At 61.5% G+C, this 55,888-nt stretch carries 52 protein-coding genes (1 of these 52 only partly in view); 24 read left to right on the plus strand and 28 right to left on the minus strand.

Features of this window, described 5'->3' with window-relative positions; genetic code table 11:
* Window positions 1-185: 185 nt before the first annotated feature.
* Entirely contained in the window at window positions 186-590 is a 405-nt protein-coding gene (locus AC1Q9F_RS18375) for a hypothetical protein (RefSeq protein ID WP_207983413.1), read from the minus strand.
* Window positions 591-926: 336 nt separating this feature from the next.
* On the opposite strand from AC1Q9F_RS18375, the gene AC1Q9F_RS18380 reads away from it, so the two are divergent.
* Complete coding sequence (locus AC1Q9F_RS18380; protein ID WP_492620566.1) at window positions 927-1,322, plus strand: hypothetical protein; 396 nt, start codon at window positions 927-929, stop codon at window positions 1,320-1,322.
* Window positions 1,323-1,845: 523 nt separating this feature from the next.
* Here the strand turns inward: AC1Q9F_RS18380 and AC1Q9F_RS18385 are convergent.
* Window positions 1,846-2,298, minus strand: coding sequence for a putative 2OG-Fe(II) oxygenase (locus AC1Q9F_RS18385; protein ID WP_492620567.1), 453 nt, complete (start codon window positions 2,296-2,298; stop codon window positions 1,846-1,848).
* 371 nt (window positions 2,299-2,669) lie between these two features.
* A complete protein-coding gene (locus AC1Q9F_RS18390) occupies window positions 2,670-3,647 on the minus strand; it encodes an MBL fold metallo-hydrolase (protein ID WP_492620568.1) in 978 nt (325 codons plus the stop codon).
* A gap of 328 nt (window positions 3,648-3,975) precedes the next feature.
* Between AC1Q9F_RS18390 and AC1Q9F_RS18395 the strand changes: the two genes are divergently transcribed.
* Window positions 3,976-4,899, plus strand: a complete 924-nt coding sequence (locus tag AC1Q9F_RS18395) for a LysR family transcriptional regulator (protein WP_492620569.1) — start codon at window positions 3,976-3,978, stop codon at window positions 4,897-4,899.
* Window positions 4,900-5,068: 169 nt separating this feature from the next.
* Window positions 5,069-5,278: a hypothetical protein gene (locus tag AC1Q9F_RS18400; protein ID WP_064380963.1), complete on the plus strand. Its 210-nt coding sequence runs from the start codon at window positions 5,069-5,071 to the stop codon at window positions 5,276-5,278.
* A 3-nt stretch (window positions 5,279-5,281) separates the two neighbouring features.
* Here the strand turns inward: AC1Q9F_RS18400 and AC1Q9F_RS18405 are convergent, their stop codons facing one another.
* From AC1Q9F_RS18405 to AC1Q9F_RS18430, 6 genes are all read right to left on the minus strand, one after another.
* A complete protein-coding gene (locus tag AC1Q9F_RS18405; RefSeq protein ID WP_492620570.1) occupies window positions 5,282-6,073 on the minus strand; it encodes a transporter substrate-binding domain-containing protein in 792 nt (263 codons plus the stop codon).
* Between the two features lie 59 nt (window positions 6,074-6,132).
* Window positions 6,133-6,996, minus strand: a complete 864-nt coding sequence (copD, locus tag AC1Q9F_RS18410; protein WP_492620571.1) for a copper homeostasis membrane protein CopD — start codon at window positions 6,994-6,996, stop codon at window positions 6,133-6,135.
* A gap of 3 nt (window positions 6,997-6,999) precedes the next feature.
* Window positions 7,000-7,374, minus strand: coding sequence for a copper homeostasis periplasmic binding protein CopC (copC, locus tag AC1Q9F_RS18415; RefSeq protein WP_492620572.1), 375 nt, complete (start codon window positions 7,372-7,374; stop codon window positions 7,000-7,002).
* Between the two features lie 31 nt (window positions 7,375-7,405).
* Window positions 7,406-8,263: a copper resistance protein B gene (locus tag AC1Q9F_RS18420; protein ID WP_492620573.1), complete on the minus strand. Its 858-nt coding sequence runs from the start codon at window positions 8,261-8,263 to the stop codon at window positions 7,406-7,408.
* 11 nt (window positions 8,264-8,274) lie between these two features.
* Entirely contained in the window at window positions 8,275-9,978 is a 1,704-nt protein-coding gene (locus AC1Q9F_RS18425) for a copper resistance system multicopper oxidase (RefSeq protein WP_492620574.1), read from the minus strand.
* Between the two features lie 95 nt (window positions 9,979-10,073).
* On the minus strand, window positions 10,074-10,556 hold the full coding sequence (locus tag AC1Q9F_RS18430; protein ID WP_492620575.1) for a hypothetical protein: 483 nt from the start codon (window positions 10,554-10,556) through the stop codon (window positions 10,074-10,076).
* Between the two features lie 165 nt (window positions 10,557-10,721).
* Between AC1Q9F_RS18430 and AC1Q9F_RS18435 the strand changes: the two genes are divergently transcribed.
* From AC1Q9F_RS18435 to AC1Q9F_RS18450, 4 genes are all read left to right on the plus strand, one after another.
* On the plus strand, window positions 10,722-11,381 hold the full coding sequence (locus AC1Q9F_RS18435; RefSeq protein ID WP_085608249.1) for a ribonuclease T2: 660 nt from the start codon (window positions 10,722-10,724) through the stop codon (window positions 11,379-11,381).
* Between the two features lie 137 nt (window positions 11,382-11,518).
* Window positions 11,519-12,016 carry a PAAR domain-containing protein gene (locus AC1Q9F_RS18440; protein ID WP_085608250.1) on the plus strand — a complete coding sequence of 166 codons (498 nt, stop codon included), beginning with the start codon at window positions 11,519-11,521 and terminating at the stop codon, window positions 12,014-12,016.
* Between the two features lie 3 nt (window positions 12,017-12,019).
* Window positions 12,020-12,748 (plus strand): alpha/beta fold hydrolase, encoded by a 729-nt coding sequence (locus AC1Q9F_RS18445; RefSeq protein WP_492620576.1) that lies wholly within the window; start codon window positions 12,020-12,022, stop codon window positions 12,746-12,748.
* Window positions 12,749-12,927: 179 nt separating this feature from the next.
* Window positions 12,928-13,263 (plus strand): hypothetical protein, encoded by a 336-nt coding sequence (locus AC1Q9F_RS18450; RefSeq protein WP_007955877.1) that lies wholly within the window; start codon window positions 12,928-12,930, stop codon window positions 13,261-13,263.
* 22 nt (window positions 13,264-13,285) lie between these two features.
* Here the strand turns inward: AC1Q9F_RS18450 and AC1Q9F_RS18455 are convergent, their stop codons facing one another.
* Window positions 13,286-14,143, minus strand: coding sequence for a LysR substrate-binding domain-containing protein (locus AC1Q9F_RS18455; RefSeq protein ID WP_492620577.1), 858 nt, complete (start codon window positions 14,141-14,143; stop codon window positions 13,286-13,288).
* 110 nt (window positions 14,144-14,253) lie between these two features.
* Here AC1Q9F_RS18455 and AC1Q9F_RS18460 point away from each other — a divergent pair, with 110 nt between their 5' ends.
* The 3 genes from AC1Q9F_RS18460 to AC1Q9F_RS18470 all read left to right on the plus strand — a co-directional run bounded on the left by AC1Q9F_RS18460 (window position 14,254) and on the right by AC1Q9F_RS18470 (window position 17,506).
* Window positions 14,254-14,958 carry a haloacid dehalogenase type II gene (locus AC1Q9F_RS18460; protein WP_492620578.1) on the plus strand — a complete coding sequence of 235 codons (705 nt, stop codon included), beginning with the start codon at window positions 14,254-14,256 and terminating at the stop codon, window positions 14,956-14,958.
* A gap of 15 nt (window positions 14,959-14,973) precedes the next feature.
* Entirely contained in the window at window positions 14,974-15,747 is a 774-nt protein-coding gene (locus AC1Q9F_RS18465; RefSeq protein ID WP_492620579.1) for an aldolase, read from the plus strand.
* 187 nt (window positions 15,748-15,934) lie between these two features.
* Window positions 15,935-17,506 (plus strand): sensor domain-containing diguanylate cyclase, encoded by a 1,572-nt coding sequence (locus AC1Q9F_RS18470; protein WP_492620580.1) that lies wholly within the window; start codon window positions 15,935-15,937, stop codon window positions 17,504-17,506.
* A 62-nt stretch (window positions 17,507-17,568) separates the two neighbouring features.
* On the opposite strand, the gene AC1Q9F_RS18475 is transcribed toward AC1Q9F_RS18470, so the two are convergent.
* From AC1Q9F_RS18475 to AC1Q9F_RS18490, 4 genes are all read right to left on the minus strand, one after another.
* A complete protein-coding gene (locus AC1Q9F_RS18475) occupies window positions 17,569-17,859 on the minus strand; it encodes a hypothetical protein (RefSeq protein ID WP_085686714.1) in 291 nt (96 codons plus the stop codon).
* 78 nt (window positions 17,860-17,937) lie between these two features.
* Window positions 17,938-20,367, minus strand: coding sequence for a TonB-dependent siderophore receptor (locus AC1Q9F_RS18480; RefSeq protein ID WP_492620581.1), 2,430 nt, complete (start codon window positions 20,365-20,367; stop codon window positions 17,938-17,940).
* A gap of 99 nt (window positions 20,368-20,466) precedes the next feature.
* Window positions 20,467-21,426, minus strand: a complete 960-nt coding sequence (locus AC1Q9F_RS18485; RefSeq protein ID WP_492620582.1) for a FecR domain-containing protein — start codon at window positions 21,424-21,426, stop codon at window positions 20,467-20,469.
* On the minus strand, window positions 21,426-21,932 hold the full coding sequence (locus tag AC1Q9F_RS18490) for a sigma-70 family RNA polymerase sigma factor (protein WP_207983396.1): 507 nt from the start codon (window positions 21,930-21,932) through the stop codon (window positions 21,426-21,428). Before AC1Q9F_RS18490 ends, AC1Q9F_RS18485 begins: the two co-directional genes overlap by 1 nt.
* A 240-nt stretch (window positions 21,933-22,172) precedes the next feature.
* Here AC1Q9F_RS18490 and AC1Q9F_RS18495 point away from each other — a divergent pair, with 240 nt between their 5' ends.
* Window positions 22,173-22,613, plus strand: coding sequence for a carboxymuconolactone decarboxylase family protein (locus AC1Q9F_RS18495; RefSeq protein ID WP_007955895.1), 441 nt, complete (start codon window positions 22,173-22,175; stop codon window positions 22,611-22,613).
* Between the two features lie 4 nt (window positions 22,614-22,617).
* On the opposite strand, the gene AC1Q9F_RS18500 is transcribed toward AC1Q9F_RS18495, so the two are convergent.
* The 3 genes from AC1Q9F_RS18500 to AC1Q9F_RS18510 all read right to left on the minus strand — a co-directional run bounded on the left by AC1Q9F_RS18500 (window position 22,618) and on the right by AC1Q9F_RS18510 (window position 26,190).
* Window positions 22,618-24,210 (minus strand): DHA2 family efflux MFS transporter permease subunit, encoded by a 1,593-nt coding sequence (locus AC1Q9F_RS18500; protein ID WP_492620583.1) that lies wholly within the window; start codon window positions 24,208-24,210, stop codon window positions 22,618-22,620.
* The gene (locus AC1Q9F_RS18505; RefSeq protein ID WP_115078604.1) at window positions 24,207-25,328 is read right to left on the minus strand and encodes an HlyD family secretion protein; all 1,122 of its coding nucleotides are present in this window, start codon (window positions 25,326-25,328) and stop codon (window positions 24,207-24,209) included. Before AC1Q9F_RS18505 ends, AC1Q9F_RS18500 begins: the two co-directional genes overlap by 4 nt.
* Before the next feature lie 97 nt (window positions 25,329-25,425).
* Window positions 25,426-26,190: an AraC family transcriptional regulator gene (locus AC1Q9F_RS18510; RefSeq protein WP_492620584.1), complete on the minus strand. Its 765-nt coding sequence runs from the start codon at window positions 26,188-26,190 to the stop codon at window positions 25,426-25,428.
* A 97-nt stretch (window positions 26,191-26,287) separates the two neighbouring features.
* On the opposite strand from AC1Q9F_RS18510, the gene AC1Q9F_RS18515 reads away from it, so the two are divergent.
* The 4 genes from AC1Q9F_RS18515 to AC1Q9F_RS18530 all read left to right on the plus strand — a co-directional run bounded on the left by AC1Q9F_RS18515 (window position 26,288) and on the right by AC1Q9F_RS18530 (window position 34,692).
* A complete protein-coding gene (locus tag AC1Q9F_RS18515) occupies window positions 26,288-27,421 on the plus strand; it encodes an MFS transporter (RefSeq protein WP_492620585.1) in 1,134 nt (377 codons plus the stop codon).
* Window positions 27,422-27,526: 105 nt separating this feature from the next.
* Complete coding sequence (locus AC1Q9F_RS18520; protein ID WP_492620586.1) at window positions 27,527-29,254, plus strand: ShlB/FhaC/HecB family hemolysin secretion/activation protein; 1,728 nt, start codon at window positions 27,527-27,529, stop codon at window positions 29,252-29,254.
* Between the two features lie 94 nt (window positions 29,255-29,348).
* Window positions 29,349-33,818, plus strand: coding sequence for a hemagglutinin repeat-containing protein (locus tag AC1Q9F_RS18525; protein WP_492620587.1), 4,470 nt, complete (start codon window positions 29,349-29,351; stop codon window positions 33,816-33,818).
* Between the two features lie 145 nt (window positions 33,819-33,963).
* Window positions 33,964-34,692, plus strand: coding sequence for a class II aldolase and adducin N-terminal domain-containing protein (locus AC1Q9F_RS18530; RefSeq protein WP_492620588.1), 729 nt, complete (start codon window positions 33,964-33,966; stop codon window positions 34,690-34,692).
* A gap of 1 nt (window position 34,693) precedes the next feature.
* Here AC1Q9F_RS18530 and AC1Q9F_RS18535 read toward each other — a convergent pair whose 3' ends face one another.
* Genes AC1Q9F_RS18535 through AC1Q9F_RS18545 form a run of 3 tightly spaced genes read right to left on the minus strand, consistent with a single transcriptional unit; the run spans window position 34,694 to window position 38,612 of the window.
* Window positions 34,694-35,728 carry a GlxA family transcriptional regulator gene (locus AC1Q9F_RS18535; RefSeq protein WP_007955907.1) on the minus strand — a complete coding sequence of 345 codons (1,035 nt, stop codon included), beginning with the start codon at window positions 35,726-35,728 and terminating at the stop codon, window positions 34,694-34,696.
* Window positions 35,729-35,741: 13 nt separating this feature from the next.
* Complete coding sequence (locus tag AC1Q9F_RS18540) at window positions 35,742-37,403, minus strand: choline dehydrogenase (RefSeq protein WP_492620589.1); 1,662 nt, start codon at window positions 37,401-37,403, stop codon at window positions 35,742-35,744.
* Between the two features lie 39 nt (window positions 37,404-37,442).
* Window positions 37,443-38,612, minus strand: coding sequence for an aromatic ring-hydroxylating oxygenase subunit alpha (locus AC1Q9F_RS18545; protein WP_492620590.1), 1,170 nt, complete (start codon window positions 38,610-38,612; stop codon window positions 37,443-37,445).
* Between the two features lie 180 nt (window positions 38,613-38,792).
* Here AC1Q9F_RS18545 and AC1Q9F_RS18550 point away from each other — a divergent pair, with 180 nt between their 5' ends.
* The 4 genes from AC1Q9F_RS18550 (at window position 38,793) to AC1Q9F_RS18565 (ending at window position 43,662) form a co-directional block, all read left to right on the plus strand.
* Window positions 38,793-39,506 (plus strand): class I SAM-dependent methyltransferase, encoded by a 714-nt coding sequence (locus tag AC1Q9F_RS18550; RefSeq protein WP_492620591.1) that lies wholly within the window; start codon window positions 38,793-38,795, stop codon window positions 39,504-39,506.
* 109 nt (window positions 39,507-39,615) lie between these two features.
* Window positions 39,616-40,116 (plus strand): sigma-70 family RNA polymerase sigma factor, encoded by a 501-nt coding sequence (locus tag AC1Q9F_RS18555; RefSeq protein WP_045121794.1) that lies wholly within the window; start codon window positions 39,616-39,618, stop codon window positions 40,114-40,116.
* Window positions 40,117-40,156: 40 nt separating this feature from the next.
* On the plus strand, window positions 40,157-41,140 hold the full coding sequence (locus AC1Q9F_RS18560) for a FecR family protein (RefSeq protein WP_492620592.1): 984 nt from the start codon (window positions 40,157-40,159) through the stop codon (window positions 41,138-41,140).
* Between the two features lie 98 nt (window positions 41,141-41,238).
* Window positions 41,239-43,662 carry a TonB-dependent siderophore receptor gene (locus tag AC1Q9F_RS18565; protein WP_492620593.1) on the plus strand — a complete coding sequence of 808 codons (2,424 nt, stop codon included), beginning with the start codon at window positions 41,239-41,241 and terminating at the stop codon, window positions 43,660-43,662.
* A gap of 44 nt (window positions 43,663-43,706) precedes the next feature.
* Here AC1Q9F_RS18565 and AC1Q9F_RS18570 read toward each other — a convergent pair whose 3' ends face one another.
* Complete coding sequence (locus AC1Q9F_RS18570) at window positions 43,707-44,858, minus strand: MFS transporter (protein WP_007955928.1); 1,152 nt, start codon at window positions 44,856-44,858, stop codon at window positions 43,707-43,709.
* 136 nt (window positions 44,859-44,994) lie between these two features.
* Here AC1Q9F_RS18570 and AC1Q9F_RS18575 point away from each other — a divergent pair, with 136 nt between their 5' ends.
* Window positions 44,995-45,990, plus strand: a complete 996-nt coding sequence (locus AC1Q9F_RS18575; RefSeq protein WP_492620594.1) for a diaminopimelate epimerase — start codon at window positions 44,995-44,997, stop codon at window positions 45,988-45,990.
* Between the two features lie 10 nt (window positions 45,991-46,000).
* On the opposite strand, the gene AC1Q9F_RS18580 is transcribed toward AC1Q9F_RS18575, so the two are convergent.
* The 6 genes from AC1Q9F_RS18580 to AC1Q9F_RS18605 form a co-directional block, all read right to left on the minus strand.
* Complete coding sequence (locus AC1Q9F_RS18580) at window positions 46,001-47,497, minus strand: glucan 1,4-alpha-maltotetraohydrolase domain-containing protein (RefSeq protein ID WP_492620595.1); 1,497 nt, start codon at window positions 47,495-47,497, stop codon at window positions 46,001-46,003.
* Window positions 47,498-47,697: 200 nt separating this feature from the next.
* Entirely contained in the window at window positions 47,698-48,939 is a 1,242-nt protein-coding gene (gene codA / locus AC1Q9F_RS18585) for a cytosine deaminase (RefSeq protein WP_207983379.1), read from the minus strand.
* Between the two features lie 13 nt (window positions 48,940-48,952).
* The gene (gene codB / locus AC1Q9F_RS18590; protein ID WP_007955938.1) at window positions 48,953-50,224 is read right to left on the minus strand and encodes a cytosine permease; all 1,272 of its coding nucleotides are present in this window, start codon (window positions 50,222-50,224) and stop codon (window positions 48,953-48,955) included.
* 173 nt (window positions 50,225-50,397) lie between these two features.
* Entirely contained in the window at window positions 50,398-51,210 is an 813-nt protein-coding gene (locus AC1Q9F_RS18595; protein ID WP_492620596.1) for an alpha/beta fold hydrolase, read from the minus strand.
* 85 nt (window positions 51,211-51,295) lie between these two features.
* On the minus strand, window positions 51,296-51,652 hold the full coding sequence (gene queD / locus AC1Q9F_RS18600) for a 6-carboxytetrahydropterin synthase QueD (RefSeq protein ID WP_007955941.1): 357 nt from the start codon (window positions 51,650-51,652) through the stop codon (window positions 51,296-51,298).
* Window positions 51,653-51,738: 86 nt separating this feature from the next.
* Window positions 51,739-52,818, minus strand: coding sequence for a patatin-like phospholipase family protein (locus AC1Q9F_RS18605; RefSeq protein WP_127798929.1), 1,080 nt, complete (start codon window positions 52,816-52,818; stop codon window positions 51,739-51,741).
* A gap of 148 nt (window positions 52,819-52,966) precedes the next feature.
* Here AC1Q9F_RS18605 and AC1Q9F_RS18610 point away from each other — a divergent pair, with 148 nt between their 5' ends.
* From AC1Q9F_RS18610 to AC1Q9F_RS18625, 4 genes are read left to right on the plus strand one after another with little or no spacing between them, the layout of a single operon-like run.
* A complete protein-coding gene (locus tag AC1Q9F_RS18610) occupies window positions 52,967-53,278 on the plus strand; it encodes a PepSY domain-containing protein (RefSeq protein WP_179694325.1) in 312 nt (103 codons plus the stop codon).
* Window positions 53,278-53,604 carry a PepSY domain-containing protein gene (locus AC1Q9F_RS18615; protein WP_207983376.1) on the plus strand — a complete coding sequence of 109 codons (327 nt, stop codon included), beginning with the start codon at window positions 53,278-53,280 and terminating at the stop codon, window positions 53,602-53,604. The genes AC1Q9F_RS18610 and AC1Q9F_RS18615 overlap by 1 nt, the downstream gene beginning before the upstream one ends.
* A gap of 3 nt (window positions 53,605-53,607) precedes the next feature.
* Window positions 53,608-54,276, plus strand: coding sequence for a response regulator transcription factor (locus AC1Q9F_RS18620; RefSeq protein WP_011335105.1), 669 nt, complete (start codon window positions 53,608-53,610; stop codon window positions 54,274-54,276).
* Window positions 54,273-55,586 (plus strand): sensor histidine kinase, encoded by a 1,314-nt coding sequence (locus tag AC1Q9F_RS18625; protein ID WP_492620597.1) that lies wholly within the window; start codon window positions 54,273-54,275, stop codon window positions 55,584-55,586. The genes AC1Q9F_RS18620 and AC1Q9F_RS18625 overlap by 4 nt, the downstream gene beginning before the upstream one ends.
* Window positions 55,587-55,625: 39 nt before the next feature.
* Here the strand turns inward: AC1Q9F_RS18625 and AC1Q9F_RS18630 are convergent, their stop codons facing one another.
* On the minus strand, window positions 55,626-55,888 hold the final stretch of the coding sequence (locus AC1Q9F_RS18630) for a methyl-accepting chemotaxis protein (protein ID WP_371807414.1). 493 nt of this gene lie beyond the right edge of the window; 263 of the gene's 756 nt are visible here — the last part of the coding sequence; the start codon falls outside the window, past its right edge — the gene reads right to left on this strand; it ends in the stop codon at window positions 55,626-55,628.

Consider the following 55,888-nt stretch of genomic DNA (forward strand, 5'->3'; position numbering starts at 1 on the left):
CGTGGAACTTTTTGAAAAGTTCCAGCATGATTTATCACGTGTTCTTGAATCACATGGATCTTTTAAGCGTTGAAGGCGATAATCATGAACAAGCTGACTCATACGCCATTCAAAATGGCCGCTTGGTAGCGCAATCATCTGCTGCTACCAGGCTTGTCTGTCGCCAGCGGCCACCCGATATCCCTTTAAGCAGTTTGGTGACTGCCGGCAACGTGATTCAAACGCTCGGTGAAAGTATCGACACTCAATGCCACGACGGCTCCGCTGTTATTGACCTTCTCCAGTCGGCGCGCAGCACGGCGACGATGAAGATATACAATGCCGTATGCAATGCCTAACCCTACTGGCCACATCATCAGGCACACAGCGACGATCAGAGAAGCTTCTAGGTTATCGTCACTCTCCACCTTTGCCATTTTTTTCAGACGCTTCAGCAATGCGCTCTCATCGATCGGATGATGAGTGTCATCAATCCAATTCCAAATCAGCTGGCGAATCAAGCAAGCCAGCTCATGAAAGGCCCATGCCACGACCAAAATGGCACCGACAGTGGCAATCAAGGTGAATGTGGGGTTGTGCGTGCCGACCATGTTTTTGCAATCTCCTTTAAACGGTGGTATCAGCCACTAAAGCGGCCATATCATGAAACGATTACAGCGTGAATTTCGTTTTTTCAGCGGTGGATGGGGAAGAGTTGGTGCGGTAAGGGCAATTAACGATCTGGTGTTCTAAAATAAAATCGTCACGTTGCGCCAGTAGCCACCCGTTCATTTTCAGAATGGCTTTTCGATAGTGATGAACTACAAGTTAAATCGTGCGCGGTCGTCGATTGTCTACCAGCAGTCTGTTGTTGCTGGTTGAATTGAAGAGGTTTTATTGAGCGTAAAACAAAATCAGAAAGCAGTGCGAGACTACAGATTTTCAGTTTGGAGCATCTGCTGTCTGAGCGAGAAATTTGCAACAGAGCCCCGACTGAAACAACACCCCAAAGCGCAATAAATGATAGTTCTGGCAGCCCAATTGAAGTAGGCGCGGGCGATACTGACGGCGCTAGTGGAAGTAGTGCCAGTAATCCTGACCATGGAGAAAATACTGCCTTGATGATTAGCGAGACAATGCCAGCAATGCCAACGTCGAAAAAAAAGCCGCTTTTTCGTAGAAGGCAAATGAAGCTAAATGCTGTTATTGAAACGGCTAAAACATTTGTGGCATTTTTCATATGTTCAACCAATACTGCACAGTGTGCTGAAAATACACTTCATGAAACTAATGCTGGATTGCCCACACTTCTTGATATCTTATTAATAAAAAGACTCGAGTGATCCGCACTGGTGTTGGTGCTTAGGCTTTAGGGGATTCATGAAGTTTTCAAGAGAGTCCTTTGCTGTTCCTACTCTTTCATTCCGTTATAGTTCGCATGGGTGAGCGTCAGGATAATGACGTCGTAAAAATGGCGCGCTCTCATGCATTGTTGCTTTTACGTGACAGTCATGATGGCTTACTAGCAGCACTGAGTAAAGAGTAAAAGTTTTTTTCACGTCAAAGTATTGACTGGTCGACCTTTTGAAGGCATTCAGCAAAGGCGCGTTCATCTCCTTTGAGTTCCATCACCCTAAAATGGCATTCGAGTTTTGGTTTTCTGTCAAAAAAACGTTCGCTAGGTTGTCGGAAATTTAACTGTTTATTTGTACAGTTCAAGGGGCCTGGGCCAGACAGAGGCGGGATCAGGAAGGTGACTTATCAGAAAGAAGCCTCCGAGATCCTTAACAACTTCGCGCCCTCTATTGACCCCCCTCCCGAAAAGCAGGCGTTGGATAACGTTGAGTCGATGCAGGTCGTTACAGATCATCTGTGGCAGACGGTCGGGGCGTCTTCTCGGCCGCCGGCATCCACCCAGTAGACGCCTGACCAGAAGGCGCCCGGATGTCCGTGTAGGGCGTTGCTGTGGCCTGCGGTATTCACGTTGGCCCAAGCGTTGAGTTTCCACTCGAAACTCGATTCGGTCAGTCCGTATTGTTCGCTGTGCACTGCTGTCATTTGCACGGCGAACGCTTTGGCGAACTTCACGAGAGCGTCGCTGGCTTCTTCGCCCCAGTCATGGAAGATCGCGGACTGCCAGCCACCGTCGTTGCTGCGCTGGGAGCCGCTACGATCTTGCGCCATGCGGGTTGTGATGATGGTTTTCAGGTCGGTGTTGAGGCGTTCTGCGTCGGGGTACTGGAGTCTGGCGAGGGGGGTAGTGAACAGTCGTCGAATCTTTATCAGGTCAGGATTTACCAAGTGGCTGTTCGACGGCATTGCGTGTGCTCTAGGTCTCGTAAGTTGCAAAAAACTATACCGAGCGAACTGCAAGGCCGATGTAAACCATTGTGAAAGGCCTTATCTGGCCGAACCTGAACCCACGCTGCCCCCCAAGTTTCATCTTCCCGCCACCCGCGCAGGCCTACGATCCCTCTACAAAATCCCGATCCCACCTGAGCGCCAAACATCATGAACAATCCTTCAAAGCGCTGTTGATCGACGCAACTGTCCCCATTGTTCGTTTGGGCACGAAAGAAGCGGCCCCATAGGGCCGCTGGATGGACAATATTTAACTGAGAGGTAGCGTCCACGTGTGACGCACGGTGATCGTGCTCTCAGGTTGAAAAACTGGACCCGTCTGCGGGAAATTAACGATCAGTTCTCAATGGACTGAATTCCACAGGTACCCAGCTGTATCCCACTGGATCTTTACGCAGGTGCCCAAGGCCGGGAAATGGCAAATGGGCACCGGCTATGAGCCAGCCGTTCTTGGCGGCTGTGGCAAAGATGTGTTTACGGGTCTCGATTGCCTTCGCCTTATCCGAGTCGTATTCGATCGCGACTTCCGGGTGAGTCATTTGTACGGAGTGGCTGTGAACAATGTCGCCCCAAATCAGCAGGCTTTGATTCTTGGATGTAACCAGGAAGGAGCTATGCCCAGGCGTATGGCCTGGTGTAGGAACGAGACTGAAGCCTGCAGGCAGCTGCGCACTATCAGTGAACGTCTTGAACAAATGCTTAGCTTTGTACGGCTCTACAGCCTGCTGGGTCATATCGAAGATCGGCCGATCCGCCGGTGCAGCCTGAGCCGTGATCTTCTCGTTAAGCCAGTATGCAGCATCCTTTTCAGAAGCCCATACAGTCGCGTTCGGAAAGACGGTTTGGCCGTCCTCCGTCGAAATACCGCACGAGTGATCCGGGTGCAGATGAGTCAGCAGCACTGTATCGACATCATCTGGATTAAATCCAGCGGCTTTGACGTTATTCAACACTGCGCCTGCGGTAGGCCCAAAGCACAGCGCCGCCCCCGAATCCACCAGCACCAAGTTAGTGGGGGTTTGCACTAGGAAGGCATTAACGGCTGTCTGAACGCCATGCTGATCCTGGACAAACATACGAGCCATGAGCGCTTGAAGGTCCTTAGCCTGCATGCCTTTGAGGAATGTGGTGGGAATATCCAGGTAGCCGTCGTAAACGGTGGTAACCACGACGTCACCGACTTTCTCGCGGTAGTAACCCGCGACTTGATTCTCAAGCAGCTTCGGAGCTGCAGCGAACGCGTTAAACATAACGCACGAGAGTCCCGCGAACAGAACGGCGCGGCCCATCATTTTCAGGTTTAGCATATAGAATCCCTCGTTTACAGAGTGGGCGCGGCACCCGCGCCCCGTGGATGGTCGACGACGAACAGCCAAGAATCATCAAGCTGAACGGCCACCAATTTTTGGCGATAGCTGGCTGTATCGATCGCTGGAGCAGTCCAGTAGCCAATGGTCACTGCGAAGTTGTCCTCGCTACTCACGAACGACTGCACATTCTCCAATTCGAGCGTCCACCAAGCTCGCCAATGAGCAACGGCTCAATGGACACAGCTTATTCGATAGAAGGATTCTGATTTGCGGTATAAATTCGCCTGATTAATGACTTGTTTTCCCTAATGAGGTGCGAGGCGCCATGTACTCTTCTGAACGCCTGAAAGGTGTACATACGTTCATATGCGTTGCGGATATGGGAAGCTTCGCCGCCGCTGCCGAACGCCTGAATGTCACGGCATCTGCAGTTAGCAAAGGCATTGCGCGTTTGGAAGATCGTCTACAAACCCGTCTATTTGAGCGTACTACCCGTAGCCTTTCATTAACGGATGCGGGCACCAGCTTTTACCAAACCTGTACCAGAGTGATGTCAGAGCTTGAGGAGGCCGAGCAGTCGTTCCACAGAGACAGTTCAGAGCCGGCTGGCATTATTCGCGTCGACCTGCCGGCCTGGTACGGTCGTATGCATGCATTTCCCATCATCCTCAAACTTGTTCAAACCCATCCAAAAATTGTCCCCAACGTGTCGTTCACCGATCGGATAGTTGATCTGGTCGAGGACAACATCGATATCGTCGTGCGCATCGGTGGTTCAGATATCTGGCCAGATGATCTCGATCACCAATTCCTAGGCATGGAACGCATGATTTTTTGCGCTTCAGCTGCCTACTTGCAGGAGCATGGAGCGCCGCTTGACGAAACCGATCTGCAGAACCACCGATTCGTCCTGTATGGCCTGCCCAAAGGGAAGGGCAGCCCACTTTTTACTGGTGTCCAGGCAGGAGAAAGAAAGCGCAGGGTCGTCGCCGGCAACATGATTGTTGGCGACGGCGAGTCTCAGGTAATGGCCGTGTTGGCCGGCCACGGAATCGCACAGTTGTCGACTTGGATGCTTCAGGAACATCTGCAAACGGGGGCCCTGGTTGAAGTACTTCCCCATTTGGCCACTGAAGGATTACCGGTGAACCTGGTGTGGCGAAAGAAGCGTCACAAGCTGAGAAGAGTCCGCATTCTGCTGGAAATGCTTGCCGCACATTTGACGCCTGATGGCCGAGTCTTAGTTTGAGTTCATCACAGCGAACTCCCTCTGGCCCCCTCTGTCGCAGAGGGTTGATCGCGGGGCGTGGGTTCAACCTGAACCCACGCTGAAAACCCCGCAAGTTTCATCTTCCCGCCATCCGCACAAGCCTACGATCCCTCCACAAGATCCCGATCCCACCCGAGCGCCACACACCATGAACAATCCACTCAAAGCGCTGTTGATCGTCGCCACTGTTTCGGTTCTAAGCGCCTGCTCCGGCTCCGGTGGCTTGACCACCACCAGTTGTTTCTCCAGCGACTGTCAGTCGCCGGAGGCGCGTAATGTGAATACGTTGAAGTTCGGCGGGAGCAATATCGGTAACAGTTTCAACCAGTACAGCTCCGGCCTGATGCATGACGACTGAGTGTCACTGAGCCGCTGGTACGGCGATCCATTCGCTCAGGACTTTCTGGTATTTGCCGGTGACTTTGCTCAGGTGCAGCCACTGGTCGACGTAGAGTTTCCAGCTGATGTCGTCGCGCGGCAGCAGGTAGGCTTTTTCGCCGTATTGCATGAACTGGCTCGGGTTGACGGCGCACAGGCCGGGTTTGAGTTTTTGTTGGTAGAGGGCTTCGGAGGCGTCGGTGATCATCACGTCGGCCTTGTTGTCGAGCAGTTGTTCGAAGATGGTGACGTTGTCGTGCAACGCAAGCTGCGCCTTGGGCAGGAAAGCGTGGACGAAGGCTTCGTTGGTGCCGCCGGCGGGTTCGACCAGGCGCACGTTCGGCTGGTTGATCTGGTCGATGGTCTGGTATTTGGATTGGTCGGCGCAGCGCACCAGCGGGATCTTGCCGTCGACGTCGAGGGTGTTGCTGAAGAAGGCTTTTTTCTGGCGTTCGAGGGTCACCGAGATGCCGCCGACGCCGATGTCGCATTTGCCGGCCTGCATGTCCGGCATCAGGGATTTCCAAGTGGTTTGCACCCATTCGACCTTGACGCCGAGGCTGTCGGACAGCTTTTGCGCCATGGCGATGTCGATGCCTTCGAATCCGCCGTCCGGGCGTTTGAAGGTGTAGGGTTTGTAGTCTCCGGTGGTGCAGACGCGCAACTGGCCTTGTTGCTGGATGGTGTCGAGGTGCGAGGCCGGTTCTTGTGCCTGGGCGGCGCCGGCCATGGCCAGCAGGCCGCAAAAGATCATCGTGCTTTTTGGAATTGTCATGGAGATCGGGCTTGTGCAGTGGGAGTGCGGGCCAGTGTAGTGAATGCGTTTGCCGGGTGTCATCCCGGTTCCGGGCTCAACGTGCCCAGCCACGCCACCAGTCCCACGATCAACAGCGCAATCACCAGCTCCAATGCCACGCTGCGGCGCAAGGCGTTTGCCGCCACTTGATGCTGGCCGGCGCGCAACGATTGCTCGAGCAACGGCCCGAGGTGGAAGCGGTTCAACGCGGCCAGCACCAGCATGCCCCCGAACAATGCAACCTTGATCGCCAGCAGAATCCCGTAGGTGCCGAGCAGAATTTCGCCCAGTGTCGGGCCGACGATGAACAGGTAATTCGCCACGCCGGTGACCGACAGGATGAGCACAATCGCCGCGCCGACGCCTTCGAAGCGTTTGACGGAATCTGCCAGCGAACGAATGCGCGCCTCGCTGCACAGTGCGTCGAGCCGCGACATCAAGATTAACGCGAGCATCGCGCCCAGCCACGCACCCGCCGCGAGCAGGTGCAGGATGTCGCTGAGCAGATGCCACGCGTTATCCATCGCCCCGTGTCCGCTCCAGGCCAGGGAGGCGAGGGCGATGGCGCCGGCCATCGATGCCAGCCACAATCCCGGCCAGATCACCACGGCGATCAGCGCAATCATGCGCAGCGCCCACGCCAGCCCGACGTCGGTTTCCAGCACCATCATTTGCAGATGCGGCCACAACGCCGCGAATTCCGTTTCGCCACTCATGGCGCGGGTCATCAGCACCAGTCCCGCTACTGAGAGCAGTGCCCCGATCAACGCCATCCCGCGCAGCATCGGCCGAAACCGCAGCACCGCGTCAACGCTGTACAGCCCGAACGACGCCAGCCCGAACAACAGCAGCAGATCCGCATACAGCGCCAGACGCAGGAGGATGTTGATCAGTTCGGCCATCGCTCATTTCACTTTGAACGTGACGATGCCGGTGATCGGGTGCGTGTCCGACGACACCGCGCGCCATTCGACCTTGTAGGTGCCGGCCGGCAGAGGCGAGAGCGGGGTGACGAGCATGGTTTTCGGGTCGCTGCCAGCGCTGACTTTGGCCTTCATCGGCATCGGCGAGTGGGCGATGCCGGGCATTTCGGTCATCACCAGTTTGGCGCCGGAGAATTGGGTCAGCAGATCCTCCGAAAATCGCAGTTCGATCTTGCCGGGTGCCGCGCCGTCGGCACCTTCGGCCGGGGTCGACGACAGCAGTTTCGGATGGGCCTGGGCCAGGGTGCTCAGGAGCAAACCGCTGGCGAGGACGAGGGAGATTTTCAATGTGCGCATGCAAGACCTCTGGGTTGTTTTTTGATGGGATTCAGAACCACAGCCGTACGCCGAGGACGAGTCGCGCCTCGCTGCGATCCTCGCCTTCTTCCCGTGCGTAATCGGCGGTGTGGCCGTAGGTGCGGTTCCAGGTCACGCCGATGTAGGGCGCGAATTCACGGCGTATTTCATAGCGCAGGCGCAGCCCGGCTTCGGTGTTCGCGAGGCCCGATCCGATCCCGCGTTGCGGGTCGTTTTTGCCGTAAACGTTGAGTTCGGCGGTCGGCTGCAGGATCAGGCGATTGGTCAGCAGGATGTCGTAGTCGCCCTCCAGCCGCACCGCGCTCTGGCCGTTTTCGCCGATGAAGGCCGTGGCTTCGGCTTCGAAGTTGTACAACGCCATGCCCTGCAAACCGAACGCTGCCCAGGTTTGCGGGTCGCCGGGTTTGAAGTCCTGGCGCACGCCGCTGACCACGTCCCACCACGGCGAAATCGCGTGGCCCCACAGCGCCTGGATTTCCGCGTCTTCGGTCTTGCCGTTTCTGCGTTCGCCTTCGGAGCGCAGCCACAGCCGATCGATGTCACCGCCGATCCAGCCGGACAAATCCCAGGCCAGGGTGCTGGCGTCGTCGGCGTCCTGCCATTCGAGTTTGTCGGCGAGGAAGTAAGTGTTGATGGCGCTGTCGTGCACTTGATGCCCGGCGTGGCTGGTGAACACGGCAGCGCGGTCGGCGTCGGTCAGCGCCGGGATCGGCGTGCGGCTTTCGGTCGGTGCGGCGGGCTGCATCATGCCGTCGTCCATGCTTTGCATATCGCCCATCTGGCTGTGATCCATGCCTTGCATATCGCTGGCGGCGAACGCCGGAGCCATCGACAGGAGTGACAACGAAAACGCGGCTAATCGAGTCATGGTCAGCGTCCTCATTCTTCCACCCGCACTTCACGGAACATGCCCATTTCCATGTGGTACAGGAGATGGCAGTGATAGGCCCATCGGCCGAGCGCATCTGCAGTCACGCGGTAGCTGCGGCGGGTGCCGGGCGGCATGTCGATGGTGTGTTTGCGTACCTGGAAGTCGCCGTTTTCGTCTTCCAGATCGCTCCACATCCCGTGCAGGTGAATGGGGTGGGTCATCATCGTGTCGTTGACCAGCACCAGGCGGATCCGCTCGCCGTACTTCAACAGCAGAGGTTCGGCGTCGGAGAACTTGATGCCGTTGAACGACCAGGCGAATTTCTCCATGTGGCCGGTGAGGTGCAACTCGATGGTGCGGCTCGGGTCGCGGCCGTCCGGGTCTTCGAAAGTGCTGCGCAGGTCGGCGTAGGTCAGCACCCGGCGACCGTTGTTGCGCAGGCCGAGGCCGGGTTCGTCGAGTTTTGGAGCGGTGGTCATGGCTTGCATGTCTACCAGCGGGTTGTCCTTTTCGCTGTCGGGGTGCGACTGCATCGGGCCCATGTTCATGCTCGAGTGATCCATGCTGCTCATGTCCATCGAACCATGATCCATGCCGCCCATGCCCATGTCGTCCATGGTCACCAGCGGGCGCGGGTCCAGCGCCGGTACCGGGGCCGACAAACCGGCGCGGGCAGCGAGGGTGCCTCGGGCATAACCGGTGCGGTCCATGGCCTGGGCGAACAGGGTATAGGCGTCGGCGGCGGGTTCGACGATCACGTCGTAGGTTTCTGCCACCGCGATGCGCAACTCGTCGACGCTGACCGGTTTGACGTGCAGGCCGTCGGCGGCGACCACGGTCATTTTCAAGCCGGGAATGCGCACGTCGAAGTAGGTCATGGCCGAGCCGTTGATCAGCCGCAGCCGCAGCTTCTCGCCGGGGCGGAACAGGCCGGTCCAGTTGTTATCCGGGGCGTGGCCGTTCATCAGGAAGGTGTACGTGGCGCCGCTGACGTCGGCGATGTCGGTGGGATTCATCTTCATCTGCGCCCACATCGTGCGATCGGCGACGGTGGCGCCCCAGCCTTTTTTGCCGACGTCGTGGATGAAGTCGCCGACGGTGCGTTTGTGGAAGTTGTAGTAGTCGGACTGCTTTTTCAGGGTCTTCATCAGGCTGTCCGGATCTTCGTCGGACCAGTCGCTGAGCATCACCACGTACTCGCGGTCGTACTGGAACGGCTCCGGTTCCCGGGCGTCGATCACCAGCGGCCCGTAGACGCCGGCCTGTTCCTGCAAGCCGGAATGGCTGTGATACCAGTAGGTGCCGTGCTGGCGAACCTTGAACTGGTAGATGTACACGCCACCCGGTTCGATGCCCTTGAAACTCAGGCCCGGCACGCCGTCCATGTTGGCCGGCAGCAGAATGCCGTGCCAGTGGATCGACGTGCTGTCCTTGAGCCGGTTGCGCACCCGCAGCGTCACGGTGTCGCCTTCGCGCCAGCGCAGCAGCGGACCGGGCAGGCTGCCGTTGATGGTCATCGCGGTGCGGGGCTGGCTGGTGAAGTTGACCGGCGTTTCGCCGATGAACAGCTCGAAGTTGGTGCCGTTCATTTCATCTATCTGGCCTGGGCTGTTCAAGGCCCAGACCGGCGTGCGCCACAGGCCGAGGCCGCCGAGCAGACCGCCTGCGGCGAGGCCTTTGACGAAGGTGCGTCTTGAGGTGGTGGAAGGCATGCGCTGGAAGTCCCCGTTTGACCAATGACGGGGAGGCTAACCAGCGGCAGCTTTCAGCTGGCTGAGGGGCGGATTACAGTTGTGTCAGGTTCAACCTACAAACCGAGTCCTTCCTGGACTACCAACAACAGGTTGTTTTCCGTCAACGCAATCGCATCCAGCTGTTGCCCGGTTTCGAGCGTCTGCAACCACCAATGGCTTTCACCGTGTTCATCGACCGTGCGCAGCAGCGATGCTTCGCGCCCCGGCAGGACGATTTGCACGCGCCCCGAGCCGTCTTCGGTGAAGCGGGCGATGGGGTCGAACGTCAGGCTGTGGTGGTTGGCTTCGATGATCAACTGGTCGATGGCGTAGTCGTGGGTCTCGCCATCCGGTGAACTTTCGCAAACATGGGTAGGATTGCGCCGAATCTTCAGGCCTACCTCGGTGGCCGGTTGCAGCCAGCCCTCGATGCGGTGATACAAGGCGTAGACCTGGGCCGGCCAGCAATCGATCTCCAGTTCGGCGCAGGTGATTTCGTCAGCATGGGTGTGCCGGGTTTGTTTGAGTTTCGCGGCGAGTTCGTCTGCTTTACTCATGTCGGTTCCCTGTGGTGATTTCAACATCATCGTAGTCCTTTCAAAGTAATGCAGGTTTTGCCCTGCGTCATGCGCTTGCAACACGGGCATGACTCAATCAGCGTCTGGCCAAGTGACGGTCAGACCACAGAAACCACGGACGCACGCGTCCCAAGGAACGGGAACATGAAAAAGCTTTTTACAATTATGGCGCTGATTGCGCTGACGGTCGGTAGCATCGGCCTGAGTTCGGCACGCCAGTCGTCTGCCAGCAAGGCGGAATCGGTGGCGGGGGTATTCGATTACTACCTGCTGACGCTGTCCTGGTCGCCGACCTTTTGCCTGACCCACAAGGACGATCCGCAATGCACCGGCAAGGGCTACGGTTTTGTCCTGCATGGCCTGTGGCCGCAATACGCCAAGGGCGGCTGGCCGGAATCCTGCCCACCGCTGACCAACCTGTCCGCCGCCGAAACGGCCAAAGGCCTGACACTGTTCCCGACCAAAAAACTCCTCGATCACGAATGGAGCAAGCACGGCACCTGCAGCGGCCTCGGCGCGATGGGCTATCTGGACGAAGCGGACAAGGCGGTGGCGGCGGTGAAAATCCCGGAAGAGCTGCAACCGTTCAGCAGCTCTTATTACTTCGAAGCGCAGGAAATTGCCGACCTGTTCCGCAGGAGTAATCCGGGCATCCCGTCAGATGGTATCGCCGTGATCTGCAACGGCCCGGAACTCTCGGAAGTGCGTGTGTGCATGGGCAAGGACCTGCAATTCGGCGCCTGCGGCAAGGGCGTGAAAACCCAGTGCCGGGCGGGGGATATCCGGGTGCCGCCGTCGCGCTGACCGGAGCGGTTACCGACCATAAAAAACAGGCGCCTTTTCAGGCGCCTGTTTTTTTGCGTGCGGGTTTGAACAACGCCGCGACTTTGTTCATGCTTGCGCGCCAATGGATGATGACGCGACACCGCAAGGAGCTTTTCATGAGCGGAAAACCCGCTGCCCGAGTGACCGATCCGACCGCCTGCCCGTTGCCGGGGCATGGCACCAACCCGATTGTCAGTGGTTCGCCGAATGTGAATTTCGACGGGCTGCCTGCTGCGCGAATGACGGACAAGTCGGCGTGCGGCAGTCCGATCACCGGTGGCGTTGCCTCGACGGTTTTTATCAATGGCCTGAACGCCGCAACCCTGGACAGCACCGGTGGTCACGGGAATGTGGTGGTGGGCGGTTCCGGTACCGTCATCATCGGCGATACCGTGGTGAACGCTCCCTTCAGCGGCCTGCTGCCAATGCCGGTGCACTTCACTGACAAGTTGCAGTTGGTGAACGACACGACCGGCGAACCGATGCCGAATCATCCGTACATGATTCAGCGTGCGGACGGTCGGATGGAACACGGCGTGTCTGACGCCGCCGGTTTTACCCACACGATCAGTTCGCATCTTCCTGAAACCATCAAACTGTTTCTGGAGGAATGAGGCATGGGTGCGGAAACGGTCACGTGCGAGAAAGGCAACAATTACAAGCTGCACAAGGAACATCCGCTGACGGACAAGAAGGATGTCAGTGTGAAGGCTGTTTCGGTGGAGAGTACCAAGGCGGTTGTTGTGTTTGTGGGAGGCGCTGGGGATAAGGAGAGCTATTACTTTTCAGGGCCGTATGGAAACATTCAAGAAGCACGTAAGTACTTCGATCAGCGCGTTCAGGATTTGGCAACGGAGGGGAAATATAAATCGGATTGGTTGGGGTACAACGAAGTCAAAGGAAAGAAAGATATTCAGCGGTATGTTCTAAGCCTGATCCCTTACAAAAGCTGCCCCGTATATATCGTCGGTCACAGCCTCGGTGGCTGGAATGGCGCGCACCTGACAAAGATCATGTCCGAATGGGGATACCGGGTTCAGATGCTGGTTACCCTTGATCCGGTGGGTGAGGGCGCTTTGGTCTGGTTGGGCTCAGATATTTATTATGACCGTCCTGATCCGGTTGCGGCCAACTGGGTCAATATCAAGGCTACGCCTAGCAACAGAGACCCTTCAGATGGGGTCGCCGACTTTGGCGAAAAATGGCTTATCACTTGTGGCCCGTCACTGAACGTGAATGTGGATACCAATCATGCAAACGCTTTGGGTCTGTTTACCGCACGTATTGCGGGAAACAAGTCTGCTGGTGATCTGCTGTTTGACTCGATCATGGAGGAATTTTCCTGATGTATAGACTGTTCGTTTGCCTGCTTTTCGTGATTTGTTCTGGTTGTGCAAAAGACCATGTATGGCCTCCGGCGAATTTGAGCTACGTGTCTGTTGAGAGAGACAGGTCTCTATATGTAATCAGGTATCAGTCGAATGTTGATGTCTTGGATCTTTTTGGTCGGGGAGAGAGGGTAGGAATGGCTTCAGGCATGCTTCATTGTGCTTTGGCTGAAGATCAGGATTTCTCGGTTGGTAAAGCCATTCGGTTTTCAGCGTTTGGATTGATATCGCCGGATAAAAGAGACGGAGCCCCTGCGGGATACTCTTATCTGACCCATGCTTTCATTTCCGAGACGTCTAGCAACCGAAGCTCGGAAAGATACTTGTCAGTGGCAGAAATCAACCAACTCCTCTCAGGCAAACAACAAATCCCCTGCAAAGTCGTCGTCACCGCTTACGGCTACAAACCCTACTACTCAAACACCATGAACCTCCCCGTCGCAGACCTGCTGCGCGAAGTCAACAAGCCCTGAGTTCAGCGCCAATCGGGGGGGATCAAGCAAATCCCCCCGCATCCACCCCCAATTCCCCCCGCAAAAACTCCACCAACCCTCGCTGCAATCCACTCAACACCCCCTCGCGGCTGACCAATGCCAGCTCCGTCGGCGGCAGCGGCGGCAAATCCGTGCACACTCGATGTTCCGGCAACACCGCCGACGCCGGCAGCACCGAAACACCAAGCCCGGAGGCCACCGCCGCTTGAATGCCGGTCAGGCTGTGGCTGCCGAAGGCCACCCGCCATGGGCGTTGCGCCACGTCGAGCAGGCGGATTGCCCGTTGTCGGTACAGGCAGCCTTGAGGAAACAGCGCTAGCGGCAACACGCCATTGGATGAGTCGAATTCCACGCCTTTGACCCACACCAGTCTTTCCGGCCAGGTCGCCCAGGCGGGGCCGCTGTCGGGTTCGCGTTTGATCAGGGCGATGTCGATTTCGTCACTGTCGAGGCGTTGGCGCAGGTCGAGGCTCATGCCGCTGACGGTTTCCAGCCGCGCTTGCGGGTGGCTGCGGGTGAAGCCGGCGAGGATCAGCGCCATGCGTCGGGCATCGAAATCTTCCGGCATGCCGATGCGCAGGATTTCCAGATCCAGGTCGCTGGCCAGGGCTTCGCTGGCCTCGGCGGACAAGGCCAGCAGACGGCGGGCGTAGTGGATCAGCAGTTCGCCGTGCTCGGTGACGCTGACATTCAGCCCGGTGCGGTCGCGCAACAGGAGGGCGTGGCCGACCAGATCTTCGAGTTTGCGCACCTGTTGGCTGACCGTGGATTGAGTGCGGTGGACGCGTTCGGCGGCGCGGGTGAAGCTGCCTTCATCGACCACGCAGACGAAGGTTTTCAGCAGTTCCAGATCCAGCATGGCGGCGGTCTCGATATTTGTTTGGCAACTGACGGTTGGCTATTTATTTAATTTCACACTATCACTCCGAGTTCATAAGCTGAAGCCCTCACTTGCAGAGGAATGCCCCCATGACCTTGATCAACACACCGCGCCCGCATTGGCTGACCTTCGATTGTTACGGCACCTTGATTCAATGGGACGAAGGCCTGCGCGCCGTGGCCGAGCGGATCCTGAGCGAGAAGGGCGAGCACCGGGTCGACGCCGGGCGCCTGATCGAGGTTTACGACCGCCACGAACATCGCCTGGAACAGACGCCGCCGCACCGCTCGTTTCGAGAACTCAGCACTCTCGGCCTGCAACTGGCCCTGGAAGAACTGGGCCTGGCGAGTGCCAGCGAAGACAGTCAGCGCCTGGCCGCCGCGATTCCGCAGATGCCGCCGTTTCCCGAAGTCGTCGAGACCCTCGCGCAGCTCAAGGCCAAGGGTTTCAAGCTGTGCATCGTCTCCAACACCGATGACGACATCATCGCCGGCAACGTCGCTCAACTCGGTGGCCACATCGATCGGGTGATCACCGCGCAACAGGCCGGCGCCTACAAACCGGCGCCGCGGCTGTTCGACTACGCTCATGAACAATTGGGCGTCAGCCGCGATCAGGTGGTGCACATCTGCGCCAGCCCGATGCTCGACCACACGGCGGCCCGCGACATGCATTTTCGCTGCGTATGGATCGACCGCGGGACCGGTCGTCAGTTGCTGCCGGACTATCGGCCCGACGCGATCCTCAACACGCTGGACGAAGTGGTCCCGCTGTTCTCGTCCCTTGGCTGGTAATAGAGGAGTTTCGCCATGGCCCATACCCTCACCGGCAGCGCCCGACCCACGCGTTGCGCCTCGTTGAACCTCGACAGCGAAGCCATCATCACCGCCCGTCACGAACTGGCAGCGTGCTTTCAACTGGCGGCGCTGCACGGGCTGGAGGAGGGGATCTGCAATCACTTTTCGGCGATGTTGCCGGGGCACGCTGACCTGTTTCTGGTCAATCCCTACGGTTATGCGTTTTCCGAAGTCACGGCGCACAACTTGCTGGTCTGCGACTTCGACGGCAACGTGGTGGACGGCGAGGGCCAGCCGGAGGCCACCGCTTTCTACATTCATGCGCGGCTGCACCAGCGGCTGCCTCGGGTGAAGGTCGCATTCCACACCCACATGCCAAACGCGACGGCGTTATGCCTGCTGGAGGGGCCGCCGCTATTGTGGCTGAGTCAGACCGCGCTGAAGTTCTACGGGCGCACGGCGGTGGACGAGCATTACAACGGGCTGGCGCTGGATGAGCGTGAAGGCGACCGGATTGCCGGGGTCATGGGGGAGGCCGACATTCTGTTTCTGAAGAATCACGGGGTAATTGTCGCGGCGCCGACCATCGCCGAAGCCTGGGACGATCTGTATTACCTGGAACGTGCCGCGCAAGTGCAACTGCTGGCGATGGCTACGCAACGGGTGTTGAAACCGGTGCCGCACGCGGTTGCGCAACGGGCGTACGAGCAGATGCGCGAGGGCGATCCGGAAAGTGCGCGGGCGCATCTGCACAGCGCGATGCGGCGGTTGGCCCGTCAGGGCTGATGCGGGCAAAACGGGCAGGCAAAAATAATTTGTGTCGCAGGTCATCCAATTGCTCTGCACGCCGATAGCAACAGGGTCGGGATTGTCGCGGTGGCACTTGGTTGCCCCACACAACCCGGTGGGCTACGCTCACAAAAAACAAGGGTTTCGGGCCTTTGCCCCTGTCGTACCTGCCCAGGACACGCTTTTGCCTATCCCCATTCACGATCCGCATCAGGCCCCCGGCGGCACCCTCAAGCGTTTGCCCCTGCGCAAGGCGGCGGTGTTGTTCATCGTTGCCGTGTGTCTGTGCCTGTCCGGTCTGCTGTATTTGCAGATCGAACAGTCGCGGCGCCAGGATCTGGCGAGTGCGCAGGTGTCCTCGGCCAACCTGACCCGGGCCATGGCGCAGCAGGCCGAAGACACCTTTCTGGCGGCGGATCTGGTGATGACCAGCCTGGTCGACTGGGTTCAGGAAGATGGCTACGGTGCGGCGCAGAAGCCGCGTCTGCAGAGAACCTTCGCGCGGCGGGTGCAGCAACTGGAACAGTTGCACGGCATGTTCCTGTTCGACCGCGAAGGGCAGTGGGTGATTACTTCGTTTCCGGATCTGCCGCGCGGCAATGGCGTAGCCGATCGTGAGTACTTCAAGTTTCACCAGCAGAACGTGTCGGCCGTGGCGCACATCGGCCCGGCGATCCGCAGCCGCGAGAACGGTGAGTGGATCATCCCGATCTCGAAACGGGTCAACGACCGCGCCGGCAATTTCCAGGGCGTATTGCTGGCCGGGATCAAGATGTCGTACTTCGACAAGTTCTTCAAAAGTTTCAGCCTGGACGACAACGGCACCATGTTCCTCGGCCTGACCGACGGCACGCTGCTCGCCCGGCGGCCGTTCGACGAGGCCCTGATCGGCACCTCGCTGGCCAAGGGCGAGATCTATCAGAAGCTGCTGCCAAACGCTTCGGCCGGCACCGCGATGATCGATTCGGTGGTCGACGGTGTGACGCGTCTTTACGGTTACCGGCAGTTGGAAAGTTATCCGCTGGTGGTGTCCGCCTCTTCATCGCGGGACACGATTCTTCAGGGCTGGCATGACCGGGCTTTCCAGTCCAGCGTCATCGTGGCGCTGGTGATGCTCGGCGTAGGGCTGTTCGGCTGGGTGTTCATTCACCAGGTGCGCGATGGCGAGCGGATCGAGAAAAATCTGCGCAAGGCCCAGCGGGCGCTGGAGCAGATCGCGACCCACGACAGCCTGACCGGGCTGGCCAACCGGCGTCTGTTCGAGCGTTCGCTGGAAGTGGAGTTTGCCCGGGGCGCGCGGCAGTCGAGCCCGGTCAGCCTGATCATGCTCGATATCGACTTCTTCAAACGCTACAACGATGCCTACGGCCATGTGGCCGGCGACCATTGCCTGACGCAGGTCGCGCAGGTGGTGAAAAACTGCTGCCAGCGCAAATCCGATTTGGCGGTGCGCTATGGCGGTGAGGAGTTCGCGGTATTGCTGCCAGATACCGACATCAACGGCGCGCTGGCGATTGCCGGGCAGATCCGCCGCAGCGTCATGGACAAGCACATCACTCACAGTGGCTCGCCCACCGGTTATCTGACGGTGAGCCTTGGCTGCTATTCGTTTATTCCGCTGGGCAACGACAGCCCGGAACTGTTCATCCAGCGCGCGGACGCGGCGCTGTATCAGGCCAAGAACGCCGGCCGCAATCGCGCGGCCGTATTGTCGATGGACGTCGGCTTCGGCGAACTACTGCGCTCGGATCGCTGACAAAAAAACCGGTCGGGTTCAGACACAGGCCATGGCCTTCACCATGACCTGCTCTTGTTCGTTCAGCCGCCAGTGCCACCGCCGGCACCGCCCGTACCGCCACCGGCCGAACCGGTGCCACCACCCGCTCCCGAGCCCGAACCGCTGGCGCCGCCGTTGGTGCCGGTGCCGCCACCCGCGCCGCTGCCGCCGGACGGCGAGCCCGGCGTGTTGTCGGGCGGCATTTGTGAACCACTGGTGGAGCCGGATTTGGTGCCCGTGGCATCGGCGCCGTCGTTGGCGGCGAACGTAGCGGCCGAACCGCTGGCCAGCAGGCCGATCAGCAACAGCGAGGTGAGTTTGCGCGTCATCATGGTCTGTCTCCGGAAAGGGGATTTACCTGATATTGGTCTGACGCGCCGAACCCTTGGTGCCGGCCGTATGACGAGCGGTCAGAAGTCCACGGTCGCCGACACCTTCAGCGTGCGCGGCGTGCCCTGGGTCAGGTAGCCGCCGTTGGCCGAAGCCCAATAGGCTTCGTTGGCAACGTTCTCCAGATTGGCCCGCAGGGTGATCTGCTTTTCATCCAGTTTGAAGGCATAGCGCGAGCCGAGGTCGAAGCGGCTCCACGCCGGAATGCTCTGGGTGTTGGCCGCGTTCAGGTATTGGCCGCCGGTGCGCAACATCCGTGCGCTGAGGGCTGCGCCTTCGAGGCCCGGAATGTCCCAGTCGGCGCCGAGGTTGAACTGGAAGCGCGGCACCCCGACGGCGCGGTTGCCGTCATTCACGCCGTTGCTGCTGCCTTCCAGTTCAGTCTTCATCAGCGTTGCGCCGCTGAGCAGGCGCAGGCCGTCGAGCGGTTCGCCGTAGACGTTGAGCTCCACGCCTTTGTTGGTCTGCTGGCCGTCGACCCGGAAGATTCCGTCCTGGGTGTAGCTCGACGGTTGTTCGATGCGATAGACGCCGAGGTTGGCGCCGTAGCTGCCCATGTCCAGGCGCACACCGGCTTCGATCTGCTTGCTGCGCACCGGGGCGAAGGTTTCGTCGCGGTTGATCGCCGTGGTCGGCGGCGTCGGGCCTTTGGCCAGGCCTTCGATACGGTTGGCGTAGAACGAAACGTGTTCCCACGGCTTGATCACCAGACCGTAGACCGGGGTGGTGATCGACTCTTCATAGCTGGAGGTGCGGGCGCCAGTGGCGGTGCTCCAACCGTCGACTTTCAGCGCTTGGCGACGCACGCCGAGGGTCAGCAGGATGCGGTCGTCGACGAAACCGAGGGTGTCGGAAATCGCCTCGCTGCGCAGGATGTTTTTGCCGGTGATGCGCGGGTCGTTGATGTCGCTGGCAAACGAGGTAGGCGCCGGGCGCGGCTTGTCGGTGATGTCGTACAGGTTGGTGCTGTAGCGCCCGGCGGCGCCGACGGTTTCGAACGCCGAGCGCTGCTCGCCCCAGATGCCCGCCCAGCCGAGGTTCAACTGGTGCGTGACGGGGCCAGTGTCGAAGCGGCCATTGAGCCCGGCCATGGCGCTTTGGTTGTCTTCATCGTGGGGCGAGTAGAGCATGCCGCCACGGGCGTTGCCGTTGAGGTCGGTGACGGTCAGCGACGAGTACACACCGTTTTCGCGGGTGTGCTTGGCGCCGCCGGACACGTAGGCGGTCCAGTTGTCGTTCAGGTCGTATTCGGCGCGGGCCATGCCGAAGGTGTCTTCGAGTTGCGAGTAGCTCCAGCTCTGGGCGTAGCTGGCGTTGGCGTGCGGCACCTTGGGGGCTTTTGTCAGGCTCGAGTCGACATAGATCACCGAGCGACCTTGATTGATGACCTGCTTCTGATAGCCGAAATCGGTCGAGACCCGCAGGCGATCGCCGCGATAGTCCAGGCCGACAGTGAACAGCGACGAGCGCTGATCTTCGTCATCGACAGCGGTGTCGCCTTCGCGCTGCATCAGGTTGACCCGCGCGCCGAAGCGGTTGTCCTCGCCAAAGCGCTGGCCCAGGTCCAGATGCCCGCCGACCCGGCCGTCGGCGCTGTAGTCGAGGGTGACGCTGCGGGTCGGTGTGTCCATCGCGCGTTTGGGTTGCAGGTTGATCCCGCCACCGATGCCGCTGCCGCTCGGGGTCACGCCGTTGACGAAAGCGTTCGGGCCCTTGAACAGTTCCACTCGATCCAGCGCTTCGACGGCGATGATCTGCCGGGGCAGCACGCCATAGAGGCCGTTATAGGAAATGTCATCGGAGGCCAGCGGCAGGCCGCGGATCATGAACATCTGCGAGAAGTTGCCGAAGCCGTTGGACTGGCGCACCGAAGAGTCGTTGAGCAACACATCGCCGACGGTCTGGGCCTGCTGATCGGCCATGGTCTTGGCGGTGTAGCTGGTGACGCTGAAGGGCAGGTCGTTGACCTCCTGGTTGCCGAGCATGCCGATCTGCGCGCGGCGGGCGACCTGTTCGCCGCCGTAGGTGTCGCCGCTGTCGTCGTGCAGGGCGCTGACGTTGGTGGCGCCGAGCTCCAGCGCACCGTCCGCCGCGACTTTCGGGGCCACGGTGTAACCGTTGTGGCCGGTGCTGATCAGTTCGAAACCGCTGCCTTCCAGCAACCGGGCAAAACCGCTCTGCGCGGTGTAGCTGCCTTGCAGGCCGGGGCTCTGGCGATTGCCCAGTTGCGCCGGATCGAACGACAGCGGCACGCCGACGCTGACCGCAAATTGCGCCAGCACATGGCTGAGCAGGCCGGGGCCGATGTTGACGCCGCGGCTGGCGCTTTCACTGACGCTGTCGGCGGCGTGGGCGGCGGTCGGCAGCAGTGCGCTGAAGGCCAGGGCCAGGCTCAGGTTCAAGGCTTTGAGCGCAAATGTGGCGGGGCGGGGCGATGGCATTGCGGTCATTCGGTGTTCCTGTCGGGGGCGTGGAATTGAAAGGTCTATCCACTCACCGGATGAGTCGCGAAAAGGTATCAGCGAATATTGAAAATATTTTCCGAGTGCTCAGACACGGGGCTCCACCGACAGCCAATAGCGGGTCAGGCTGTTGATGTTCAGCGGCAACGTATCGCTGAGCAGACGCAGGCTGGCGTCGGTGTCGCGCAGGGAAAATGCTCCGGACACGCGCGTCGCCGCCACGTCCGGATGACAGCGCAGCACGCCGCGGCGATAGCGGCTCAGCTCGCCGAGCAATTCGTCCAGACGCATGTTGCTGGCCAGCAGCATGCCTTTGTCCCAGGCCAGGGATGCGGTGTCGAAGGTTTCGGCACTGTCGAAGCTGTTGAGCTTGAAGCGCTGGCGTTCGCCGGCCTTGAGCACCGTATTTTGCTTGAGCAGTTGCGGGGTGATTTTTACCCGGCCTTCGAGGACCGACACCTGGCTGCGCGAGCCTTCGATGCGTACGCAAAACCGTGTTCCCAGCGCGCGAGCAGTACCTTGCGGGGTTTCGACAATGAACGGACGGGCGCTGGCGTCGGCGGCGGTGTTGATCAGCACTTCGCCGTTGAGCAGCAGGACGCGACGCTCCACCGGGCTGAAAGCGATGTCCACGGCGCTGTCGGTGTTGAGCATCAGTTGGGTGCCGTCCGGCAATTGCAGGTTCTTTTGCTCGCCGATGGCGGTGCGCTGGTCGGCGGTCCATTGCTGCCACGGCACATGCTGCGAGGCAATGCCCAGTGGCCCGGCCATCAACAGCAAGCCGAGGCGGGTGAGGGTCTGGCGACGGCTCAGGCCTTCTTTGCGGGAGGCGCGTTTCAAGGTCTGGATCGCGACGTTGGCCGGCACGCTGCGTAAATCCCCCAGCAGCGCTTCGGCCCGTTGCCAGGCGATGGCGTGCTCGGCGCTGCGGGTGCGCCACTGGGCGATGGCCTGATGGTCGGACGGGGTGGCGGTGCCGGAATGCAGTTGCACCAGCCAGTCAGCGGCTTCGCCGAGAATCTGCGGATTGATCATCGACGAATTCATCAGGCGACACTCAGGCAGGCAATGAACGCGGCACGCATGTGGCGTTTGACGGTGATCAGCGAAACGCTCAGGCGCGTGGCGATCTGCGCGTAGGTCAGGCCTTCGATCTGCGACAGCAGGAAGGTCTCGCGGGTCTGCTCGGGTAGTTCGCGCAGCAGCGCTTCGATGCGCCACAGGGTCTCGAGAATCAGGTAACGGGTTTCCGGCGAGGGCACTTCGGCGGCGGGCAGGTGCGCGATGGTTTCCAGATACGCGCGCTCCAGGTCCTGCCGGCGCCAGCGGTCGATCACCAGGCCCTTGGCGATGTGCGTCAGCAGCGCCCGGGGTTCGCTGCCCAGTGGCTTGATCACCTGCCGGGTGAGCAGGCGCAAAAACGTGTCGTGTGCCAGGTCGGCCGCATCGCAGCGATTGCCCAACTTGCGCTGCAGCCAGCCCTGCAGCCACCCGTGGTGTTCGCTGTAGAGCGTCTGGACTTGCTGATTCAACGGCTGATCGAAGGACGACATGAAGGGCAGATACTCGTTTCGGGCGTCCGTTGCCAAGGGTGCGGTCGTGAGTGCGAAAACTGTGCAATTAAGAATTGATCGCATTCTAGTGGCGCGGAACGAGTGCTGGCAATTGCCCTTTCACACTTTCTTTTCTGACGCGAAAGGAGTGGCCTACCCGTCTTCTGGGAGATTGGCTATTTGCCTGGCCCGGCCCCGGGACTAACGTAGCCACACATTCACTTGCCCCGGAGAGTCGCCATGAAACCTCGTATCGATTTCTACACCGCGTCCCCAGATGCCCTCAAAGCGATGATCGCCCTGGAAACCGCCGTCTCCAAACTGCCGCTGGAAAAGACCCTGATCGAGCTGGTCAAGCTGCGCGCTTCTCAGATCAACGGCTGCGCGTTCTGCATCGACATGCACACCGCCGACGCGATCAAGGGCGGCGAAACCCCGCGCCGGTTGTTCGCCGTGACCGCTTGGCGTGAAGCGCCGTTCTTCACCGAACGTGAACGCGCCGCGCTGCTGTGGACCGAAACCCTGACCCAGCTGAGCCTGACCCACGCCCCGGACGAAGACTACGAAGTGGTCGCCGCCCAGTTCTCGCCCAAAGAAATGGTCGACCTGAGCGTGGCGATCAGCACCATCAACAGCTGGAACCGCCTGGCCGTGGGCTTCCGTAAAACCCCGCAAGCCTGATCGATCAATGTGCATCGGCACTCGGCGCGGCCGGTGGTTGCACCTTGCGCATCAAGGGCACCATCGCCGTGGCGATGCCGAAGCACACCATGATCATCAGGAACGTGTCGCCGTAGGTTTGCGTCTGCGCTTCACGGTACGTCAGCAGCCATAGTTGACGCAGGCTGGCGGTGAGGCCGACATCGCCGCTCTGACCCAGCGCGGCGAAGTTGCCGCCGACCTGGGCCAGCCACTGATTCACCGCTTCGTTGCTGCTGTTCAGATGCTCCGCCAACCGGGTGAAGTGCAGGTTGGTGCGGTCGTTGAGAATGGTCGCGCACGCCGCAATCCCGATTGCACCGCCCAGATTGCGCATCAGGTTGAACAGGCCCGACGCATGCTTCAGCCGCGCCGGTGCCAAACCACCCAATGTCAATGTCACCGCCGGCGGCACAGCCAGTTGCTGGGCGATCCCGCGCAGGGCTTGCGGCAGCATCAATTCTCCGGCGCCCCAGTCGTGGGTAATCGGACTGAATTCCCACATCGACAACGCAAACAACGCCAGGCCCGCCATCATGATCCAGCGCAGATCGACGCGATTGGCCAGAAAGGCGTACAGCGGAATCGCCATGATCTGGAACACCCCGGTGGAGAAAACCGCCAGACCAATGTCCAGCGCCCCGTAGCCGCGCACCCGGCCGAGAAACAGCGGCGTCAGGTAAATCGTCGCGAACAGGCCGATCCCGGTGACGAAGGAAAAGAAGCAGCCGAGGGCGAAATTGCGATCCTTGAGCGCGCGCAGGTCGACGATCGGATTGGCTACATGCAACGTGCGGCCGATGAAGGCCAGCCCCGCGAGGCCACTGATCCACGCGGTGGTCAGAATCGTTTGATCGCTGAACCAGTTCCAGCGCGGGCCTTCTTCGAGGGTGTATTCCAGGCAGCCGAGAAACAGCGCCAGAAACACCATGCTCAGATAATCCGCGCCCTTGAGCAGCGACAGTTCCGGCTGATCGATCTTGACCAGCATCGGCACCGCCACGGCGACGAAAATCCCTGGCACCAGGTTGATGTAGAACAGCCAATGCCAGGAGGAAATGTCGGTGATCCAGCCGCCAATCACCGGGCCCAGCGTCGGTGCCAGCGATGCCACGGCGCCGATGGTCGCGGCGGCGATTACCCGCTGTTTGCCAGTGAAGAAAAAGAACGCCGTGGTGAACACCAGCGGAATCATCGAGCCGCCGAGAAAGCCCTGCAGCGCGCGAAAGGCGATCATGCTCTGAATGTTCCAGGCGATGCCGCAGAGCAGGCTGGCGAGGGTGAAACCGACCGCTGAAGCGCAGAACAGCCAGCGCGTGGAGAACACGCGCGACAGCCAGCCCGACAGCGGAATCACGATGATTTCGGCGATCAGGTAACTGGTCTGCACCCACGCCGTTTCATCGGTGCCGGCGGACAACCCGCCGCCGATATCGCGCAGCGAGGCCGAGACGATCTGGATGTCCAGCAGCGCGATGAACATGCCGATGCACATCGTGGCGAAGGCGAACACTTTGGTCGCCGTCGCCATCTCGGCGGCATTGAACGGCTGCGCGGGGGCGGTGAGGGCGGTGCTCATGGCGCGCTGGCCACGGCAGTGGTTTCAGGTTGGGCGCGGGTGTCGACTTCAGCGGTCACCGACAGGCCCGGACGCAGGTGGCCGAGCACGCCGTCGGCCGGGTCGAGCAGGATTCGCACCGGCACGCGCTGGACGATTTTGGTGAAGTTGCCGGTGGCGTTTTCCGGCGGCAGCACGCTGAATTGCGAACCGGTGGCCGGGGCGAGGCTGTCGAGGCGACCGTGGAATTCCTGGCCGGACAACACGTCGGCGCGGATGCTCACGCGCTGGCCGGGTTTCATCCGCGCCAGTTGGTCTTCCTTGAAATTGGCATCGACCCACAGACCGCTGGCCGGCACCACCGACAGTTGCTGCGAACCGGCCTGCGCGTAGGCGCCGACCCGCGCGCGGCGGTTGCCGATCACCCCGTCGACCGGGGCGCGCAGCTCGGTGTAGCCGAGGTTGAGTTGTGCCAGATCACGCTCGGCCCGGGCTTGCTGGAGGGCGGCGCGGGCCTGTTGTTTCTGGGTTTCGATCACGGTGAGTTGGCGTTGTGCGGCCAGCAGTTCGGCCTGGGCTTTGGCGCTCAAGGCTTGCGCGGTCTTGAAGGTGGCGTCGGCCCGTTGCGCGCTTTCCACCGAAACTGCGTTGGTGGTCACCAGACGCTTGTAGCGGGCGTTGTCGTCCCGCGAACGTGCGGTTTCGGCACTGGCGGCATCGATGCCGGCGCGGGCCTGACCGATCACCGCTTGCTGCAGTTGTTCGGTGGCGTCGAGGTTGGCCAGCAGCGCCTCTTCGGCGGCGACCGCACCTTCGGCCTTGGCCAGATTGGCGCGGTAGTCGCGGGCGTCGAGGCGGATCAGCACGTCGCCGGCCTTCACCTTCTGGTTGTCGCTGACCAGCACTTCCTCGATGTAACCGGCGACTTTCGGCCCGATCACCGTGACGTCGCCGCCAATGTAGGCATCGTCGGTCTCTTCGAGAAATCGCCCGGCGCCCCACCAATGCACGGCGTACAGCCCGGCGAACACCAGCGCGGCCAGACCCGCAGTGGGCAACAACAGGCGTTTGAGCAGAGGAGGTTTGGGGGCGCTGACCGGAACGGCGAGATCGGGTTCTACGGTGGGCATGCTGGTCATGGCGTAATACCTGGGGAAAGCGGATCGTTATTACGGATGTAATATGACGCTAGTAATATTTTGTGGCAATTGATTTTTATCGCCGGTCGTCAGTTGCTTACTTGAGCCAGGCGCCGGGTGTGCTGCCGGTCAGGGATTTGAAGAACGCAATGAATGCGCTGTCGCTGGCGAAGCCCAGTTCAAACGCGCAGTAGCCGAGGTTGCGTCCGGTGGCGAGCAATTCCATGGCGCGCATCAGCCGCCACTGCTGGCGCCATTGCTGATAGCTCATGCCGGTTTCGCGCTGGAAGATTCGGCCGATAGTGCGGCTGCTGGCGCCGATCTGTTGCTCCAGCACTTGCAACTCCGGCGGCAGTCGCTCGGGTTGTGCCAGCAGGAGCGCCAGGCGCTTGTCTTGCGGCAGGGGCAGGAGCATCGGTTGCTGCGCCGCGTCACGGATTTCACTCAGGCACAGTCCCAGCAAATGAACGAATTTGCCCTGCTGCCAATCAGTGGCGAAATCGGCAATCGCCATCGGTTCCAGCACCGCTCGCAGCAGCGGGCTGACCTCGATCACGCAGACCTGTTGCGGCAGTTCGCGGCACAACTCGGGCGTCAGGTAGATGGAGCGGTAATCGACGCTTTGCTGCATCACCGCCCGATGCGTCACGCCACCGGGAATCCACGCCGCCCGCGACGGTGGCAGCAGGCACAACTGCTGCGCCAGTGTGATGCGGGTGCAACCCCGCCGGGTGTAGAGCAGTTGCCCGCGCTGATGCTGATGCAGGCCGGAGTCGTGATCGCCGAGGGTAGAGGCGATGCCGATCACTGGTGCCGGAAAGCGATCCGGGTCAAAACGATCGTGAGCTTCGAGCCAGGCCATGGGTTGTCCGATTTCAACGATAAGTTGTCAGGATTCGGATAATACGTCAGCCACGGCTTTTTAAACTCCTCGGCGTTTTTGTTGAGGAGTCTTGGTGATGAACCAAAGAAAGTTGTTGATGTTGGCGATTGCACTGCTGATGTTCCCGCAGATCGCCCAGACCTTGTTCAGCCCGGCGCTGGGGGATATCGGTCGGGTATTTGATGTCGGTCCGCAAGCGGCGGCGCAGACCTTGTCGGTGTATTTCCTGGCCTTTGCGTTTGGTGTGGTGACGTGGGGCCGTGTGTGCGACCGGATCGGCCGGCGGCCTTCGATGCTCGCCGGTCTGGCGATTTATGTTTTTGCCTGCGTACTCGGCTTGAGCGTTCGCAGTTTCAACGGTTTGTTAATGGCTCAGGCGCTGGCGGCATTCGGTGCTGCTGTTGGCTCGGTGGTGACCCAGACGTTATTGCGTGACCGCTATCGCGGGAGCGAACTGGCCCAGGTGTTTTCTCTTGTAGGGATGGCGCTGGCGGCCAGCCCGGCCATTGGCCTGTTCAGTGGCGCGAGTCTGGTTCAGGGCTTTGGTTATCGCGGCGTGCTTGCTGCGTTGTTGCTACTGGCGTCGACCTTGTGGCTCTGGACCTGGCGCGCCTTGCCGGAAACCCGTCCACCACAACTGACCTCCGTCGGCCTGTTCGCAACCATGGGCGACATGCTGCGCGATCCCGGCATCTGGCGTTCGGCTTTGTGGATCGCAACGTTCAATGTTGCGTTGTTCAGCTATTACAGCCTCGGACCGTTTCTGTTCGAGCGGCTTGGACTGAGCAGTTCAGCGTTCGGCTACAGCGGCGTGATGCTCGCGTTGGCCTCAGGTTTTGGAGCATGGCTCAACAAACGCTTGCTGCTCATCGGTTGCAGTCCGCTGCAGTTGATTCGCCTTGCGGCCGTCACCGGTTTGCTCGGTGGCATCGGCGTGTGGTTGTTGCAGGCGCACGTCTGGTTCGTGCTACCGATGCTGCTGGTGGTACTGGCGTTCGGCATGGCGATTCCGAACATTCTGGGCTCAGCCTTGAGCAATTACACGGATCGTTTGGGTACCGCCGGCGCTTTGCTGGGATTGTTTTACTACCTGCTGATCGGCGGGGGATTGATGTTGGCAGCCTGGTCTCAGGCCGTCGGGGAAACCCTGATGATCTGCAACTTGCTGGCGTTATCGCTGGCGATCCGCGCTAAAAGGGCATTTGTTTAAGAAATGTAAGCAGCGTAGGAAGCGTCTTGCAATTGTGTAGGAAGGCTCTGACTATCACCGCTATTGATGGGGTGGCATTAAGCCAGTTGATTGCAAGGATGTTGAGTGCCGTATTCGCTTTGCGCTGTTTCTCGTAGTCGTTCCCTGCCTCGCCCGCTGTTGTCGGCCTTGTTGTTGAGTGTGTGTGCGCCCAGCGTTCTCGCCGCCGAAGCTCCAGCCCCTGGCCAGGAAGTGCTGCGCCAGCAACAACTGCAACAGCGCGATCTGCAACAGCTGCAACTCGAACAGCGCAAGCGCCAACTGGAGCGCGGCGCGTTCGGTCCGGCGCCTGCCACTCCGGCCATTCCTGAGTCGATCAAACCCGATGAGCGCTGCTGGCCCTTGAGTGGTACGCGTATCGGTGGTGTCACGCTGATCGACCGCGACCAACTCAATGCCCGCATCAAGCCATTGCTGGCGCCGTGCATGGGCGTCGGCCAGATCAACCATCTGCTGGCGACCATCACCGCGCTGTACGTGGAGAAGGGCTACATCGCCAGTCGGCCATACCTGAGCAGTGCGCCAACGGCGGGGCAATCGCTGGATATCCTGATCGATGAAGGTTACATCGAGTCCATCGAACTGGCCGACCAAAGCCTGCCAGTGTCCCTCGGCGGGGCGTTTCCGGGCATGCTCGGCAAACCGCTGAACCTGCGGGATCTAGAGCAGGGTCTGGATCAGTTGAACCGTCTGCGCTCGCTTGATCTGACCGCCGACATCGCCCCCGGCAGTCAACCCGGCGCGTCAAAAATCATCCTGCGTTCGCGTACCTCGGGGCAGTCGCGCTGGGCACTTGGGGCCGGTTTCGACAACCTCGGCAGCGCCAGCACCGGTCGTGATCGCGACACGTTGAGCCTGACCCTCGACAGCCCGCTCGAACTCAACGACCTGCTGAGTCTCAGCGCCAGCGACACCCTCAATCAGGGCGACCGCTACAGCCGCAACGCCAGCCTCTATTACGCGATTCCCTACGGTTACTGGACGTTCAGCACCTTCGCCAGCCACGCCGAATACCGCGCGCCGTTCAAACTCAGCGCGGCGACCCTGCACAGCACCGGCATCACCGATCAACTCAGCCTGCGCGCCGACCGGGTGTTGTGGCGCGACCAGAGCCATCAGCTCAGCGCCAACCTGCAACTGGCGCACAAGGACGTCGACAGCTATCTGGAAAGCGTCCGCCTCGGCATCCAGAGCCCGACCCTGACTGTGGCCGAGGCCGGGCTCAATCTGTTCTGGCTCGACCGCGCGGTGTGGAACCTCGACGTCAATTACGCCCAGGGTTTGCGCTGGTTCGGCGCCAACGACGATGCCGATCGCCAGGTCAAGAACCTGCCCAAGGCGCAGTTTCGCAAGTATCGCGCCGGCCTCAGCCAATGGCGCAATGGCCAGCTCGGCACGCAAGCCTGGCAATGGCAGAGCCAACTCAACTTGCAGTACAGCCCGGATCCGCTGCCAGCCATCGAACAGTTGCTCGGCACCGACGATTCCGCTGTGCGCGGTTACCGTGTCAGCAGCGCGTCCGGCGCCAGTGGCGCGATCTGGCGCAACACTCTTCGCCTGCCGCTGCGCACCGATTTGCCGGTGCAGCTCACCCCGCGCGTCGGCCTCGACCACGGCTGGATCAAGGCCGATCACGGCGCCCCGGTCCAACGCCTGAGCGGCGCCAGCGTCGGCCTCAATCTGGGCTGGAAAAACCTGCAAGTGGACGTCGATTATCAACGCAGTCTGAACACCCCGACCGGCCTGCACCGCGAGCCTGAAACCTGGCTGATGCGGGTCGGATTACAGATATGAACGTCAGTGAACAACAGCCATCGGACCTGAGCGCGACAGCCGTGGCCTTCTACTCAACGCGCAACGTGATGCCGCACTACATGGAGAGTTTTTTATGCCAATGAATACCTTTGCGTTTCATCTTTCCCCACGGGGCAAACTGCGCTGGGCCATTGCCAGCCTGTTCCTGGTCGCTCACCTGCCGTCCGCCATGGCCGGCGGTGTGGTGGTCGCGCCCGGCCCCGGCGGCACCGCGCAATTGCAGACCCAGGGCGGCGTCCCGATCGTCAACATCGTCGCTCCCAACGGCTCGGGTCTGTCGCACAACCAGTTCCTCGACTACAACGTCGACCGTCAGGGCCTGGTCCTGAACAACGCCTTGCAGGCCGGGCAATCGCAGCTCGCCGGGCAACTGGCGGCCAACCCGCAATTGCAGGGCCAGGCCGCGAGCGTGATCCTCAACGAAGTGATCAGCCGCAATCCGTCGGCCATCAACGGCGCCCAGGAAATCTTCGGTCGCGCCGCCGACTACGTACTCGCTAACCCGAACGGCATTTCGGTGAACGGCGGCAGTTTCATCAACACGCCAAACGCCAATCTGGTGGTCGGCCGTCCCGAGCTGAACGACGGCAAGCTGCAAGCCCTGAGCACCCGCGACGCCACCGGTCAGTTGCAGATCCAGGGCGGTGGGCTGCGCAACGGCGAAGGCTCGATCAACCTGATCGCGCCGCGCATCGACAGCCAGGGTGCGATTACTGCGCGCGATCAACTGAACCTCACCGTCGGGCGAAATCAGGTCGACTACGCCAGCGGCCAGGTGAAAGCCGTGGACCCGGCGGGCAACACCACCGATCAACGGATCGACGCCAGCCTGTTCGGCGCGATGCAGGCCGGACGCATCAACATCGTCAGCACCGCTGAAGGCGCGGGCGTGAAGGTCGGCGCTGTGCAAGTCGCCGGGCGTGACGGCGTGCAGATTCGTTCTGCGGGCGACTTGAGCGTCAGCGGTCAGGCGATCTCGGACAGCCTGGACGTGACCCGTGCCGGCATTCGCAGCAGCCAGGGCGACGTCGGGCTGCGCAGCGGCAAGGATCTGACGCTGGCTGCCACTGATGTCAGCGGTCGTGATGTGAAGGTCGATGCCAAGCGCAATCTGACGCTGACCACCGTCGAAAGCCGCAAGCTCCAGGAACAGCGCGAGAACTGGAACAACAGCACCATCGGCATCACCTGGGAAACTTATGAGCGCACCAAGACCGACAGCGATTCGCGCCAGCACGGCACCCAGATCGTTGCCAGCCGCGACGCGCAACTGTCGTCCGGCAAAGACACCGAACTGAAAGCCGCCAAGGTCGACGCGAAGAACAACCTCAGCGTGCAAAGCGGCGGCGATGTGCGCCTGACCGCCGCCACTGAAAGCCACACCCAGACCGATCAGGGCAAGCACCGCAAGCACCTGTGGAAAGCCGATTGGGACAGCAGCAGCGAAGAACAGCGCAGCGTCACCAGCCAGTTGAAAGGCGGCAACATCGCCCTGCAAACCGCTGCACTGCTGCGCTCCGAAGGCGCCGAACTGAACAGCGCCGGCGATCTGCAACTGGCCGGCAAACAGGTGGAAATCACCACTGCGACCCGCACCAACCGCAGCAGCGACAACCGCTATTCCGGTGATCTGGTCGGCGGCGGTTTCTTCGGCAAGACCGGCGACGCCGACAAGGGCCAGACCCAACATCAGGGCAGCAAGATCAACGCGGCCGGCAAACTGGTGGTGAAGGCAGACGACGTGCGCATCAGCGGCAGCCAGGTGCGTGGCGGCAAGGACGCCAGCGTGATCAGCGACAACGGTTCGCTGACCATCGATGGCGTGCAGGACACCTCGCACAGCAACAACCACGACAAGGACAGCAAGTTCTTCGGCATCACCAAGGACGAGTCCCGGCAGAACAGCAAGGACAGCACCACGGTGCGCAGCGAGCTGGCTTCCGACAGCAACCTCAAGCTGAAAAGCGCCAAAGACATCGAAGTCGCCGGTTCCACAGTCAAGGCCGGCGGTTCGCTGACGGCGGACGCGGTGGGTGATGTGAATGTGCATTCGACGCAGAATACTCACGACAGCAGCAACAGCACGCAGACTCGTGGTTTCGACGCTTACGCCAAGGAGCAATCGGCGGAGCAGTATCGCGCCGGCGTGCATTACGAAGACAAGGCGCAAACAGTCACCGCCAACGACGTCACCCAGCAGGGCTCCAGCCTCAGCGGCGGCAGCGTGCAGGTGAAGGCGGGCGGCGACGTGACGCTCAAGGGCGCCGAGGTGAAATCCACCGCTGGCGACACAACGCTGAGCGGCAAGAACGTCTCGTTGCTGGCCGAGCAGGACAGCCATAGCACCTCGACCGAAACCCGCAGCACCGGCGGCGGTTTCTACTACACCGGCGGCCTCGACCGTGCGGGCAGCGGCGTGGATTTCTCGCACAGCACTTCGCAGGACACCACCGCTAAAACCACCGCGCAAACCACCGGTGTGCAGAGCAGCGGCAACCTGAACATCAACGCTGACAAACTCGCCACCGAAGGCGCGCAACTGAAGGCCGGCAACGGTCTGAACGTCGCCGCCAACGAAGTCGACAACCGTGCCGCCAGCAACACCGAAAGCAGCACTCACAGCGAGAGCAACTGGTCGGCGGACATCGGCGCCAACGTCGAGTACAAAGACATCGCCCGGCCGATTGCCGGCGCGGTGAAAGAAGTGCTCGACGGCAAGGTGCCAGACAAGGACGCACTGGCCAATCTCGGCCAGCCGAACGTCGGTATCGACGTGGCAATCGGTCATGCCGGCGCCGATAAAACCGAGCAGGGCAGCAACGCCGTGGTCAGCCGGTTCGACGGTCAGACCGTGGACGTGAAGGTCGGCGGCACGCTGCACGACCAGGGCACCCAGTACAACGCCAGCGCTGGCAAAGTGAACATCAGCGCCGACAAACTGGTGGCCGATGCCGCGAACAACACCCACAGCAGCACCGAAAAATCGGTGGATGCCAAGGTCGATGTGCGCGTCTACACCAAGACCGGTGAAGACGTGAACGTGGCCGGCAGCGGCGCGGGTGGCAGCAGTCAGTCGAGCAAGAATAGTTCCACCGCGGTGGTCGGCGGTTACGCTGGCAATCAGGGCGTGAACATCAATGTCGGCGGCGATGCACAGTTCGAAGGCAGCCGTTTCGATGGCGGGCAGGGCGGTGTCAGCGTCAAGACTGGCGGTGATCTGGCGCTGAATCAGGCCAACGACCACCAGAGCAGCGACAGCTCCAGCCTGCGCGGCGACGGTTCGCTGACCGTTGGCACCTTGCCGGGCACCGACGGCACCAATGTCGATCTCGGCGCCGGGTTCCAGCTCGATCACAAAGGCAACCAGACCACCGACAGCCAGGCGCACGTCGCCAGCCTCAGCGGCAACGGCCCGGTGCAATTGAGCAGCGGCGGCAATCAGGTTCAGCAAGGCACGAAGATCGACAGCGTTGGCGCTATCGACCTGAAGGCTGGCGGCAAACTCGACCTGCAAGCAGCTACCGATTCGCACGTCGCCACCGGCAGCAATCTCGGCGGCGGTCTGAAGGTCGGCGGCAGCAAGACCAGCAGCGAGAAGAGCCGCGATCAGGGCGGCAACCTCAGCGGCAACTTCAACATCGGCCGGGTCAACGAGAACACGCAGACCCTCAGCGGTGGCCAGCTCAACAGCCAGAACGGGATCGCATTGAGCGGCGATTCGGTGCACCTGCAAGGCACTCAGGTCAGCGCGCCAAACGTCAGCATCGACGCGCAGAAGGGCGGCTTCGTTCAGGAGTCCGCGCAGTCCACCGACAACCGCAATAACTGGAACGTAGCGCTGAACGCCGGTGGCAATCTGAGCAAAAGCACACCGACCGCCGCCGATGAAAAAGTCAGCAGCGATCACGGCTTCAATGCCGGGGCCAAGGTGGGCGTGGATTACCTGCAAGGCACCACTCAGCAGAACAGCCAGATCAAGGCTGACACGGTGGTGTTGAACAGCGGCGGTGATGTGAGCCTGAGCGGTGCGCGGATCGAGGCGCGCAATGTCAGCGGCACAGTGGCGGGTGATCTGACGGTTGAAAGCCGTCAGGACTCCAGCACTCACGCCAAGGTCGATGTGGATCTGGGCCTGACCGCCAAGAAGACCCCGGCCGACGACAAGGGAAAACTGGCGGGCACCGACTACAAGCCGACGCTGAAAGTCGACGGCGAGTACGCGCACAAGGACAGCGTGAAACAGGCGTCCGGCATCAGCGCTGGTCAGGGTGTGAATCTCACCGTCGGCGGCGCTACCCAGCTGACCGGCGCGCGGATTTCCGCCACCGAAGGCAAGGTCGATCTGGGCGGTTCGAAGGTCAGCAGCAGCGATCTGAGCAACCTCGACTACGGCGTAAAAGCCGGCCTGGATCTGCCGCACAAAACCGAAGAAAACGCACCGAAGGTTTCCCTTGAAAACGGCAACCTGAAAGTCGGTCCGGTGACTCTGAGCGGTCATCTGGACAGTCAATCTCTGCAAGCCGGGATCGACGAAAGAGGCTGATTTACCGTCAGTGAAACCGGCGGGGGCGAGCCAGCTCGCTCCCGCTTCTGATGAACACCCCGCTCAAAACGGCAGCCACTGTCGTTTCCCGTCAAGTCGATAAATGCATGCGCTCTACACTCGGGTGAAACCGGGAGGCCGCGCCATGCACGACAACGTCGAACACCTGAGAATCCAGCTGGCCTGCGCCCTGCGCTGGGCCGCACGTTTGAACCTGCACGAATCCATCGCCAATCATTTCAGCGTGGCCATCTCAGCGGATGGTCGCGAGTTTCTGATCAACCCCTACGGCAAACCCTTCTCGCGGATCCGCGCCAGTGATCTGCTGTTGCTCGATGCCGACGACCCGGCCAGTCTCGACCGCCCGGACGCCCCGGACATCACCGCCTGGGCCTTGCACAGCGCCTTGCACCGCAACCAGCCCCAGGCCCGTTGCATCCTGCACACCCACAGCAAATACGCGACGACGCTGGCCTGCCTGAAAGACTCGCGGCTGCCACCGATCGAGCAGAACAGCATGCGGTTTTTCGAGCGGGTGGCGATTGATGACGGCTTTGACGGCATGGGCCTTGGGGAAGAAGCGGAGCGGGTGAGCAGGCTGCTTGGTGACAAGCCGATCCTGCTGATGGGCAATCACGGATTGTTGGTCGCGGCGCCGAGCGTGGCTCAGGCGTTTGATGATCTTTATTACTTCGAGCGGGCTTGCGAGGTGTACATCGCCGCACTGGCGACCGGGCGTGAGTTGCGCGTGGCCAGCGATGAAGTGGCGCGCAAGACGTGTCGGCAATGGCTGGATTATCCGGGGTTTGCGGATAAGCATTTCAACGCGCTAATGGAAATCCTTGATGAGGAAGAGCCGGCGTATCGGCAGTAATTCATTCCGGTGACAAATGCGCCTTGCTCAACGGCTGGCGCATCACCGGCGCGCTCCACGCCTGACGCCGATCCTCGCTCGGCGGGCAGCCAAACCGCGCACGGTAAGTGCGGGAGAAATGCTCCAGCGATCCAAACCCCGAACACGCCGCCACCTGGGCCACGCTCATTTGCGTCTGTTGCAACAGGTTATGCGCCCGGGCCAGGCGCAGGGTGATGTAGTACTTGAGCGGCGAGAGCCCGGTCTGATGCTTGAACTGGCGCTCCAGTTGCCGTCGCGACAGGCCGACTTCGCTGGCAATCGCCTCGCAGTCCAGCGGTTCTTCCAGAGCCTTTTCCATCAACTGCACGGCGCGGCGGATCTTGTTGCCGTACATCCCGCTGTTGCCCAAGCCGCCGTCGAGCTGATTGTCCGCCGGGGCGCGCATCTGGCCCATCAACAGGTGCAGGCCGATTTCCCGGGCCAGATCCGCATCGAAACGCTGGCCGATCCAGCCCAGCAGCATGTCGAGAATGGTGGTCGCGCCGGCGCAGGTCAGGCGCTGGCGTTCGAGGGTGTAGAGCTGCGGTCGGGCGCGGACTTTGGGATAACTTTCCTGAAAGCCTTGCAGGTTGTCCCAATGCACCGCCGCTTCGTAGCCGTCGAGCACACCGGCAGCCGCCAGCAATTCAGTGCCGGTTTCCACACCGATCAACACCGCGCCGAACAGCGCCTGCTTGCGCAGCCAACTCTTGAGCGCCGGATTGCGGCTGTGTTGATGCACCTCGAAACTGGCCAGCACCACGCAGGCGTCGAAGGCTTGCTCGTTGTTCAAGCCGTCCTCGGCGATGCTCGCCAGACCGTTGCTGGCCGTCACCGGGCCGGGCTGCAACGACAACAGCGTCCACTCGAACAGCGTGCGCTGGCTCAGCCAGTTGGCGATGGCCAGCGGTTCCAGCACCGCCGCCAGACCGAAATTGGAAAACGCCGGCAGCAACAGCACCGCCACTCGCAGCGGTGCTTCATTGCGCGGTACAGCTTCAGCGGATCGGGTCATCGCCATCTCTGCTTCATCGTTGTTCGGTCTGCCAGTGCGGGTTGATCCACACCGGTACATCGAGGGCTGGCAACGGCGCGAGGTTGCGGATCAGGTCGCTGGCCTTTTCCGCGATCATCACCGTCGGGGCGTTGGTGTTGCCGCTGACGATCACCGGCATGATCGACGCGTCCACCACCCGCAAGCCGTCGAGGCCGTGCACCCGCAGTTGCGGATCGACCACCGCTTCAGGGTCGCGCGCCGGTCCCATTTTGCAGGTGCCGCTGGCATGGTAGCCGGTTTCCGTGACCTGCCGCGCCCAGGCATCGAGTTCGGCGTCGGTCTGCACCGAACGGCCCGGCACCAGCTCTTCACCCTTGAAAGGCGCCATCGCCGGTTGCTCGATGATTTCCCGCACCAGCCGTGCGCCGGCGCGCATGTCGGCACGGTCCTGCGCGGTCTTCAGGTAGTTGAACAGAATCCTTGGCGGCCGCCGGGGTTTGGCACTGTGCAGGGTCACGCTGCCCAGGCTGGTGGGGCGCATCAGGTCGATGTGGATCTGGAACGCGTGGGTCGGCACCAGCTCGACGCTGCCAGGTTGCACGGCCAGCGGCATGAAGGTCAGTTGCAGATCCGGGTGTTCGACGCCGGCCCGTGAACGCAGGAACGCGCCGGCCTCGAAATGATTGCTCGCCGCCAGGCCATCGTGACGGACGAACCAGCGCGCGCCGATCCACCATTTGCCCGGCGCGGTGGTCCAGCGATACAGCGACACCGGTTTTTTGCAGCGAAACTGCACCACCGCGTCCGGGTGATCGTTGAGGCGTTTACCGACGCCTGGCAGATCGTGAATCACGCTGATCCCGAGGTCACGCAATTCTGCCGCCGGGCCCACACCCGAGAGCAACAGCAACTGCGGCGAATTGATCGCCCCGGCCGTCAGCAACACTTCCCGGCGAGCGCGGACGGTGTTCGTTTCGCCGTTCTGTTCATAGTCGATCCCGACCGCTCGCCGGCCCTCGAACAGAATGCGCAGCACCAACGCATCGGTGACCACGCGCACATTGCCCCGAGCCAGTGCTTCGCTGAGATAACCGCGCGAAGTGCTCCAGCGCCGACCGTTGCGTGTGGTGCGATCGACCGGGCCGAAGGCTTCCTGACGATAACCGTTCAAGTCCTCGCTGACGCCATAACCGGCCTCGGCCCCGGCCGCGATGAACGCCGCGCACAACGGTGTTTCGACATCGCCGGGAGTGACGTGCAAATGGCCGCCGGCGCCGCGATAGTCATCGCCACCGTCGGCGTGAGTCTGCGCTCGCTTGAAGTACGGCAGCACTTCGCGATAGCTCCAGCCGGTGCAGCCCTGTTCGGCCCAGCCGTCGTAATCCCGAGCATGGCCACGGATGTAGACCATGCCGTTGATCGACGATGAACCGCCGAGGGTTCGGCCTCTCGGCGTGCCGATCCGGCGGCCGTCGAGATACGGCTCGGGCTCCGACTGATAGCTCCAGTTGTAGCGCGATCCGCCCACCACCAGGCCCACGGCAGACGGCATGTCGATCGTCCAGCTCTTGTCCTCGGGCCCGGCCTCCAGCAGCAGGATGCGCACGTTCGGGTCTTCGCTCAGGCGATTGGCCAACACGCAACCGGCGGAGCCGGCGCCCACGATCAGGTAATCAAACCCGGTTTCGTCCATGGTTTGCTCCGTTCAGACAAATGACGAGGGAAGGGCGGATCAGTCCACGCAATGGCCGTGAATACCGTTGAACACCAGACGATGAAAGTGATGCACCAGATGCTCGCTTTCATTGCTGCGCTGGGCGTCGATCATGTAGCGACCCTGGTCGTAGCCGAGCGAGCGCAGGCCTTTTTGCACCGAGATGTTCAGGGCGATGTCTTCCGGGCCGAGGTCTTCGTTCATCCACTTCATGCACGCGGTGCTGACGGCAGCAGTCTCGGGGTTGCTGGAGTAGTAACCGAAGCGCAGCAGCGAGCGCTCGGCGTCCAGCGGAATCATGATGAACGAGCCGAGAAACTCGGAGAACGGGAAGGTGTAGAAGGTGTTGTTCGGCCACAGGCCGATGTTGAAAAAGCATTCCTGCGGGTTCGGCTCGCTTTTCAGCGGCACGCCATAGGCCTCGGTCGCCGACAGATTGGCCGGTGCAGCGTAGGTCCACCAGTTGTCGCGTTTGATCAACTGGTAACCCTTGAAGTCGATCAGTCGGGCGAGGTCGATGTGGCACGGGCCGGACAGTTTGAAGTGATAGCCCTCAATGGAATTGTCCATGATCACCTTCCAGTTGGCCGGCACGATCACGTCCTGTTCCTCGATCAGGTGCATGTCCGCCAGATCCGGAAACACCCGGCGCATTTCCTCATCAGCACCGGGGAACAGATCCCGCAGCGACGGCGCATTCGGGTCGAGGTTGAAGTAGATGAAACCGCCGAGTTCTTCGGTGCGCACCTGGGGAATGTTGAACTGCGCCAGCTCGAAATTCTTCATCCGCTCGCAACGGGGCGCACCGCGCAGGCTGCCGTCCATCTCGTAGCACCACGAGTGATAGGCGCAGCGCACCACGCCGCCGGTGGTGCCACGGCGTTCCTCGAGCAAGCGATTGCCGCGATGCTGGCAGACATTGTGGAAACCATGGATCTGCCCCTGCCGATTCTTCGCCACCACCACGCTCTGATCGAACAGATCGGTGACCACGAACTGCCCCGGTTCGGCGAACTCGCTGACATGCCCGGCGACATGCCAGGCCTTCATGAAGATGTTGTCGCGCTCGGCACGGAACAGGCTGTCGTCGTAGAAATAACGCGAGGGCAGGGTGAAGGCCTGCTCCGGATCCTGCTGATCCCAGGTGTCGACCGGACTGTGCTGCTTGCGGGTCTGGAAACTGTGCATGAGGCGATCTCCACGGCGTGTTGTTGTGGGATCTAATCTAGGGTGCGGCGCGGGTGTGGGGTTGATGGATTGCGACCAGTTCATGGGCGGAATGATCAATTTCAGGCTGTACCGGGGAGGTCTTGACAGCCCTGCGATAATGAAACTTCACCGTGATCATGATGCAGAGGAAATTTCTCCATGGACAATCAAGCACTCAAGACCCTGTTCGACCAGCAATCCGCCGTCTATGACAAACAGTGGAGCGGCATGGCGCCCCTGCGTGATGCCCTGTATCTGCTGCTGGATTCGGTATTCGCGGGCCTGCCGGAGAATGCCCGGATACTCTGCGTCGGCGTGGGCACCGGTGTGGAAATGGCCCATCTGGCGCAGCAGTTTCCCGGCTGGCGATTCACTGCAGTCGACCCTTCGGGCGCCATGCTCGACGTGTGCCGTCAGCGAGCGAAAGAGGGTGGTTTCATTGACCGCTGCCGGTTTCACGAAGGCTACCTCGATACGATGACGGATGAATCCGGTTACGACGGTGCGACCTGTTTTCTGGTGTCGCAGTTCTTGCTTGACCCTCAGGTTCGTATCGACTTTTTCCGCGAGATTGCCCGTCGTCTGGTGCCGGGTGGGATTCTGGCTAACGCTGATCTCGCCTCGGATACCGAATCTCCGGCCTATGAGGCATTGCTGCGTCACTGGATGACGCTGATGGCATCGGCCCAGGTGCCGGCGGAGATGCTTGAGCGAGCGCGTTTGGCCTATGCCCGGGATGTGGCGATTCTGCCGGCGCCGCAGGTCGCCGGTCTGATCGAGTCGGCCGGGTTCGAGGCGCCGGTCCAGTTCTTTCAGGCGGGTTTGATGCACGGTTGGTTCTGCCCGCGCAAGGCAGAGATTGCCGCGATTTAGAGCGCTGGTGGGAAAGGGGAAAACAGCTTCGTCGGCATTCCCGAGGAATCCATTGCTTCGGCTTAATAGGAAGCATTACTATTCACGCCCCTTTCCTCAGCACGCCGTAATGATCCCCATGCTGCCCCGCAGACCCGGCTTTCTCGAGCATTACGAAGAGTTGATCGGCACCTGGACCCGTCGCCTGCGCAATCGCTCGCAGGCCGAGGATCTGGCGCACGACACCTTTGTGCGGGTGCTCGAATCCGATTCGTCGGCGGTGCAGCAACCCCGGGCGTATTTGCACCAGACCGCGCGCAACATCGCGGTGGACGGCTATCGGCGTGAGGACCGGCGGGGCGCCATGGAGTCGGAGGCGATCGATCTCAGTGAGTCGCCGACCGGCGATCCGGAGCATTACATGCATGCGATCCAGCTGGCCGATTCCATCGAACGCGCGCTCACGGAGCTGCCGGTCAACTGCCGGCGAATTTTCGTCTGGCAGAAGATCGAGGGCCTGACCCAGGCGGAAATCGCCGAACGCCTGGGCCTGTCCAAGAACATGGTGGAAAAGTATATGATCCGCACCCTGCGGCATCTGCGTGATCGCCTGGACGGGGCGCAATCATGAGCCGCGGCGTCTTTTCATCCCCAGCCAAACAGGACATTCCATGATGGATACTCGTGATTGCGCGTGCGGGCAAACAACGGTGCGCGATGACGCGGCACGCTGGTTTGTGCGTTTGCAGGAGCCGGCCGTCAGTGTCGACGAACAGCAGCGCTTCGACGCGTGGCTGAACGAACATCCGCAGCACCGTGACGAATTCCAGTTGCTGCAAGGCTTGTGGACAGCGGCGGATCTGCTGCCTGCGCCACGGCTCAAGGCCCTGTGCGAAACCCCGCCGGCGCGGCGCGAACGTCGTCCGCTGTTGCGTTATGCCGTGGCGGCGAGCGTGGTCGCGGTGGCGCTCGGGCTCGGTCTGTTCAGCGGTCTGAATCACCCACAAGGTTACAGCGCCGAATTCGCCACCGCCCTCGGCGAGCGCAAGCATGTCGCGCTACCGGACGGTTCGGTGATCGACCTCAACAGCCGCAGCCGTCTGCAGGTGCGTTTCGAGAAGGATCGGCGGCTCATCGAGCTGACTGAAGGCGAAGCGATGTTCAGCGTCGAGCACGACACGTCCCGCCCGTTCGTGGTCGAGGCCGGCAGCGGCAAGGTCACGGTGACCGGCACCCGTTTCGATGTGCGCCGCGACGTGACCCAGACCCGGGTCGCGGTTGAGCAGGGCACGGTCAAAGTGCAGGGCCGTGATGCGGCCGATGCCGATTTCATCAGCCTGACTGCCGGCCTCGGCACGCGGATCGATGCCCAGGGCAAAGTGGCGCCGGCCTACGCGGTCAACCCGGCGGAACTGACGGCCTGGCGCAGCGGCAAACTGGTGTTCAACAACGCCAGCCTCAGTGAAGTCGCCGAGGAAGTGTCGCGTTATCGCGACAAGCCGCTGAAAGTCGCCAACCCGGCCGTGGCCAATTTGCGCCTGACCAGCGTATTCAAATCCGACAACACCGATGCCTTGCTCAAGGCCTTGCCGAGCATCCTTCCGGTGGCCGTGCGCACCCTTGCCGATGGCAGCCAGGAAATAATTTCAAAATAAAATTCAGGTTTTTTTCGAGTTCGTCGTCTTCCTGTTCAACTGCAACTGGTTTGCATTAACAGCCGCACACTCTTGCGATCCACAGGACTCCGTTCGACGTGAAAAACTCCACCGCCAAAAACAAAAAATCCCCTTGGTTGCCGCTGGCGCTTGCGCTGGCGGTCAACGCTGCAGTGCCGATGGCCTTCGCCGCCGAAGCCATTCACATCCGCGCCCAGCCGCTGGGTCAGGCCCTGAGCGAACTGGGTCAGCAAACTTCATTGCAGGTGTTTTTCAGCCCGGATCTGGTCGCCGGTAAACAGGCGCCGGCGGTGGACGGCAACCTTTCTCCGGAACAGGCCCTGCGCCAATTGCTGCAAGGCAGCGGTCTGGATTATCAGATCAATGAAGGCTCGGTGACCTTGTCCCCGGCCCCGACTTCCGCCGCCAACGGCCCGCTGGAACTGGGCGTGACCGACATCAAAGTGGTCGGCGACTGGCTCGGCGACGCCAACGCCGCCGTGGTGCAGAACCACCCCGGCGCGCGCACGGTGATCCGCCGCGAAGCGATGGTCGAGCAGGGCGCGATGAACGTCGGCGACGTACTGCGCCGCGTGCCGGGCGTGCAGGTGCAGGAAGCCAACGGCACCGGCGGCAGCGATATTTCGCTGAACGTCGGTGTGCGGGGTTTGACGTCGCGCCTGTCGCCACGCTCCACCGTATTGATCGACGGCGTGCCGGCCGCGTTTGCCCCGTATGGTCAGCCACAACTGTCGATGGCGCCGATTTCTTCCGGCAACCTCGACAGCATCGACGTGGTCCGTGGTGCCGGCTCCGTGCGTTACGGGCCGCAGAACGTCGGCGGCGTGATCAACTTCGTGACCCGCGCGATCCCGGAAAAAACCACCGGTGAAATCGGCACCACCCTGGAAACCTCGCAGCACGGTGGCTGGAAACACATCGACACCGCGTTCCTCGGCGGCACTGCCGACAACGGCATCGGCATGGCGCTGTTGTACTCGGGCGTGAACGGCAACGGTTACCGCGAGCGCAACAACGGCAACGACATCGACGACGTGATCCTCAAGACCCACTGGGCGCCGACCGATCAGGACGATTTCAGCCTCAACTTCCACTACTACGACGCCAGCGCCGACATGCCCGGCGGCCTGACGCAAAAGCAGTACGACGACAAACCGTTCCAGTCCGACCGTGACTACGACGGCTTCAGCGGCCGCCGCAAGGACGTGTCGTTCAAGTGGATCCGGCAGATCGACGAGCGCACCCAGGCGGAAGTGCTGACCTACTACACCGACAGCTTTCGCGGCAGCACCATCGCCGCCCGCGATCAGAAAACCCTCAGCTCGTTCCCGCGCTCCTACTACACGCTGGGCATCGAGCCGCGTGTTTCGCGTGTGTTTGACGTAGGCCCGACCACCCAGGAAGTCAGTGTCGGTTACCGTTATTTGAAAGAGGCGATGCACGAGCAATCGAGCCGCCTGGCGCTGGTCAATAATCAGCCGGTGGTCACCAAGACCTCCGACGGTCATGTGTTCCAGGATCGCACCGGCGGCACCGAGGCCAACTCGGTCTACATCGACAACAAGATCGACGTCGGCAACTGGACCGTGACCCCGGGCATTCGCTTCGAACACATCAGCACCGACTGGCATGATCGCGCTGTGCTCGACACCGCCGGCAAACCCGTCCCCGAGAAAAACCGCAGCATCGAAAGCAACGAGCCGTTGCCGGCCCTGAGCGTGATGTATCACCTGTCCGATGCGTGGAAACTGTTCGCCAACTACGAGACGTCGTTCGGCAGCCTGCAATACTTCCAGCTCGGCCAGGGCGGCTCGGGTGACGAGACCGCCAACGGCCTGGAGCCGGAGAAAGCGAAAACCTACGAAATCGGCACGCGCTACAACGATGACGTGTGGGGCGGGGAGGTGACGCTGTTCTACATCGACTTCGATGACGAACTGCAATACATCAGCAATGACGTAGGCTGGACCAACCTCGGCGCAACCAAGCACCAGGGTATCGAGGCTTCGGTGCACTACGACATGGCGGCGCTCGATCCGCGTCTCGATGGCCTGACCGCCAACGCCGGTTTCACTTATACCCGCGCGACCTATGAAGGCGAGATCCCGGGCTTCAAGGGCCGCGACCTGCCGTTCTACTCGCGTCAGGTGGCCACCGTCGGCCTGCGTTACGACATCAACCGCTGGACCTACAACATCGACGGTTTCGCCCAGTCCAAACAGCGCTCGCCGGGCACCGGCGTGAATGCTGACGGCAGCTTCAATGGCAACTACATCACCGAAGGCACGGCGGACGGGCAGTACGGCGATATTCCGGGGTACGTGACCTGGAACGTGCGTGGCGGCTATGACTTCGGTTCGCAGCTCTCCAACCTGAAGCTCGGCGCCGGTGTGAAGAACATCTTCGACAAGCAGTACTTCACCCGCTCCAGCGACAACAACTCGGGGATCTACGTGGGCACGCCGCGTACGTTCTTCGTGCAGGCCAGCGTTGGGTTCTGATCTGCACGGATTGTTCCCGCGTCTCGACGTGGGAACAATCCGGCTCAGACCTTCAGCGCTTTCCCGCCAATCGCCACTGCCACCAGCAACGTCGCCATCAAACCGAAGGCAAAACTCAGGCTGCTGGCATGGGCGACAAACCCGATCACTGCCGGCCCCGCCAGAATCCCCGCATAACCCAGCGTGGTGATTGCCGGCACCGCGATGCTTTCCGGCATCACCGTCTGTTTGCCCACCGCCGTGTACAGCACCGGCACGATGTTCGAACAGCCGGCGCCGACCAGCGCATAACCGAGTAGCGCGGCTTGCCAGCTCGGGGCGAAGGTCGCCAGAAACAGTCCCGCCGCCGCCAGCAGACCGCCAAACAGAATGATCCGGGTCGCACCCAATGCGCGGACGATCCGGTCACCGGTCAGACGGCCGGCCGTCATGGTCAACGCGAACGCTGCGTAACCCAGTCCCGCATAGGCGGTGTCGATCCCGCGTTCCTGGGCCAGGAACACCGCGCTCCAGTCCAGCGCCGCGCCTTCGGTGAGGAACACGATGAAGCACATGCCGCCGATGAACAGCACGATCCCGTGGGGCACTGCGAACGCAGGGCCCGAGCTTTCACTGCCGTAAGGCAGCATGTGCGGCACCGCCTTGAACAGCGCCGCGATCAGCACCACGACCACCACCAGCATCGCCGCCAGTGGCGACAGCCCGAGACCGAGCAGGGCGCTCACGCCTGCCGCGCCGACGATCCCACCGAGGCTGAACAGGCCGTGAAACCCCGACATCATGTTCTTGCCGCTGGCCCGCTCGACGATCACCGCTTGCAGGTTCACCGTCGAATCCACCGTGCCGAGCCCGGCGCCGAACATGAACAACGTGGCGATCAGCGCCGGAATCGACGACACCGTCGCCAGCAACGGCAACGCTGCACAGATCAGCAGCGTGCCGCCGGTGGCCACCTTCCGGCAGCCAAACCGGGTGGCCAGAATCCCCGCCAGCGGCATCGCCAGAATCGAGCCGACGCCCAAGCACAGCAACAGCAACCCCAACGTGCCTTCATCGAGACCGGCGCGCGCCTTGGCGTACGGCACCAGCGGCGCCCACGCGGCGATGCCGAGCCCGGCGATGAAGAAAGCGATGCGCGTGGACATCTGTTCGAGGCGTCCGGGAACGAACGTGTCTTGAGGGGTGAGGCTGGTCATAACGATCCTTGGCAAAAAACGATTCAGCAGCGGACATCCTTGCACAGCTCTTTCGCTGGAGCGAGCCCGCTCGCGTCTGCAGGGCGTTGCGATTTACAGTGGCGCCCCTGTCGACGGGAAAAACAAGGGCGGGCTCATGACGCAGTTCTACGATGCACGAGGCAATATCTACGGAGTCGTTTCGCCCCAGGCGCTGCGCGATGCCGGGATCGAATTACCGACGGGCGCCGCGCAGTGCGCGCTGTCGCGACAGGCGTGGAGCGCTGCTGCCATCTCGCTGTGCTGCGATTGGCCCGAAGGTCGGCGCCCCGCCGGCAGAAAGTCCCACCGCAGCGATGGCCTGCTGATCGGCCCGTTTCAATCCGCGCCGCCCTTTGATCTGCTGATCGTCAACACCGACGGCACGCTGGCCGAGCGCAGCGGCAACGGCCTGACGATTTTCTCCCAGTCGTTGCTTGAACAGGGGCTGATGCCGCAGGAGGGGGCGACGTTGCGGGTGCATCACGATAAACAGGACGCGCAATCGCCCGTGCCGACCTCGGTCAAACCGGGGCAGGTGGCGGGCGTGCAGGGCTTCTGGCTGGACCTTGGCCAGCCCGGTTTCGGCCCGGCAGCGGTCGGTGCGCTCGGCGTTGAACCGGTGCCGTTTGACGGTGTGGAGGTCAGCCGTGTTCGACCGCTGGCACAACTCGATCCTGCCTGGGCGCACAGCCAGTTCGTGCGTATCGGCAATCCGCATTGCGTGACGCTGGTACAGGATGAGGCCGCATTGCCAAGCAACGCGCAGATGCTTGAATCGCCGCTGACGGACCGTCTGACCGCCATCGCCTACGCCATGCCCGTCGGTGCCGGCCAGCCGTGCCCGGCCGGGGTCAACCTGCAATGGGCGACGCGCGCCGGTGATCAACGCATCGTGGCGAGGGTGTTCGAACGGGGCGAGGGGCCGACCGCTTCCTCGGGCACCAGCGCCAGTGCGGTGGCGAGTGCGGCGTGGCGGGTGGGTTGGGTGTCAGCGGGAGAGGTGCAGGTGGTGATGCCCGGCGGAACCGCGCCGATCCTGCTGGAGGAGCGCGTCGGAGAACTGACTGGCGTGCGTCTGTTCGGCACCGCCGTGCGCGACGAAAATAGCTGAAACCTCGAGATCAGAAGCGCCCTACAGTGTCGGCTACGGCGCCGCTGGTGAGCGCGTTATTCGCGCCGGCCTGCCAATACACCGCTGTCGGAGTCTGGCCCCGTACGATGCATTTCCACTCGAGCTTTTGCTGGCCTGGCACCTCAACGGTAGTGCTCCAGCGGTTATTGGCGAGTGTCAGTGCCAGTGCATGTTGTGGATCCCACGCTCCGAACTCAAGCGATGAACCCGCTGCATAGACGCTTTCGCCCGGTTGCGGATTGGCATTGTCGCAATGCACGTTGACTGCAACTGTCGCCGGTTCAACAGGGCTGTTCCAGATGCGGATATCGCCGTTATCCCAGGTCAATGTCGGCGTGCCCAGACCCTGTGGCAGCTGCTGCAGATCGGATTTCAACGCTATGACCAGCGTCCCGCGTACGCCCGACGTGGTGGCGACCAGTCCCGAATACGCGGTGTTGAAGCGAATCGGCGAATCCGCTCGGATACCGGCGGCCTGGCGCAGCTTGATCAATTGCCGGATCAGTTGGTCACGCTGCCAGTCGTACATGTGCGGCCAGTACACGGTCGGCGTGCCCGGACTGCCGAGGATGTAGGCGTAAGCCAGATTGAGCAGTGGATCGGGCAGCGCCCAATGGTGTTGACCGCCGTAGGCGCCGGGAGAAGGGCCAGTGTCGTGATTGTCGACGAAGGTCACGGCGACTGCGCGCCACGCAGGATCCGGATTGCCATTCAAACCGTGGCGCCACTCGGCGATCGAGCCGTTCTGCATGCGCTCCTTGAGGGCAAAGTCGAACACCGTGCAGTGCGAACGATCCGACCAGTCCTTGAGCACATCCTGCCAGCTCGCACTGCGTCGCCAGTCGCCCTGAGGGTATTCGTTTGGGCCTTTCCAGTTTTCGCCGACGCAGAATTGCTGGTTGCCGAAGGCGTTCATCCAGCGATCCACGGTTTCCGGTGCATAACCACGGACGAAGTCAAAGCGCAGACCCTGAGCCCCGTAGTTGTCACGCAGATTGATGAATTCTTTTTTGAAGGCGTCGAAGACTGTCGGATTGGCGGTGTTCAGGTCAGCTGCGCCATCCATGAACGGGTCACCTTCATCACATTGCATGCAGTCTTGTCGCCATTCGTTGCTCCCTCTCGGAAACATTGAGTAGACCGCTTTATCGCTCATGTGATTGGGCACGACGTCGTAGACGACTTTCACGCCCGCGCTATTGAGCGCCAGCACCGCTTGTTTGAGTTGCTGGTCGCTGCCGTAACGGCCGTTCTTGTCGAAGCTGTTCCAGAAGTATCCTTCACCGCCGCCGGCAGCCGTGGGTGTATTCCACTGCGAGGAATCGGTCCACTGCGGTGGCATCCAGATCAGCGTGAAGCCGTCGTTGCCAATGGCCGTCGCCTGTTGCGCAAGTACCGAATACCAGGGCGTTTGATTACGGCTTGAGTTCCAGTGAAAGCCTTGCAAGAGGATCTCTTCACCGCTGCCGTTGCGAACGGCGGCCATTGCCGCTGTCGTCGTGGCGAAGGCCAGACAGACAGCGAAAACCAGGCGAAATGGTGAAGTCCCTTTCATGGTCGTCCCCCCGGGAACGATGGGTCCCTTGGGGCTTACTGTGAGCCGGCTCGCAGCGGTTGTCGCCTGTCAGATCTGACAGTCTGGCACTATCCTTTCGCGATAAACCCGCTGCGAACCATAACCGCCACTCAACCCTCCATGAACTCCACCACCGGCATCTGCCGCTTCATCAGCACCTTGCCGTTGCGGATCGAATACAGCGGCAGGCCCTGGCTGCGGATCACTTCGTAATCGCTGTCCGCCGACAGGATCAGCAGGTTGGCCGGGCGGCCCTGTTCCAGGCCGTAGCGTTCACCGAGGTGCATGGCTTTGGCGCTGTTGTCGGTGACCAGATCCAGCGCGCTTTGCAGGTTGCGGTAGCCGAGCATGTGGCAGATGTGCAGGCCGGCTTCGAGCACGCGCAGGATGTTGCCGTTGCCCAGCGGATACCACGGATCGACGATCGAATCCTGACCGAAGCAGACGTTCATGCCGGCTTCGAGCAGCTCGTTCACGCGTGTCACGCCACGGCGTTTCGGGAAGGTGTCGAAGCGCCCTTGCAGGTGAATGCTTTCGGTCGGGCAGGAGACAAAACTGATCCCCGAATGCCCGAGCAGGCGGAACAGTTTGGCGCAGTAGGCGTTGTCGTAGGAGCCCATCGCGGTGGTGTGGCTGGCGGTCACGAGGGCGCCCATGTCGCGGCTGCGGGCCTCCTCGGCCAGCACTTCGAGGAAGCGCGAATGCGGGTCGTCGGTTTCGTCGCAATGCACGTCCACCAGACAACCGGTGCGCTCGGCCAGGTCCATCAGGAACTTCACCGAGCTGACGCCTTGGTCGCGGGTGTACTCGAAATGCGGAATCCCGCCGACCACGTCCGCGCCCATGCGGATGGCTTCTTCCATCAGCTCGCGACCATTGCGGAACGACTCGATGCCTTCCTGGGGGAACGCGACGATTTGCAGGTCGATCAGATGACGGCTTTCCTCGCGCACTTCGAGCATCGCCTTGAGTGCGGTGAGTTGCGGGTCGGTGACGTCGACGTGGGTGCGCACGTGCTGGATGCCGTGGGCGGCCAGGGTCTGAATGGTTTTCTTGGCCCGGGTCTTGGTGTCTTCCTGGGTGATGGTGACCTTGCGCTCGCCCCAGCACTCGATGCCTTCGAACAGCGTGCCGCTCATGTTCCAGCGCGGCTCGCCGGCGGTCAGGGTGGCGTCGAGGTGAATGTGCGGCTCGACGAAGGGCGGCACCACCAGATTGCCGCCGGCGTCGAGGTCGTCCGGGCCCAGGGTCGGCGCTTCGGTCTGGCGCGCGATGCTGCGGATCAGGCCGTCTTCGAGGTGCAATTCGTGCAGACCTTCCTGGTTGCGCAGTCGGGCGTTGATGATGTGCATCGGGCGAATCCTTTTATAGATCTTGTAGAGGGGCGGCCGCGTTGCGGGCGCCGAGCAGGCCGGTCACTGCGATATACGTTAACGCGGCAACGGCGATCCCGACCAGCGGCGCGACCCACGGCGAGCCGAATGCCGCGACGGTCCCGGCCGCGTAAGCCGCGAGCCCCGGCCAGTTGAACGCCGGTAACCGTGCGTCGGCCAGACGCGGATAGCGCCCGCGCCAGCGGAAGAAAAAGTCCGCCATGATCACGCCGCCAATCGGCGGAATCACCGTGCCGAGCAGGATCAGATAAGGCACCAGCATGTCGTACATGCCCAGCAGCGCGAGCGCCGTGCCGATCACGGCACCGACCAGGGTCACGGTCTTGCGGCGCCCGGTGCGCAGCAGATTGCAGCCGGCGACGGCGAAGTTGTAGATGGTGTTGTCCTGGGTACTCCAGATGTTCAGCAGCAGCATCGCCATCGCCGCCATGGCGAAGCCTTGCAACAGCAGCACTTCGACCACGTCGGGCTGTTGATAGACGATTGCGCCATAGGCGCCGATCAGCACCATCAGGCCGTTGCCGATGAAAAAACCGATCAGGCTGGCCAGCACCGCGACCCGTGCCGAGCGCGAAAATCGCGTCCAGTTGGTGGCCTGGGTCGCGCCGCTGACGAAGGTGCCGAACACCAGCGTGATGGCGGTCGACCAGTCCAGCGAACCGCTGGGCACGACGCTGAGCAAGCCGTCGAGGCCGCCGACTTTCACGGTCGCGACCCACATCGACAGCATCAGCAGCAACATCATCGCCGGCACCGCGATGTACGACAGAATCTCCAGCCCGCGATAACCGACATACGCCGTGGCGCAGAACACCAGGCCGAACAGCACCATCAGCCCCAGCACCGTGGCTTCGTTCAAGTCGAAATACTTGCCGAGCACCACCGCCGCCGTCGCGGTGCCCCAGGCGTACCAGCCGATCTGGGTGAACCCGAGGATCAGGTCGCTGAGCTTGCTGCCGACTTCACCAAAACAGAAGCGCCCCATCAGCACCGAATTCAGCCCGCTTTTGAAGGCGATGTAACCGAGACCTGCGGCGTACACGCCGAGCAGCAGGTTGCCGATGACGATGACGGCGAGCATTTCGCCGAAGTTGAACGCCACACCGAGCTTGCCGCCGGCGAACATGGTCGCGGTGAAGAAGGTGAAGCCCAGCAGCACCATCGCCGTGGAGGCCAGGCCTTTGCGCGCGTGCATCGGGACTTCACTGAGGGGGTAATCGTTGCCGGGATCGTTTTGCGTCATGGGGGCGTTCCTTGCTGGAGAGGGGAGGACGCGAAGTGGTTGCAGCGGTCGTGCCAAACGCAATGTTGCGGGTATTTATAGACGAGGCACGGATGATCGGCGCGAAAGCAGTGCATTGGACGCTGCAACGAACCAAGTGGGAGCAGCTGTTCCCACAAGGTCACGGGATTGGATCAGAGGAACCGCAGCAGGGCGGCGACGATGGCTTCAGGCGCATCTTCCTGCACCAGATGCCCGGCATTCGGGATCGGATGAAACTGCGACCCCGGAATCATCTTGTGCAACTCGCGCCCGCGTTCGATGGGAATCCACTGATCTTCTTCGCCCCAGAGAATCTGCACCGGGCAACGGATCGTCGGGTACAGCGGCTGCGCCTCCAGCGTGTAGCGCTGATCCATCTGCGCGATCTGCCGGTAGAACGCCGCTTGCCCCGGATCGCCCAGCCACGGCTGTACGTAGGGCGCCAGTTCATCATCGGGAATATCCCGGTGAATCGCCCCGCGAATGTAGGTCGGCACGATGGCGCGCTGGATGTAATCCGGCAGGCCGCTGAACGCCGTTTCATGCTGGCGCACGTGCTGCACGAACGGCGACCCCCAGGGCGTCAGCGCCACCGGGTCGATCAGGGTCAGGCTGCGGTAATCCTTGCCGTTGAGCAGATGCGCGCGCAGCACGGTGGCGCCGCCGAAGTCGTGGGCAACCACGTCCGGGCGTTGCAGATTCCAGTGATCGAGCAACCGCGCGAGCAAATCGTTCTGCACGCCGAGGGAGACATCGGCGTCCGGTTGTTCGGATTGGCCGTAGCCCAGCAGGTCGAAGTAATGCACCCGATGTGTGGCGAAAAAGTACGGCGCGATGCGGTGCCACACGTAGGAAGAGAAGGGCGTGCCGTGCACGAACACCAGCGGCGGGCCGTCGCCGCGCACCCCGTGGCGAATCTGTCGCCCGTTGAAATCAAAGACCTGATCCAGCAGCCAGTCCGTCATGGGCCTGTCCTCTTGGCGGGTTCGAGCCAAAAAGCATAGGCGTAAAAAAACCACCGGTCTCGGTGGTTTTTTTGTGTCGCGGGAATTACTCGCCGCGATAGATGCAACCGCTGGTGCAGGTCTCGTGGATGCGGATCGCACTGAGTTCCGGCAGCAGGGGCTTCAACTCATTCCAGATGAATTTGGCCAGCACTTCGCTGGTCGGGTTCTCGAGGCCCGGAATGTCGTTGAGGTAGTTGTGGTCCAGACGCTCGTACAGCGGCTTGAAAATCGCCTTGATCTCGGAGAAATCACGGATCCAGCCGGTGTGCGGGTCGAGGTCGCCGCTCAGGTGAATCGCCACTTTGAACGAGTGTCCGTGCAGGCGTCCGCACTTGTGGCCGTCCGGTACGTGGGGCAGGCGGTGGGCGGATTCGAAGGTGAACTCTTTGAAAATTTCCACAGTGATTTCAGCTCTGTTCAGATGGCGTTCGCCGCAGCGAATTCGGGCAGGCGGCGAGTTTACCAGCTTGTCCAGGGCTGTGCTGACTAAAGGGTCAGCAAGCGCTCGGCGAGGCGACCATTGGCAGTCAGCTCAAGGAATTCGTCGCCCATCCGGCGGCTCTCGTCCATCGCCGCGCGCCAGTATTTCTGCCGGCTCGGCGCATCGCCCATGAAGCGCTTGAAATCGTTACGGTCGGGGAGTTTGCCGTAGGGCAGACGCGCCAGGTATTCCTTTGACGGGGCCAGCAACAGCACGTCCTGCAAGCGTTCCACCGAAGCTTTGCGCCACGGCAGGGTCTTGTCGAACCAGCCTGGAATCACCCGGTCGGTGAAGTGCGGATAGAGCACGATGCCGTCGCCGCTGTAGGGCAGGTCGAGGTGATAGTCGAGCAGACCGCCGTCGCGGAACGTGCCGGCCCCGGCGCCCGGCAGGTCGCGCACGCCTTCCATGACCATCGGAATCGAACCCGAGGCCAGCAGCGCCTGACGCAGGTTGCCGGCGTCGAGGGCGACGAAGCGCGACGGGAAGTCATTCAGCGCATGCACCGGCGGCGCGAGGCGCGGGTCGTGGATGATCAGCCGTTCGAAGTGTCGCGACAGCCGCGCACGGCCCCGCAGGTTGTCAGCGATCACCGAGCCCAGCGCCAGTCCGAGCCGGCCGCGATGGTCGTCCGCCAGCCCGCCGTGGCTTTTGACCACCATGATGTTCAAGCGGTAGTGGGCGTTGTCGAGCAGCAGCGCATCGCGGCCGTCGAGCAGGTCATCGAGCATGCGCTGCGAACTGCGGCTGACGTCGCCGATGGTCACGCCTTTGTTGAAGTTCTGCTCGGTGTACAGATGACCGAGGCGGCGGATGCCTTCGGCGGCGTCCGGCAAACAGGCACTGGCGAAGCGCCAGGAACCCACCGACGCCCCGATCAGCGAGCGCTCGCGCGGTGCCGCCGGCAACCACTCGCCGAACAACGCCAGATCCAGCCCCTGAATTCCCAGCGCCTTCGGCCCACCGGCAGCGCCGGGCAGAGTGCCGACGTCGGCGGCGTTCAGGCCTTGGGCACGAATGCGCGCCATGGCCCGGGGGCCGGCCTTGAGGGTCAGGGAAGGGAACTTGATGTGAATGGCGGTCATACCGGTCTCGATCGTTAGCAAGCGAAAGATTATAAGCACATGTTGCCGTGGCTGCAGGAGCAGACCCCATGATGGCCATTCAGTTTCAGTTAAGTTCGCACCGTTAAGGTGCCCGTCAAGGAAGCAACACCCACAGACGGAGACCTCCATGAAAATCCTCGCGAGCCTGTTCATCGCGTTCCTGCTCTTCGGTCTCACCGCCAACCGCGCCCATACCTGCGACCTGCACGCAGATGAAGCCCGGAAACTGATCGACGCTGGTACCATTGTGCCGATTGAAACCGTCAAGGCCACGGCCATGGCTCGCCATCCGGATTCGACCCTGATCGACGTCGAACTGGAAAAGCGCTATGGCATTTACCTGTATCAGATCGAGCTGAAAGACTCGCAAGGTGTGGAATGGGAGCTGGAACTGGACGCAAGCGACGGGCTGCTGCGCAAGGACCATCAGGACACTTAATGAAATTGTTTTTGCCTTATTCATCGACGCGCGCCACGGGCTTTCTGGCCCTGGCGCTCGTTGCATTCTGCTCGGTAACGCTGGCACGCGACCTCAATCAGGACGAAGCCCTGCGCCTGCGTCAGCAAGGCGTGATTCTGCCGCTGGAGCAAGTGCTGCATAACGCGATGGCGCGCTACCCCGGCGCAAAGCTGCTGGAAGCCGAGCTCGAAGAGAAGCACGACGTCTACATTTATGAAGTCGAGCTGCTGACCGTCGACGGCGTGGCCCGCGAGCTGCATTTCGAGGCCGCCACCGGCAACCTGATCAAAGACAAGGAAGATTGACCGATGCGCTTGCTTCTGGTGGAAGACCACGTACCACTGGCCGACGAACTGCTCGCCGGCCTGCAACGTCAGGGCTACGCGGTGGACTGGCTGGCGGACGGGCGCGATGCGGTCTATCAGGGCAGCAGCGAGCCCTATGACCTGATCGTCCTCGACCTCGGTCTGCCCGGCGTGCCGGGGCTTGAGGTGCTGGCGCAATGGCGTGCCGGCGGTCTGACGATTCCGGTGCTGATCCTCACCGCCCGTGATTCCTGGGCCGAGCGCATCGAGGGCCTGAAGGCCGGTGCCGACGATTACCTGACCAAACCCTTCCACCCGGAAGAGTTGTACCTGCGGATCCAGTCGCTGCTGCGACGCTCCAAGGGCCAGGCCAACCAACCGACACTCAAGGCCGCAGGGCTGCACCTGGACGAGGGCCGCCAGTGTGTCGTGCGTGACGGCGCCGACATTCAATTGACCGCCGCTGAATTCCGCCTGCTGCGCTATTTCATGCTGCACCCGGAACAGATCCTTTCCAAAAGCCACTTGGCCGAACACCTCTACGACGGTGAGACCGAGCGCGATTCCAACGTGCTTGAAGTCCACGTCAATCACCTGCGACGCAAACTCGGCAAAAGCGTGATCGAAACCCGTCGCGGTCAGGGTTATCTGTTTGGCGGACAGGCTTCGTGAGATCGATCCAGCGCCGTCTGAGCCTGGGTCTGATCAGTGTGATGGTGATCGTCGGCCTGGTGCTGGCGCAAACCAGCCTGTGGCTGTTCGAAGTGGGTTTGCAGCGTTATCTCGAAGCGGGTCTGCGCAACGACAGTGAAAACCTGCTGGTGGCACTGGTGCGCGGCCCGCAGGGTTTGCAACTGGACGAGCGACATCTGTCGCCGGCCTATCAGCGGCCGTTTTCCGGGCATTATTTCCGTATCGATTTCGCCGACAGCCACTGGCGTTCGCGCTCGCTGTGGGATCAGGAACTGCCGATGCTCGAACGTCCGGGCCTGCACAGCAATCTGCAACTGGGGCCGGACGGTCAGCAACTGTTGGTGCTGCGTTCGGACTACCGACGGCTCGGCCAGTCGATTTCCATCAGCGTGGCCCAGGATTACACGCCGGTGCGCGAGAGCTTCCAGCGCATGCGGCAGATCGGTCTGGGGCTCGGGTTGGCGGGTCTTCTGCTGATCCTGATTCTGCAACGGCTGACCGTACGCCGGGCGTTGCGGCCGTTGGAAAAGGCTCGCGAACAAATCGCCCAGTTGCAACAGGGCCAGCGTTCACAACTCGATGAACAGGTACCGGCGGAGCTGGAACCGCTGGTGGCGCAGATCAACCATTTGCTGGCGCACACTGAAGACAGCCTGAAGCGTTCGCGCAATGCCCTGGGCAATCTCGGGCACGCGCTGAAAACCCCGTTGGCGGTGCTGCTCAGTCTGGCGTCGAGTGAAAGGCTCGACGCGCACCCGGAACTGCGCAAGATTCTCAAGGAACAACTGGAACAGGTTCAGCAACGACTGAACCGCGAGCTCAACCGTGCGCGGCTCTCTGGCGATGCGTTGCCGGGAGCGTTGTTCGATTGCGATGCAGAGCTGCCGGGGCTGCTGTCGACGTTGAACATGATCCACGGCGAGCATCTGGAACTGAGTTACATGGCGCCGCCGGGCCTGCAATTGCCGTGGGATCGTGAGGATCTGCTGGAACTGCTCGGCAACCTGCTGGACAACGCCTGCAAATGGGCGGATGCCGAGGTGCGGCTGAGCGTGGTCGAGACGGCTGAAGGTTTTGTGCTGAGCGTGGAAGACGACGGGCCGGGAATTCCCGAGGCGCAGCGGGCTCAGGTGTTCAGCCGGGGAACGCGGCTGGATGAGCAGACCCATGGGCATGGGCTGGGGCTGGGGATTGTGCGGGATATTGTCGAGACGTGGGGTGGTGTGCTGGTGTTGGGGGAAAGTGAGTGGGGTGGGTTGAAGGTGGAGATTCAGTTGCCTCGGCGGTGAGCCCGCCCCCACAAGGTTTGTGGTGAGCGGGCTTGAGCGTCAGACGCGGAACTGATCCATCAAACTCTGCTGCTGATTCGCCAGGCTATTGAGCGACTGACTCACCCGCGCCGATTCATTCGCCTGCCCTGACAGCGACTCCGTCACATCACGAATCGTCGCCACGTTGTTGTTGATCTCTTCAGCCACCGCGCTCTGCTCTTCGGCAGCGCTGGCGATCTGCAGGTTCATGTCGCTGATCACCGTCACCGCATCGCCGATCTGACGCAGCGCGGTCACGGCCTGGCCGACCTGTTCGACGC

This window comes from Pseudomonas sp. GW823-FHT04A03, assembly GCF_058796615.1.

Excerpts from the sequence above, each read along its gene's own strand:
- AC1Q9F_RS18375 (WP_207983413.1), bottom strand. The coding sequence starts at position 590 with ATGGTCGGCACGCACAACCCCACATTCACCTTGATTGCCACTGTCGGT.
- AC1Q9F_RS18385 (WP_492620567.1), bottom strand. The coding sequence starts at position 2,298 with ATGCCGTCGAACAGCCACTTGGTAAATCCTGACCTGATAAAGATTCGA.
- AC1Q9F_RS18390 (WP_492620568.1), bottom strand. The coding sequence starts at position 3,647 with ATGCTAAACCTGAAAATGATGGGCCGCGCCGTTCTGTTCGCGGGACTC.
- AC1Q9F_RS18395 (WP_492620569.1), top strand. The coding sequence starts at position 3,976 with ATGTACTCTTCTGAACGCCTGAAAGGTGTACATACGTTCATATGCGTT.
- AC1Q9F_RS18400 (WP_064380963.1), top strand. The coding sequence starts at position 5,069 with ATGAACAATCCACTCAAAGCGCTGTTGATCGTCGCCACTGTTTCGGTT.
- AC1Q9F_RS18405 (WP_492620570.1), bottom strand. The coding sequence starts at position 6,073 with ATGACAATTCCAAAAAGCACGATGATCTTTTGCGGCCTGCTGGCCATG.
- copD (WP_492620571.1), bottom strand. The coding sequence starts at position 6,996 with ATGGCCGAACTGATCAACATCCTCCTGCGTCTGGCGCTGTATGCGGAT.
- copC (WP_492620572.1), bottom strand. The coding sequence starts at position 7,374 with ATGCGCACATTGAAAATCTCCCTCGTCCTCGCCAGCGGTTTGCTCCTG.
- AC1Q9F_RS18420 (WP_492620573.1), bottom strand. The coding sequence starts at position 8,263 with ATGACTCGATTAGCCGCGTTTTCGTTGTCACTCCTGTCGATGGCTCCG.
- AC1Q9F_RS18425 (WP_492620574.1), bottom strand. The coding sequence starts at position 9,978 with ATGCCTTCCACCACCTCAAGACGCACCTTCGTCAAAGGCCTCGCCGCA.
- AC1Q9F_RS18430 (WP_492620575.1), bottom strand. The coding sequence starts at position 10,556 with ATGAGTAAAGCAGACGAACTCGCCGCGAAACTCAAACAAACCCGGCAC.
- AC1Q9F_RS18435 (WP_085608249.1), top strand. The coding sequence starts at position 10,722 with ATGAAAAAGCTTTTTACAATTATGGCGCTGATTGCGCTGACGGTCGGT.
- AC1Q9F_RS18440 (WP_085608250.1), top strand. The coding sequence starts at position 11,519 with ATGAGCGGAAAACCCGCTGCCCGAGTGACCGATCCGACCGCCTGCCCG.
- AC1Q9F_RS18445 (WP_492620576.1), top strand. The coding sequence starts at position 12,020 with ATGGGTGCGGAAACGGTCACGTGCGAGAAAGGCAACAATTACAAGCTG.
- AC1Q9F_RS18450 (WP_007955877.1), top strand. The coding sequence starts at position 12,928 with ATGGCTTCAGGCATGCTTCATTGTGCTTTGGCTGAAGATCAGGATTTC.
- AC1Q9F_RS18455 (WP_492620577.1), bottom strand. The coding sequence starts at position 14,143 with ATGCTGGATCTGGAACTGCTGAAAACCTTCGTCTGCGTGGTCGATGAA.
- AC1Q9F_RS18460 (WP_492620578.1), top strand. The coding sequence starts at position 14,254 with ATGACCTTGATCAACACACCGCGCCCGCATTGGCTGACCTTCGATTGT.
- AC1Q9F_RS18465 (WP_492620579.1), top strand. The coding sequence starts at position 14,974 with ATGGCCCATACCCTCACCGGCAGCGCCCGACCCACGCGTTGCGCCTCG.
- AC1Q9F_RS18475 (WP_085686714.1), bottom strand. The coding sequence starts at position 17,859 with ATGATGACGCGCAAACTCACCTCGCTGTTGCTGATCGGCCTGCTGGCC.
- AC1Q9F_RS18480 (WP_492620581.1), bottom strand. The coding sequence starts at position 20,367 with ATGACCGCAATGCCATCGCCCCGCCCCGCCACATTTGCGCTCAAAGCC.
- AC1Q9F_RS18485 (WP_492620582.1), bottom strand. The coding sequence starts at position 21,426 with ATGAATTCGTCGATGATCAATCCGCAGATTCTCGGCGAAGCCGCTGAC.
- AC1Q9F_RS18490 (WP_207983396.1), bottom strand. The coding sequence starts at position 21,932 with ATGTCGTCCTTCGATCAGCCGTTGAATCAGCAAGTCCAGACGCTCTAC.
- AC1Q9F_RS18495 (WP_007955895.1), top strand. The coding sequence starts at position 22,173 with ATGAAACCTCGTATCGATTTCTACACCGCGTCCCCAGATGCCCTCAAA.
- AC1Q9F_RS18500 (WP_492620583.1), bottom strand. The coding sequence starts at position 24,210 with ATGAGCACCGCCCTCACCGCCCCCGCGCAGCCGTTCAATGCCGCCGAG.
- AC1Q9F_RS18505 (WP_115078604.1), bottom strand. The coding sequence starts at position 25,328 with ATGACCAGCATGCCCACCGTAGAACCCGATCTCGCCGTTCCGGTCAGC.
- AC1Q9F_RS18510 (WP_492620584.1), bottom strand. The coding sequence starts at position 26,190 with ATGGCCTGGCTCGAAGCTCACGATCGTTTTGACCCGGATCGCTTTCCG.
- AC1Q9F_RS18515 (WP_492620585.1), top strand. The coding sequence starts at position 26,288 with ATGAACCAAAGAAAGTTGTTGATGTTGGCGATTGCACTGCTGATGTTC.
- AC1Q9F_RS18525 (WP_492620587.1), top strand. The coding sequence starts at position 29,349 with ATGCCAATGAATACCTTTGCGTTTCATCTTTCCCCACGGGGCAAACTG.
- AC1Q9F_RS18530 (WP_492620588.1), top strand. The coding sequence starts at position 33,964 with ATGCACGACAACGTCGAACACCTGAGAATCCAGCTGGCCTGCGCCCTG.
- AC1Q9F_RS18535 (WP_007955907.1), bottom strand. The coding sequence starts at position 35,728 with ATGACCCGATCCGCTGAAGCTGTACCGCGCAATGAAGCACCGCTGCGA.
- AC1Q9F_RS18540 (WP_492620589.1), bottom strand. The coding sequence starts at position 37,403 with ATGGACGAAACCGGGTTTGATTACCTGATCGTGGGCGCCGGCTCCGCC.
- AC1Q9F_RS18545 (WP_492620590.1), bottom strand. The coding sequence starts at position 38,612 with ATGCACAGTTTCCAGACCCGCAAGCAGCACAGTCCGGTCGACACCTGG.
- AC1Q9F_RS18550 (WP_492620591.1), top strand. The coding sequence starts at position 38,793 with ATGGACAATCAAGCACTCAAGACCCTGTTCGACCAGCAATCCGCCGTC.
- AC1Q9F_RS18555 (WP_045121794.1), top strand. The coding sequence starts at position 39,616 with ATGATCCCCATGCTGCCCCGCAGACCCGGCTTTCTCGAGCATTACGAA.
- AC1Q9F_RS18560 (WP_492620592.1), top strand. The coding sequence starts at position 40,157 with ATGATGGATACTCGTGATTGCGCGTGCGGGCAAACAACGGTGCGCGAT.
- AC1Q9F_RS18570 (WP_007955928.1), bottom strand. The coding sequence starts at position 44,858 with ATGACCAGCCTCACCCCTCAAGACACGTTCGTTCCCGGACGCCTCGAA.
- AC1Q9F_RS18575 (WP_492620594.1), top strand. The coding sequence starts at position 44,995 with ATGACGCAGTTCTACGATGCACGAGGCAATATCTACGGAGTCGTTTCG.
- AC1Q9F_RS18580 (WP_492620595.1), bottom strand. The coding sequence starts at position 47,497 with ATGGCCGCCGTTCGCAACGGCAGCGGTGAAGAGATCCTCTTGCAAGGC.
- codA (WP_207983379.1), bottom strand. The coding sequence starts at position 48,939 with ATGCACATCATCAACGCCCGACTGCGCAACCAGGAAGGTCTGCACGAA.
- codB (WP_007955938.1), bottom strand. The coding sequence starts at position 50,224 with ATGACGCAAAACGATCCCGGCAACGATTACCCCCTCAGTGAAGTCCCG.
- AC1Q9F_RS18595 (WP_492620596.1), bottom strand. The coding sequence starts at position 51,210 with ATGACGGACTGGCTGCTGGATCAGGTCTTTGATTTCAACGGGCGACAG.
- AC1Q9F_RS18605 (WP_127798929.1), bottom strand. The coding sequence starts at position 52,818 with ATGACCGCCATTCACATCAAGTTCCCTTCCCTGACCCTCAAGGCCGGC.
- AC1Q9F_RS18610 (WP_179694325.1), top strand. The coding sequence starts at position 52,967 with ATGAAAATCCTCGCGAGCCTGTTCATCGCGTTCCTGCTCTTCGGTCTC.
- AC1Q9F_RS18615 (WP_207983376.1), top strand. The coding sequence starts at position 53,278 with ATGAAATTGTTTTTGCCTTATTCATCGACGCGCGCCACGGGCTTTCTG.
- AC1Q9F_RS18620 (WP_011335105.1), top strand. The coding sequence starts at position 53,608 with ATGCGCTTGCTTCTGGTGGAAGACCACGTACCACTGGCCGACGAACTG.